The sequence below is a fragment of the Virgisporangium aliadipatigenens genome (genome assembly GCF_016863615.1).
GTDB lineage: Bacteria > Actinomycetota > Actinomycetes > Mycobacteriales > Micromonosporaceae > Virgisporangium > Virgisporangium aliadipatigenens.
On record NZ_BOPF01000007.1, the window covers coordinates 284,008 to 339,708 of the forward strand.

The 55,701-nt window shown below is 73.6% G+C and carries 55 protein-coding genes and 1 pseudogene (2 of these 56 cut by a window edge); 32 read left to right on the forward strand and 24 right to left on the reverse strand.

Annotation, left to right across the window (positions count from 1 at the left end; translation table 11 throughout):
* The 9 genes from Val02_RS11995 to Val02_RS12035 all read right to left on the reverse strand — a co-directional run.
* Window positions 1–145: the 5' end (the start) of an RtcB family protein gene (locus Val02_RS11995; protein WP_203899052.1), read on the reverse strand. 1,019 nt of this gene lie to the left of the window's left edge; the window shows 145 of its 1,164 coding nt (coding positions 1–145); it begins with the start codon at window positions 143–145; the stop codon falls past the left edge of the window.
* 41 nt (window positions 146–186) lie between these two features.
* Window positions 187–753, reverse strand: a complete 567-nt coding sequence (locus Val02_RS12000; protein WP_203899053.1) for a histidine phosphatase family protein — start codon at window positions 751–753, stop codon at window positions 187–189.
* Between the two features lie 10 nt (window positions 754–763).
* The gene (locus tag Val02_RS12005) at window positions 764–2,041 is read right to left on the reverse strand and encodes an RNA polymerase sigma factor (RefSeq protein ID WP_239152749.1); all 1,278 of its coding nucleotides are present in this window, start codon (window positions 2,039–2,041) and stop codon (window positions 764–766) included.
* Between the two features lie 60 nt (window positions 2,042–2,101).
* Window positions 2,102–2,503 (reverse strand): YciI family protein, encoded by a 402-nt coding sequence (locus tag Val02_RS12010; protein ID WP_203899178.1) that lies wholly within the window; start codon window positions 2,501–2,503, stop codon window positions 2,102–2,104.
* Window positions 2,504–2,597: 94 nt separating this feature from the next.
* The gene (locus tag Val02_RS12015; protein WP_203899054.1) at window positions 2,598–3,122 is read right to left on the reverse strand and encodes an AAA family ATPase; all 525 of its coding nucleotides are present in this window, start codon (window positions 3,120–3,122) and stop codon (window positions 2,598–2,600) included.
* A gap of 13 nt (window positions 3,123–3,135) precedes the next feature.
* Window positions 3,136–3,678 (reverse strand): hypothetical protein, encoded by a 543-nt coding sequence (locus Val02_RS12020; protein WP_203899055.1) that lies wholly within the window; start codon window positions 3,676–3,678, stop codon window positions 3,136–3,138.
* Between the two features lie 15 nt (window positions 3,679–3,693).
* Window positions 3,694–4,197, reverse strand: coding sequence for a hypothetical protein (locus Val02_RS12025; RefSeq protein WP_203899056.1), 504 nt, complete (start codon window positions 4,195–4,197; stop codon window positions 3,694–3,696).
* Between the two features lie 64 nt (window positions 4,198–4,261).
* On the reverse strand, window positions 4,262–6,625 hold the full coding sequence (locus Val02_RS12030; protein WP_203899057.1) for an ABC transporter permease: 2,364 nt from the start codon (window positions 6,623–6,625) through the stop codon (window positions 4,262–4,264).
* The gene (locus Val02_RS12035; RefSeq protein ID WP_203899058.1) at window positions 6,619–7,419 is read right to left on the reverse strand and encodes an ABC transporter ATP-binding protein; all 801 of its coding nucleotides are present in this window, start codon (window positions 7,417–7,419) and stop codon (window positions 6,619–6,621) included. Before Val02_RS12035 ends, Val02_RS12030 begins: the two co-directional genes overlap by 7 nt.
* Window positions 7,420–7,529: 110 nt before the next feature.
* Between Val02_RS12035 and Val02_RS47270 the strand changes: the two genes are divergently transcribed.
* Together Val02_RS47270 and Val02_RS47275 are read left to right on the forward strand one after the other, a co-directional pair.
* Window positions 7,530–8,726: a sensor histidine kinase gene (locus Val02_RS47270; RefSeq protein ID WP_239152751.1), complete on the forward strand. Its 1,197-nt coding sequence runs from the start codon at window positions 7,530–7,532 to the stop codon at window positions 8,724–8,726.
* Window positions 8,717–9,364, forward strand: coding sequence for a response regulator (locus Val02_RS47275; protein ID WP_239152752.1), 648 nt, complete (start codon window positions 8,717–8,719; stop codon window positions 9,362–9,364). Before Val02_RS47270 ends, Val02_RS47275 begins: the two co-directional genes overlap by 10 nt.
* Here the strand turns inward: Val02_RS47275 and Val02_RS12045 are convergent.
* Complete coding sequence (locus tag Val02_RS12045; RefSeq protein WP_203899059.1) at window positions 9,343–11,559, reverse strand: HelD family protein; 2,217 nt, start codon at window positions 11,557–11,559, stop codon at window positions 9,343–9,345. The two genes, Val02_RS47275 and Val02_RS12045, sit on opposite strands and share 22 nt — an antisense overlap.
* Window positions 11,560–11,760: 201 nt before the next feature.
* On the opposite strand from Val02_RS12045, the gene Val02_RS12050 reads away from it, so the two are divergent.
* The gene (locus Val02_RS12050; RefSeq protein ID WP_203899060.1) at window positions 11,761–12,546 is read left to right on the forward strand and encodes an alpha/beta fold hydrolase; all 786 of its coding nucleotides are present in this window, start codon (window positions 11,761–11,763) and stop codon (window positions 12,544–12,546) included.
* A gap of 81 nt (window positions 12,547–12,627) precedes the next feature.
* Here Val02_RS12050 and Val02_RS12055 read toward each other — a convergent pair whose 3' ends face one another.
* A complete protein-coding gene (locus tag Val02_RS12055; RefSeq protein ID WP_203899061.1) occupies window positions 12,628–13,545 on the reverse strand; it encodes a glutathione S-transferase family protein in 918 nt (305 codons plus the stop codon).
* Window positions 13,546–13,744: 199 nt separating this feature from the next.
* Here Val02_RS12055 and Val02_RS12060 point away from each other — a divergent pair, with 199 nt between their 5' ends.
* Window positions 13,745–14,026, forward strand: coding sequence for a hypothetical protein (locus Val02_RS12060; protein ID WP_203899062.1), 282 nt, complete (start codon window positions 13,745–13,747; stop codon window positions 14,024–14,026).
* 214 nt (window positions 14,027–14,240) lie between these two features.
* On the opposite strand, the gene Val02_RS12065 is transcribed toward Val02_RS12060, so the two are convergent.
* Window positions 14,241–15,593: a KamA family radical SAM protein gene (locus Val02_RS12065; RefSeq protein ID WP_203899063.1), complete on the reverse strand. Its 1,353-nt coding sequence runs from the start codon at window positions 15,591–15,593 to the stop codon at window positions 14,241–14,243.
* Between the two features lie 76 nt (window positions 15,594–15,669).
* On the opposite strand from Val02_RS12065, the gene kdd reads away from it, so the two are divergent.
* The 9 genes from kdd (at window position 15,670) to Val02_RS12110 (ending at window position 25,879) form a co-directional block, all read left to right on the forward strand.
* On the forward strand, window positions 15,670–16,689 hold the full coding sequence (kdd, locus tag Val02_RS12070; RefSeq protein WP_203899064.1) for an L-erythro-3,5-diaminohexanoate dehydrogenase: 1,020 nt from the start codon (window positions 15,670–15,672) through the stop codon (window positions 16,687–16,689).
* Window positions 16,690–16,694: 5 nt separating this feature from the next.
* Complete coding sequence (locus tag Val02_RS12075) at window positions 16,695–18,215, forward strand: amidohydrolase (protein WP_203899065.1); 1,521 nt, start codon at window positions 16,695–16,697, stop codon at window positions 18,213–18,215.
* A gap of 96 nt (window positions 18,216–18,311) precedes the next feature.
* Window positions 18,312–19,874, forward strand: coding sequence for a lysine 5,6-aminomutase subunit alpha (gene kamD / locus Val02_RS12080; RefSeq protein WP_203899066.1), 1,563 nt, complete (start codon window positions 18,312–18,314; stop codon window positions 19,872–19,874).
* Complete coding sequence (kamE, locus tag Val02_RS12085) at window positions 19,871–20,608, forward strand: lysine 5,6-aminomutase subunit beta (RefSeq protein WP_275415566.1); 738 nt, start codon at window positions 19,871–19,873, stop codon at window positions 20,606–20,608. The genes kamD and kamE overlap by 4 nt, the downstream gene beginning before the upstream one ends.
* Entirely contained in the window at window positions 20,608–20,982 is a 375-nt protein-coding gene (gene kal, locus Val02_RS12090) for a 3-aminobutyryl-CoA ammonia lyase (protein ID WP_203899067.1), read from the forward strand. Before kamE ends, kal begins: the two co-directional genes overlap by 1 nt.
* Entirely contained in the window at window positions 20,979–22,400 is a 1,422-nt protein-coding gene (locus Val02_RS12095; protein ID WP_239152755.1) for a glutamate mutase L, read from the forward strand. The genes kal and Val02_RS12095 overlap by 4 nt, the downstream gene beginning before the upstream one ends.
* A 538-nt stretch (window positions 22,401–22,938) precedes the next feature.
* Window positions 22,939–24,537, forward strand: coding sequence for an apolipoprotein N-acyltransferase (gene lnt, locus Val02_RS12100; protein WP_203899182.1), 1,599 nt, complete (start codon window positions 22,939–22,941; stop codon window positions 24,535–24,537).
* The gene (locus Val02_RS12105; protein ID WP_203899068.1) at window positions 24,534–25,331 is read left to right on the forward strand and encodes a polyprenol monophosphomannose synthase; all 798 of its coding nucleotides are present in this window, start codon (window positions 24,534–24,536) and stop codon (window positions 25,329–25,331) included. The genes lnt and Val02_RS12105 overlap by 4 nt, the downstream gene beginning before the upstream one ends.
* A 2-nt stretch (window positions 25,332–25,333) precedes the next feature.
* Entirely contained in the window at window positions 25,334–25,879 is a 546-nt protein-coding gene (locus Val02_RS12110) for an FxsA family protein (RefSeq protein WP_203899069.1), read from the forward strand.
* A 4-nt stretch (window positions 25,880–25,883) separates the two neighbouring features.
* Here the strand turns inward: Val02_RS12110 and Val02_RS12115 are convergent, their stop codons facing one another.
* Entirely contained in the window at window positions 25,884–26,393 is a 510-nt protein-coding gene (locus Val02_RS12115) for a DUF6624 domain-containing protein (RefSeq protein ID WP_203899070.1), read from the reverse strand.
* A gap of 104 nt (window positions 26,394–26,497) precedes the next feature.
* Window positions 26,498–26,785 carry a hypothetical protein gene (locus Val02_RS12120; RefSeq protein ID WP_203899071.1) on the reverse strand — a complete coding sequence of 96 codons (288 nt, stop codon included), beginning with the start codon at window positions 26,783–26,785 and terminating at the stop codon, window positions 26,498–26,500.
* Window positions 26,786–26,998: 213 nt separating this feature from the next.
* Between Val02_RS12120 and Val02_RS12125 the strand changes: the two genes are divergently transcribed.
* On the forward strand, window positions 26,999–28,576 hold the full coding sequence (locus Val02_RS12125) for a methyl-accepting chemotaxis protein (protein ID WP_239152794.1): 1,578 nt from the start codon (window positions 26,999–27,001) through the stop codon (window positions 28,574–28,576).
* A 71-nt stretch (window positions 28,577–28,647) separates the two neighbouring features.
* Here the strand turns inward: Val02_RS12125 and Val02_RS12130 are convergent, their stop codons facing one another.
* The gene (locus Val02_RS12130) at window positions 28,648–28,995 is read right to left on the reverse strand and encodes an RNA polymerase-binding protein RbpA (protein WP_203899072.1); all 348 of its coding nucleotides are present in this window, start codon (window positions 28,993–28,995) and stop codon (window positions 28,648–28,650) included.
* Window positions 28,996–29,331: 336 nt separating this feature from the next.
* Between Val02_RS12130 and Val02_RS12135 the strand changes: the two are divergent.
* The 4 genes and pseudogenes from Val02_RS12135 to Val02_RS12150 all read left to right on the forward strand — a co-directional run.
* Window positions 29,332–29,475, forward strand: a pseudogene (locus Val02_RS12135) (Cif family virulence factor); the annotation flags it as partial.
* Window positions 29,476–29,558: 83 nt separating this feature from the next.
* Window positions 29,559–30,350, forward strand: a complete 792-nt coding sequence (locus Val02_RS12140) for a sporulation protein (RefSeq protein ID WP_239152757.1) — start codon at window positions 29,559–29,561, stop codon at window positions 30,348–30,350.
* Between the two features lie 99 nt (window positions 30,351–30,449).
* Entirely contained in the window at window positions 30,450–31,037 is a 588-nt protein-coding gene (locus Val02_RS12145; RefSeq protein ID WP_203899073.1) for an ArsR/SmtB family transcription factor, read from the forward strand.
* Between the two features lie 56 nt (window positions 31,038–31,093).
* Window positions 31,094–31,486: a TipAS antibiotic-recognition domain-containing protein gene (locus Val02_RS12150; protein WP_203899074.1), complete on the forward strand. Its 393-nt coding sequence runs from the start codon at window positions 31,094–31,096 to the stop codon at window positions 31,484–31,486.
* On the opposite strand, the gene Val02_RS12155 is transcribed toward Val02_RS12150, so the two are convergent.
* Window positions 31,468–32,418 (reverse strand): tyrosine-type recombinase/integrase, encoded by a 951-nt coding sequence (locus Val02_RS12155; RefSeq protein WP_239152796.1) that lies wholly within the window; start codon window positions 32,416–32,418, stop codon window positions 31,468–31,470. The two genes, Val02_RS12150 and Val02_RS12155, sit on opposite strands and share 19 nt — an antisense overlap.
* A 290-nt stretch (window positions 32,419–32,708) precedes the next feature.
* Here Val02_RS12155 and Val02_RS12160 point away from each other — a divergent pair, with 290 nt between their 5' ends.
* On the forward strand, window positions 32,709–33,668 hold the full coding sequence (locus Val02_RS12160) for a ketopantoate reductase family protein (protein ID WP_203899076.1): 960 nt from the start codon (window positions 32,709–32,711) through the stop codon (window positions 33,666–33,668).
* A gap of 39 nt (window positions 33,669–33,707) precedes the next feature.
* Here Val02_RS12160 and Val02_RS12165 read toward each other — a convergent pair whose 3' ends face one another.
* The gene (locus tag Val02_RS12165) at window positions 33,708–34,835 is read right to left on the reverse strand and encodes an epoxide hydrolase family protein (protein ID WP_203899077.1); all 1,128 of its coding nucleotides are present in this window, start codon (window positions 34,833–34,835) and stop codon (window positions 33,708–33,710) included.
* Between the two features lie 145 nt (window positions 34,836–34,980).
* Here Val02_RS12165 and Val02_RS12170 point away from each other — a divergent pair, with 145 nt between their 5' ends.
* Window positions 34,981–35,772 carry a hypothetical protein gene (locus tag Val02_RS12170; protein WP_203899078.1) on the forward strand — a complete coding sequence of 264 codons (792 nt, stop codon included), beginning with the start codon at window positions 34,981–34,983 and terminating at the stop codon, window positions 35,770–35,772.
* Between the two features lie 9 nt (window positions 35,773–35,781).
* Here Val02_RS12170 and Val02_RS12175 read toward each other — a convergent pair whose 3' ends face one another.
* On the reverse strand, window positions 35,782–37,668 hold the full coding sequence (locus tag Val02_RS12175) for an ABC transporter ATP-binding protein (protein ID WP_203899079.1): 1,887 nt from the start codon (window positions 37,666–37,668) through the stop codon (window positions 35,782–35,784).
* An 82-nt stretch (window positions 37,669–37,750) separates the two neighbouring features.
* Here Val02_RS12175 and Val02_RS12180 point away from each other — a divergent pair, with 82 nt between their 5' ends.
* Entirely contained in the window at window positions 37,751–38,212 is a 462-nt protein-coding gene (locus Val02_RS12180; protein WP_203899080.1) for a GNAT family N-acetyltransferase, read from the forward strand.
* A 22-nt stretch (window positions 38,213–38,234) separates the two neighbouring features.
* Here Val02_RS12180 and Val02_RS12185 read toward each other — a convergent pair whose 3' ends face one another.
* Complete coding sequence (locus Val02_RS12185) at window positions 38,235–38,999, reverse strand: TetR/AcrR family transcriptional regulator (protein WP_203899081.1); 765 nt, start codon at window positions 38,997–38,999, stop codon at window positions 38,235–38,237.
* Window positions 39,000–39,045: 46 nt separating this feature from the next.
* Between Val02_RS12185 and Val02_RS12190 the strand changes: the two genes are divergently transcribed.
* The 3 genes from Val02_RS12190 to Val02_RS12200 are packed head-to-tail and all read left to right on the forward strand — an operon-like array spanning window position 39,046 to window position 43,009.
* The gene (locus Val02_RS12190) at window positions 39,046–39,990 is read left to right on the forward strand and encodes an ATP-binding cassette domain-containing protein (RefSeq protein WP_203899082.1); all 945 of its coding nucleotides are present in this window, start codon (window positions 39,046–39,048) and stop codon (window positions 39,988–39,990) included.
* Window positions 39,987–40,757, forward strand: a complete 771-nt coding sequence (locus Val02_RS12195) for an ABC transporter permease (protein WP_203899083.1) — start codon at window positions 39,987–39,989, stop codon at window positions 40,755–40,757. Before Val02_RS12190 ends, Val02_RS12195 begins: the two co-directional genes overlap by 4 nt.
* Window positions 40,754–43,009 (forward strand): ATP-binding cassette domain-containing protein, encoded by a 2,256-nt coding sequence (locus Val02_RS12200; protein ID WP_203899084.1) that lies wholly within the window; start codon window positions 40,754–40,756, stop codon window positions 43,007–43,009. The genes Val02_RS12195 and Val02_RS12200 overlap by 4 nt, the downstream gene beginning before the upstream one ends.
* On the opposite strand, the gene Val02_RS12205 is transcribed toward Val02_RS12200, so the two are convergent.
* Together Val02_RS12205 and Val02_RS12210 are read right to left on the reverse strand one after the other, a co-directional pair.
* Window positions 43,006–43,620 (reverse strand): L-2-amino-thiazoline-4-carboxylic acid hydrolase, encoded by a 615-nt coding sequence (locus Val02_RS12205; RefSeq protein ID WP_203899085.1) that lies wholly within the window; start codon window positions 43,618–43,620, stop codon window positions 43,006–43,008. The two genes, Val02_RS12200 and Val02_RS12205, sit on opposite strands and share 4 nt — an antisense overlap.
* 57 nt (window positions 43,621–43,677) lie before the next feature.
* Entirely contained in the window at window positions 43,678–44,979 is a 1,302-nt protein-coding gene (locus Val02_RS12210; protein WP_239152758.1) for an MFS transporter, read from the reverse strand.
* A gap of 86 nt (window positions 44,980–45,065) precedes the next feature.
* Between Val02_RS12210 and Val02_RS12215 the strand changes: the two genes are divergently transcribed.
* The 6 genes from Val02_RS12215 to Val02_RS12240 all read left to right on the forward strand — a co-directional run bounded on the left by Val02_RS12215 (window position 45,066) and on the right by Val02_RS12240 (window position 51,551).
* Window positions 45,066–45,461: a winged helix-turn-helix transcriptional regulator gene (locus Val02_RS12215; protein ID WP_203899087.1), complete on the forward strand. Its 396-nt coding sequence runs from the start codon at window positions 45,066–45,068 to the stop codon at window positions 45,459–45,461.
* 5 nt (window positions 45,462–45,466) lie between these two features.
* Window positions 45,467–46,423, forward strand: coding sequence for a DUF2332 domain-containing protein (locus Val02_RS12220; RefSeq protein ID WP_203899185.1), 957 nt, complete (start codon window positions 45,467–45,469; stop codon window positions 46,421–46,423).
* Between the two features lie 38 nt (window positions 46,424–46,461).
* Window positions 46,462–47,268, forward strand: a complete 807-nt coding sequence (locus Val02_RS12225; protein ID WP_203899088.1) for an FAD binding domain-containing protein — start codon at window positions 46,462–46,464, stop codon at window positions 47,266–47,268.
* On the forward strand, window positions 47,268–49,988 hold the full coding sequence (locus tag Val02_RS12230; RefSeq protein WP_203899089.1) for a molybdopterin-dependent oxidoreductase: 2,721 nt from the start codon (window positions 47,268–47,270) through the stop codon (window positions 49,986–49,988). The genes Val02_RS12225 and Val02_RS12230 overlap by 1 nt, the downstream gene beginning before the upstream one ends.
* A complete protein-coding gene (locus tag Val02_RS12235; RefSeq protein WP_239152759.1) occupies window positions 49,985–50,833 on the forward strand; it encodes an NAD(P)-dependent oxidoreductase in 849 nt (282 codons plus the stop codon). Before Val02_RS12230 ends, Val02_RS12235 begins: the two co-directional genes overlap by 4 nt.
* Before the next feature lie 73 nt (window positions 50,834–50,906).
* Complete coding sequence (locus Val02_RS12240) at window positions 50,907–51,551, forward strand: carbonic anhydrase (protein WP_203899090.1); 645 nt, start codon at window positions 50,907–50,909, stop codon at window positions 51,549–51,551.
* A 132-nt stretch (window positions 51,552–51,683) separates the two neighbouring features.
* Here Val02_RS12240 and Val02_RS12245 read toward each other — a convergent pair whose 3' ends face one another.
* Window positions 51,684–52,451: a putative protein N(5)-glutamine methyltransferase gene (locus tag Val02_RS12245; protein ID WP_239152761.1), complete on the reverse strand. Its 768-nt coding sequence runs from the start codon at window positions 52,449–52,451 to the stop codon at window positions 51,684–51,686.
* Between the two features lie 48 nt (window positions 52,452–52,499).
* Entirely contained in the window at window positions 52,500–53,393 is an 894-nt protein-coding gene (locus Val02_RS12250) for a 2-dehydropantoate 2-reductase (protein ID WP_203899092.1), read from the reverse strand.
* Window positions 53,394–53,508: 115 nt separating this feature from the next.
* Here Val02_RS12250 and Val02_RS48180 point away from each other — a divergent pair, with 115 nt between their 5' ends.
* Both Val02_RS48180 and Val02_RS12260 read left to right on the forward strand, forming a co-directional pair.
* A complete protein-coding gene (locus tag Val02_RS48180; protein WP_203899093.1) occupies window positions 53,509–54,108 on the forward strand; it encodes a TetR/AcrR family transcriptional regulator in 600 nt (199 codons plus the stop codon).
* Window positions 54,092–54,997 (forward strand): threonine/serine dehydratase, encoded by a 906-nt coding sequence (locus tag Val02_RS12260; protein ID WP_203899094.1) that lies wholly within the window; start codon window positions 54,092–54,094, stop codon window positions 54,995–54,997. Before Val02_RS48180 ends, Val02_RS12260 begins: the two co-directional genes overlap by 17 nt.
* Here the strand turns inward: Val02_RS12260 and Val02_RS12265 are convergent.
* On the reverse strand, window positions 54,994–55,701 hold the 3' portion of the coding sequence (locus Val02_RS12265) for a BUD32 family EKC/KEOPS complex subunit (RefSeq protein WP_239152763.1). Its footprint extends 264 nt past the window's final position; only the last 708 of its 972 coding nucleotides appear in the window; its start codon lies beyond the right edge, outside the window; its stop codon occupies window positions 54,994–54,996. The two genes, Val02_RS12260 and Val02_RS12265, sit on opposite strands and share 4 nt — an antisense overlap.

The following is a 55,701-nucleotide window of genomic DNA, read 5'->3' on the forward strand; positions in this document are numbered from 1 at the left end:
TCGCGCCCTTGCCCAGGTGCGCGTCGGGCATCAGCGCGAGGTGCGGGTGGATGAACGGCAACGCGGCGGTCTTCTCCGCCTGCGCGCGCGTGGCGGGCTCGAGAATGCTCGCCCAGTTCATCAGCCGCTTCGAGATCTGCTCCATGCGGCACACGGTAGACACCCGAAAACAGGTGGCACCGCCAATTAGCGCTCGTTCCAGTGCCGGATGACCCGCCGGCCGTGCTCGAAGCCCAGCACGGAGAGCGTGGCGGTGTCGAGGCGCAGCAGCCCGCCGCCGGCGACGGGCAGGCCGATCCAGCGGGCGCCGACGACGCGCAGCGAGTGCCCGTGCGCCACGAGCGCCACGTCGCCGCGCTCCAGCAGCGGCGCGACCCGCCCGAGGAGCCGGTCGATGCGGGCGCCGACCCGATCGGGGGTCTCGCCGCCGGGTGCGCCGTCGGTCCAGAGGTTCCACTCCGGGCGGGTGGCGTGGATCTCCTTGGTGGTGATGCCCTCGTACTCGCCGTAGTGCCACTCGGCGAGGTCCTCGGTCTCCTCGGCGGGGGAGAGCCCGGCGAGGTGGGCGGTCGCCGTCGCGCGCACCCGCGGGCTGGTCAGCACCGCGACGAAGGCGTGCTCGCGCAGTCGCGGGACCAGGTCGCGGGCCTGTTGCTCGCCGCGCGGCGTCAGCTCCTTCTCGGTGAACGACGTGTGCCTGCCGCTCGCGCTCCACTCGGTCTCGCCGTGCCGCACCAGTACCAACTCGCCCACGCCGTCGAGCCTAGGCGAGGCGTGCGGCCCGCGCATGGAGGTAGCGCCGGCGAGGGAGGCTGGGGGTCTTGTCCGCCGCCGTGCGGTAGGCGGTGCGTGCGCCGTCGCGGTCGCCGGACAGTTCGAGCAGGTGGGCGCGGACCGAGTGGTAGCGGTGGTCGTCGTCGAGCCGGTCCGACAGTCCCTCCAGCAGCGCCAGCCCGTGCAGCGGGCCGCGGGCCATCGCGACCGCCACGGCGTGGTTCAGCGCGACGACGGGGTTGGCGGACATGGCGGGCAGCCGCAGCAGCAGCCCGTACAGGGCCTCGATCTGCGGCCAGTCGGTCGAGTCCGCGTCGGGCGCCTCGTCGTGCAGGGCCGCGATCGCCGCCTGCAACTGGTACGGCCCGGTGGGCCCCCTCGGCAGGGCGGCCTCGACCAGCGCGACGCCCTCGGCGATCTGCGCGGCGTTCCACAACGAACGGTCCTGCTCGGCCATCGGCACCGGTGCGCCGTCGGCGGCGGTGCGGGCCGGCCGGCGAGCGTCGGTCAGCAGCATCAGCGCCAGCAGCCCGGCGACCTCGCTGTCCCCCGGCAGCAGCCGGTGCACCAGGCGGGCCAGCCGGATCGCCTCGGCGGCCAGGTCGGCGCGGTGCACCGAGGGCCCGCCGGTGCTGGCGTAGCCCTCGTTGAAGATCAGGTACAGCGTGTGCAGGACGGCGGCGAGCCGCTCCCCGCGAACCGCGTCGGGCGGCAGCCGGAACGGCACCCCGCTCGCCTTCACGCTCCGCTTCGCCCGGGTGATCCGGCGCGCCATCGTCGCCTCCGGCACCAGGAACGCCCGCGCGATCTCCGCCGTCGTCAGGCCGCCCACGGCGCGCAGCGTCAACGCGATCTGCGACGCCGTCGAGAGGGCCGGATGGCAGCAGAGGAACAGCAGCACCAGCGTGTCGTCGGTGTCACCGGGCGGCGCGTCGGCCGGCGGGGCGTGCCGCTCCGCGGGAAGGATCCACTGCTGGGCGGTCCGCTCTCGACGTTCCCTCGACTGCTGGGAACGCAGGATGTCGGTGAGCCGGCGGGCGGCGACGGTGATCAGCCACGCGCGCGGACTGTCCGGAACGCCCTCGACCGGCCACTGCGTCGCGGCGGCCAGCAGCGCCTCCTGGGTCGCGTCCTCGGCGGCGTCGAAGTGCCCGTAGCGCCGGGTCACCGCGCCCACGACCTGCGGCGCCAGCTGACGCAGCAGGTCCGTCTGTGGCCCGCTCAGTGCGTGGCGCCGCCCGGCGGCGGCGACCTCCTTCCGCTCCACTACGTTCCGCTCCCTCCGGCCGCCGCCGCGGCGCCACGCACACGCTCGAGGACGGCCGGGCTAGAGATCGAACTCCTCGATCGACTCGGCGAGCGGCCGCACGTCGGCGTAGCCGCGGGCGGCGACCCCGGGCGGCGCCGGGCAGTCGCCCAGCCGTGCGGCGATCTCGGTGGCCCGGTCGAAGCTCTCGCACTCGACGATCCAGTAGCCGGCCAGCACCTCCTCGGCCTCGGCGTACGGCCCGTCGGTGACGACGTTCGTGCCGGGGCCGAGCCGGCGGGTGTGCACCGGCGCGGTGAGCCCCCGGGTCTCGACCAGTTCGCCGGACTCCTCGAGCGACTTGTTGAACTCCGTCATGAACGCGTGCAGCGCCGCGAAGTCCTCGGGGCCGTACGCCCCCGGCGAGCTGTCCTTGCCGGTCATCTGGTCGTAGTCGCGCTGCGAGGCGTAGGTCAGGATCATGTACTTCACGGGTCCTCCTCGGGTCGGGACGCCCCGTCCGGGCGCCGCTCACCCGGGACGTCGGAACGGGCCGCCCCGTACCGGACATCCTCCGTCAGGATTTTCCGCAGTGTTCCAGGATCGCGGCCACGACCTGCTCCGGCGCGGCCGTCGCGTCGATCCGCCAGGTGGCCGGCTCGGTGCCGGCCAGCCCGTCCAGCGCGGCCGCGCTCGCGACGTGGTCGTGCCGCCACACCCGCGCGTCCCCGGTCGTGGCGTCGTCGCCGTCGATGCGCGCGTGCAGGTCGTCGGCCGGGAGGGTCAGCACGAACTGCCGCACCGCCAGCCCGCGCCCCCGCAGCCCGCCCAGGATCGCGGCCCGGTAGCCCGCGTCGACCAGTGTCATCGGCACGACCCAGGTGCCGCCGTAGGACTCGGCGAGCCCGCCGAGCGTGTGCACGGTCAGCTCCCGCCACAGGGGCAGGTCCTGGAAGTCGTCGACCTGCCCCGGCACGAAGCGCATCAGCACGTAGCCGATGTACTCGGGGTCGTAGAGATGCCCGTCCGGCAGGGCCTTCAGGAGAAGTTCGGCGGTCGTGGACTTGCCCGCGCCGAAGGCGCCGTTCACCCAGACGATCACCGATGGAGGATACCTACTCCGCGTGCGTCTTCGACGTGCTCGGCTTCGGCTTCTCCTTCTCCTTGTCCTTGCTCTTCTCGGTCTTCGACGGCTTCGGCGACTCCTTCGGGGACTTCGACTCGGCGGGCTTCGGGGTCGGCTTGGTCGACGGCTTCACCTCGCCGTGGCGGCCCTTGTCGTCGCCGGGGGAGTGCGTGAGGCCGGGTGCCGGCGACTTCCGGTTGTCCTCGGGACGGCCGCTCGCGCTCGGGACGGCCCCGTCCGCCGAGGGAACGGCGTGCCCGGACGGGATCGCCGCCACCTGCGAGGGCCTCGGCGACTCCTTCGCGGTGGACGGCTTCGGCGCGGCGGACTTCTCCCCACCCGGCTTCTGGCCGGGCCTGTCCTCGACCTTCTTCGGCACGCCCAGCCCGCCGGCGACGTCGTGCGCGACGTTCTGCACCGGGGCGGGCAGCGCGCCCGTCTCGGCGGCCACCGCACCGACCCCGCCGGTCAGGCCCACGACCCCGAGGGCCACCTTCGCCGCGAGCGACTTCGCCAGCAATCCACCGAGCATGCGCGCCTGCCTTCGTCACGGCCGGCGGGGGGCGCCTCCGGCCTCGTGGTCCCAGTTCAGGCCCGGCTGGCTGCGATCCGGGTCCGCGCCGGGTGCGATCCGGGTTCCGTACCGGGTCCGGTGATCGGCCTCGACCAGCCACCAGAGCGCGGCCACGAGCAGCCCGCCGGGCACGAACGTCCACAGCCACCAAGGGCCGTCCCAGTCGGCAGTCGTGACGACGATCAGCGCCCACACCACGAACTGCACGGCGCAGGCGAGCAGCCACCCGAGCGCCGCCCAGCGCAGCAGCGCCGGCAGGAGCGACGGGCGTTCGGCGCCGGGCGCGCCGGCCAGCGCGGCGTGCAGGTCGCCCCGGGTCTCGGCGGCGGCCACCCGGGAGCGGTGCAGGGCGGCCTGCTCGTCGGTGAGCGCGCCGGCGTCGCGCAGCCGGGCGACGCGGGCCGCCGCGCGGGCGCGTTCGGCGTCGCCGACCGCGACGAACTCGGGCCAGAGCAGGGCGGACAGATCGGGTCTCATGACTACCTCCGTCATCGGTTGACACCGATCGTGCTCGGCTCACCCGCCGTGGACACGGGTGCTGTCACCACTTCCGGGGGAACGTCATCACCACCGACGTCGCCACCCCGACGGCCGCGGTCGCGGCGGCCACGGCGGCGAGCGTTCCCCACGGGAGCACCGGCACGGGGAGGTCGCCGGTCAGCCGCAGCAGCGCCGCGCACAGCGCGCCCAGCGCCAGAACGGCCGCCCCGAGGGCCAGCACCACCCCGACCGCCACGACGAACAGCGCCTCGCCGGCCACCACGCGCAGCCGCTGACCGGCGGTGGCGCCGGCCAGCCGCAGGAGTGCGAGGCCGGCGGCGCGTTCCCGGGCGGCCATCAGCGTCGTGCCCAGGACGGAGAGGCCGGCGTACAGCAGCGCGAGGCCGAGCACGGCGTCGATGCCGGTCGCCTTGACGCCGCCGCGCTCCGGCGGGGGATCGACGGTCGCGCCGAGGTTCCGGACGGCCGCCTCGACCGCGGCCCGATCGGCCCGCCGCACGAACACCCGATCGGCGAGCGGCCGCGCGGGATGCGCGTGCGTCAGGAAGGCCCCGTGGCCGCCGACGCCCTCGCGCAGCACCGCCACCACCCGCAGGGCCGCCGGGCTGCCGTCAGCGCGCCAGACGCGCACGGTGTCGCCGACGTCGCGGCCCCACTCGCGGTCCACCACGATCGTGTCGTCGGCCAGGTCCGCCACCGAACCGGCCAGCACCGGCAGCCCGGCCAGCGCGGCCGGGTCGACGGTGTGCGCCGTGCGCCGCAGCAGGGCGACGCCCTCCTCCAGGTCGTACACGCTCGTCGGGTAGCTGACCGCGACGTCGGCGTTCCCGATCGCGCGCAGCCGCGCCACCGCCTCGGCGGAAAGCCCCGGCGTCCCGGCCGGCACCACGACGAACGCCCCCGGCACCCGCCCCTCGGCCGCCTCCGCCCGCTCGATCGTGGCCGTGATTCCCGGCAGGCAGGCGGCGAGGCCCACGGTGAGCAGTACCGGTGCGGCCGTCGCGGCGGTCCGGCGGGACGCGGCGAGCGCCCCCTCGCGCACCAGCAGCCCGGTCGCGCCGCGCAGCCGCGCCAACGGCGTCCCGAGCAGCCGCGCGGCCGGCCCCACCAGCACCGGCGCCAGCAGCGCGAACGCCACCACGAGCAGCAGCACCGCCGGCACGTACTGCTTGCGCTTGAGCGCGTCGGCCGGTTCGGCCACCACCGGCCCGAACGTCGTCACCAGCGCGGCACCGCCGATCAGCACCGCCCACAGCCACCGTCCCGGGGTCATCGTCCGACCCTCCACACTGGACTCCCGCAGGGCCTCGGCCGGCCCGACCCGCCCCGCGCGCCGCGCCGCCGTCCACACGCCGGCGAGCGCCGCGACCAGCCCGGCACCGAACGCCACCACCAGCGCCGCCGTGCTCTCCGGCACGGTGAACCAGTCCGGTGCGAACCCCCGCGCGACAAGCCGTTCCGCGAGGCGCGGCGCACCGAGCCGGCCCAGGGCACAGCCGGTGGCCGCGGCGAGCACACCGAGCGCGAGCCCTTCGGCGAGGACCGAACGCCGCACCTGCCCGGGCGTCGCGCCGGCGGTGCGCAGCAGGGCCAGTTCGCGGCGGCGCTGCGCCACCCCGTACGCGAACGTCCCCGCCACGACGAACGCGCTCACGAACGCCGCTATCCCGCCGGCGGTGCCGACCAGGGAGTTCGCGGCGACCAGCGCCTGCGCGTCGGCCGCGGCGTCCGGGTCGAACCGCCGCAGCCGCGCCCCGGCGTACACCCGCCCGTCGGTGCCGACCGCCGCGCCGACCCGTTCGGCCGGTGCCTCGACGATCAGCGCGTCGATGCGGGGAAACAGCCGGGCGGCCTCGGCACCGGTGAAGAACAGCGCCTTCTCGAACCGCGCCGGCGCCAGCACCCCCACGACCGTGTACTCCCGGCGTCCGGCGTCGGTCAACACGCCGACCCGTTCGCCCGGCCGCGCACCACCGGCCCACACCACGACCTCGTGGTCCCCGGCCGGCTCCCGCCCGGCGTCCAGCCGGTGCGCCCCGAACGCCGCCGCCGGCCACGGCCGCCCCACCTGGTCCGCCCCGCCGCCGGCCAGCTGCGCGTAGCCGATCCGGTCCTCGACGACGGCGCCGGTCGCCCGCACCCGCGCCACGACGTCCGGGGAGAGTCCGTGCGGCACCGCGAGCGGCTGCGTCCGCAGGCCGTGCGCGGTCGGCACGGCCAGTTTGCCGACCGGCGCCACGACGGTGCGGGCGTGCGCGTAGCGCTGCGGCGGCAGGGGCCGCGCGCCGAGCGTGCCGGCGAGGACGAGGCCCATGGCGGCGACCAGCCCGACGCCGGCGGTCAGCGCCAGGAATCCGGCGATCAGGCCGCTCCACCGGGCCCGCAACGAGGCGAGGATCAGCATGCGGCACCCCCGGCGACGTCCACGCCGTGCCCGACCCCGCCGAGACCCTGCGCGCCGCGGCCGGCGGGATCCGGGCCGGTGGCGGCCGTCGGGGCGGCGAGCCAGGCGGCGACCTGTTCCGGGGTCGGGCGGTCGAGCCGACCCGCGACGCGGCCGTCCGCCAGGAACACCACCCGGTCCGCGTACCCCGCCGCCACCGGGTCGTGCGTCACCATGATCAATGTCTGGCCCGCGGTGTCGACCAGCCGGCGCAGCATCCCCAGCACCTCGTGCCCGGTGGCCCGGTCCAGCGCGCCCGTGGGTTCGTCCGCGAAGAGCACCGCCGGCTCGGTCACCAGCGCCCGCGCGATCGCCACCCGCTGCTGCTGCCCGCCGGAGAGCGCGCCGGGGCGGTGCCGTTCGCGGCCGGCGAGGCCCACGTCGGCGAGCGCGCGCCGCACCGTCGCCCGGTCCGGCCGGCGTCCGGCGAGGCGCAGCGGCAGGCCGACGTTCTGCTCGGCGGTCAGGGTCGGCAGCAGGTTGAACGCCTGGAACACGAAGCCGATCCGCTCCCGCCGCAGCCGCGTGAGCCGCCCCTCGGAGAGGCCGGTCAGCGTCACACCGGCGACCTCGACCCGGCCGGCGTCCGGACGGTCCAGCCCCGCCGCGCACTGCAGCAGCGTCGACTTGCCCGAGCCGGACGGCCCCATGATCGCCGTGAACGTCCCCGCGCCGAACCCGATCGTCACATCGTCGAGGGCGGTGACCGCCCCGTACCGCCGGCGCACCGACCACAACCGCACCACCTCGTCCATGCGAACAAGCACACCGGCCGGGACCGGGAAGATCACTCATGCGGGACGGAGGAGCGGGGTAGATCTTTCTCTACCGACCGGCCCGGCGGTGCCCGTTACGCTTCCGGCGCATGGACAGGACGGCGGCGGCGCGGGCGACGGGGTGGCTGCTCACCGGCGTGCCCGTCGGCGCGCTGCTGTCCGTGGGGCTGCCGCTGCTGGTGGCGTTCGGGATCGTGGGCCTGCCGGTCCTGGTGGGCGTGCCGGTGCTGATCGGCGCCCCGCTCGTCGGCGTGCCCGTCGCCGCGGTCGAACGCCGCCGGCTGCGCCTGCTCGGCGTCGCGCTCGCCGACCCGCACCGCGATCCGGGGCGGCCCGGGCTGTCGGCCTGGGTCACCTGCCGGTACCGGGAGCCGGCGACCTGGCGGGATCTCGGCCACGCGCTGGTGACCGCGGTGCTGTGGCCGCTGGACCTGCTGGTGCTGGTCTGCGCGCTGGGCACGCCGCTGACCCTGCTCACCGCGCCGCTGGTCGAGGCGCGCTACGGCGAGGTGAAGCTGCTCAAGGCGGTGCTGGTGGAGGATCCGTTGCTCGCCTGGGCGGCCGTTCCGTTGGGGCTGCTGGCGCTGGCCGCCGCCGGGTACGCGCTGGTGGCGTACGCGCGGGTGCGCGTCCTGCCGGCCGAGGCGCTGCTGCGGCCCCGCGCCGGCGGTGCCCGCGACGTGATCGAGAGCCGGGCGCGGCTGGTCGACGCGTTCGACGCCGAACGCCGCCGGATCGAACGGGACCTGCACGACGGCGCGCAGCAACGCCTCGTGGCGCTCGGCCTCACCCTCGGCCTGGCCCGCGTCGCCGACCCCGCCGAGCTGCCCGAACTGGTCACCAAGGCGCACGAGGAGGCCGGACGCGCCCTGGCCGAACTGCAGGAGCTGATCCACGGCATCCACCCGCGCATCCTGACCGACCGCGGCCTGCCCGCGGCGCTGGCGGAGCTGGCCGACCGTTCGCCCGTGCCGGTCGACGTGCGCGTGGCGCTCCCGCGGCGGCTGCCCGGCCCGGTCGAGGCCGGCGCCTACTTCGTGGTGGCCGAGGCCCTGACGAACGTCGCCCGGCACGCCGGCGCCACGCGCGCGGCCGTCGACGGCCGGCTGGACGGGCACCGCCTGGTCGTGGAGGTGCGCGACGACGGCCGCGGCGGCGCCGACCCGGCCGCCGGCAGCGGACTGACCGGGCTGGCCGACCGGGTCGCCGTCCTCGACGGCACACTGACCCTGGACAGCCCGCCCGGCGGGCCGACCTCGCTGAGAGTGGAGATACCGTGCGGGTAGTCCTCGCCGAGGACGGGGTGCTGATCCGGGAGGGCATCGCCGGACTGCTCACCCGGTTCGGGTTCGACGTGGTGGCGGCCGTCGGCGACGCGCCCGCGCTCGGCTCCGCGGTGTCGGCGTACGAGCCGGATCTCGTCGTCACCGACGTGCGGATGCCGCCCGGGCACGCCGACGACGGCCTGCGCGCCGCGGTGGCGCTGCGGGCGACCCGGCCCGCGCTGGCCGTTCTGGTGCTGAGCCAGTACATCGAACTGACCTACGCCGCCGAACTGCTCGACGCGCCGGGGAAGGCCGGCGTCGGCTACCTGCTGAAGAACCGGGTGACGGACGTGCACACGTTCGTCGACGCGGTGCGCCGGGTGGCCGGCGGCGACACGGTGGTGGACCCGACGGTGGTGCGCCAGATGGTGCGCCGCAAGCGGCATCCGCTGGAGCGCCTCACCGAACGGGAACGCGAGGTGCTGGCGCTCATGGCCGAGGGCAGGTCCAACACGGCGATCGCCCGCGCCCTGGCCGTCACCGAGGCGGCGGTGGCCAAGCACATCACCGGCATCTTCACCAAGCTGGACCTGCCGCCCAGCGACGGCGACAACAGACGCGTCCTCGCCGTCCTGACCTACCTCACCGGGACCGGCTGAGCCCACCACCACGGGGTCGGGGTGCCCGGCGGGAGCGCCACCGTGAGGCGTTGCGTGGGGCGGGTCAGCGCCACGTACAGGTCGCTGAGCCCGCGCGGCGACGCCGCCACGATGGCGTCCGGGTCGTACACGACCACCGAGTCGAACTCCAGCCCCTTGGCCTCGGGCACGCCGAGCACGCTGAGGCCGGGGCGGGGCTCCGGGCGTTCCCCCGAGGTGATCAACGCGACGGTACCGGGACGGGACAGCTCCTCGGCGAGCACGGCGGACACCTCGTCGGTCGTGATCAGGCGCGGCGCGATCCCGGTGGCGCGGACGGCGCGCGGCGCGGGCAGCGTCGGGTCGATCCGGGCGAGGACCCGGCCGGCGACCGCCATGATCTCGGCCGGCGTGCGGTAGCTGACGGTCAGCTCCGCGGCCCGCCACCGGTCCGCGACGTAGGGCGACAGCACCTCGCCCCACGAGCGCGCCCCGGCCGGGTCCCCGGTCTGCGCCAGGTCTCCCACGATCGTCATGGAACGGCTCGGGCAGCGCCGCATCAGCGCCCGCCACGCCATGGCGGACAGCTCCTGCGCCTCGTCCACGATCACGTGCCCGAACGCCCACCGGCGATCAAGCGCGGCCTTCTCGGCCGTGCTGCGCGGATCCCGTTCCTCGTGCCGCCCGGCGAGCAGCTCGGCGGTCACGATGTCCGAGGCGGAGAGCACGTCGTCCCAGTTGTCCTCGGCGTCGGTCGAACGCGACCCCTCGGTCAGGTCGAGGACGCCCTGCGCCCAGGCGAGGCGTTCGCGGCGCAGCCGGGCGGCCTCGGCCCGCGCCGCGCGGTCGTCCTCGCCGAGCAGCTCCGCCGCCTCGTCCAGCAGCGGCGCGTCGGCCGCGCTGAACCCGCCCTCCGGCAGCCGGTACAGCAGCACCCGTTCCGCCTCGGTCAGCATCGGGGCCGCCGAGTCGACCAGATCCGGATCGGCGAACAGGTCGGCGAGCAGCCGCTGCGGCGTGAGCACCGGCCACAGTTCGTCCAGGGCGAAGCGGATCGTCGGATCCTCGGCCAGTTCCTTGCGGATGTCGGCCACGTCGCCGGGGGCGAGCAGGTTCGTCCCGGTGAACGGGTCGGCGCCGACGCGTTCGGCCTCCCGCTCGGTCAGCTCGTCCAGCAGCGCGTCGTCGAAGTACGGCTTGGCGAGGTTGTGCAGCAGGCCGGTGGCGCGGGCCCGATGGCGTGCCGCGGCCACGGCCGGCCGGTCCAGCACGATGTCGTCGTTGATCACCCACGGCTCGCCTTCGTCGGGGACCCGCTGCCGGTCGCGGATCGCGCGCGCGATGACGTCGACCATGACGGCGCGGCCCTTGACCCGCGCGGCCTCCGGCGACTCGGCGCGCCGCCCCGTCACGCCGGGGAAGAGGTCGCCGACCGTCCACAGCAGCACACCCGTCTCGGCGAGGCTCGGCAGCACGTGCTCGATGTAGCGCAGGAACGTGTCGTTCGGGCCGACCACCAGCACGCCCCGGGAGGCCAGCCGCTCCCGGTGGGTGTAGAGCAGGTAGGCCGCCCGGTGCAGTGCGACGGCCGTCTTGCCGGTGCCGGGGCCGCCCTGCACCACCAGCACACCGGCGAGGTCGCTGCGGATGACGGCGTCCTGCTCGACCTGGATCGTCTCGACGATGTCGCGCATGCGGCCGGTGCGGTGCGCGTTCAGCGCGGCGAGCAGCACCGACTCGCTGGTCAGCGAACCGTCGTGGGTACCGCCGGCCGCCGCGGCGAGGTCGAGGAAGTCGTCCTCCACGTCGGTGACGACCCGGTTGTCGGTGCGGATGTGCCGCCGCCGGGTGACGCCCTCCGGCGAGGCGGCGGTGGCGAGGTAGAACGGCCGGGCGGCCGGCGCGCGCCAGTCGACCAGCAGGGCGTTGTGCTCGCCGGTTCCGTCGCGCAGGCCGATCCGGCCGATGTGGTGGTGGGTGCCGTCGACCCGGTCCACGCGGCCGAAGCACAGCCCGTGCTCGACCGCGTCGAAGCGGGCGACGTCGCGGGCGTAGCGGTCGGCGAGGGCGTCGCGGTGGCTCAGGCCCTGCTTGTTGGTGCCCACCTCGCGCAGGGTGTCGGCGAGGCGGGCGGCGGCGCGGTCGCGTTCCGCGTCGAGCCGGGCGTAGAGGGTGGTGAGGTGCTGCTGTTCTTCGCCGATGACGGGACTTGACATCCGGCTTCCCCCTGGGCCTATAATGGGATCTGTAAGGCGGCACTTGTGCTGCCTATTTTTCGTGCACGGATCCCGGATTCTAGTCCGGCGGGCCGCTCTCGCACACCCCTCGTGTCGGGTTCAATGGCGTGGATCGTTTCGAGGGCCGCTGCCGGTTCGTGGTGAGCGCGGCCGAGCCGCCGGGTCGATAGGGTCGCGGCCATGGGCGCTGCCGCATCGAACACACTCGCCGTCCCCGGCGCCACGCTCTGCTACGAGACCCGCGGCGCAGGGCCGATGTTCCTGCTGATCGGGGGCGGGCCCACCGACGCCGCGGCGTTCGAGGGACTCGCGGCCGCGCTGGCGTCCCGCTTCACCGTGGTCTCCTACGACCCGCGGGGGAACTCCCGGAGCAAACTCGACGGCCCCCCGTCCGACCAGTGGGTCGAGACCCACGCCGACGACGCCCACCGGCTGCTCGGCGCCCTCGGGACCGAGCCGGCGGCCGTGCTCGGCGACGGCACCGGCGCCCTCGTCGGCCTCGAACTCGTCACCCGCAACCCCGCGCAGGTGCACACCCTCGTGGCGTTCGAACCGCCGGCGCTGCACCTGCTGCCCGACGCCGACGCGCTGCGCGAGGACGCCGAGGCCCTGCACGGGACCTACCGCCGGGCCGGCGCAGCCGCCGCGTTCGCCGCCTGGCGGCCCGGCCCGACGGCGGCGGCCCTGGCGACGAACGCCCGCGAGGCCGGCAACTTCGCCTACTACGTGGAGCACGTGCTGCTGCCGTTCGGCGACTACCGAATCGAGGTGGGCGCGCTGGCGGCGGCGTCGACGCGGATCGTGGTCGCCACCGCACCGCAGCCCGCCCACCGGCCGGCGGGCCGGGCTGCGCTGGCGCTCGCGGCGTTGCTGGGCAAGGAGACCGTCACGCTGCCCGCCGCCCCGACGGCCCCCGCGGCCGACGAACTGGCGGCGGCGCTCACCCGCGCGGCGATCCCCGACTGATGTGGCGCGCGGCGACCCGAGCGGTCCGCGGAGCCGTCCCTGACCGGCCTTCCCTGACCGCCATGATCCGCGCGACCGGACCTAGCCGCGGCCGTGCGGCGTCTCCCACAGCGCGGGGTCGGGGCCGAGCGGCACGATGCGCGTCGGGTTGATCCGTTCGTGGGTCACGTAGTAGTGCCGCTTGATGTGGTCGAAGTCCGTGGTGCTACCGAAGCCGGGCGTCCGGTACAGGTCCCGCGCGTAACCCCATAGGTGCGGGTACTCGGCGAGCTTGCGCAGGTTGCACTTGAAGTGGCCGTGGTAGACGGCGTCGAAGCGGACCAGGGTCGTGTACAGGCGCACGTCGGAGTCGGTGATCGCGTCTCCGTGCAGGTAACGACGTTCTCCCAGACGCTCCTCGAGAACGTCCAGTCGCGCGAACAGCGCGTGGAACGCGGCCTCGTACGCCGACTGGGTGGTGGCGAAGCCGCACCGGTACACCCCGTTGTTGACGTCGCGGAACAGCTCGTCGTTGAGCGCGTCGATCTCCGCGCGCAGCGGCTCGGGGTACAGGTCGGGCGCACCCGGCCGGTGCAGCGGCGCGAACGTCGTCTCCCAGGTCAGCGTCAGCCGCGGATAGTCGTTGGAGACGACGCGGGAGGTGACGGTGTCCCAGACGGCCGGCACGGTGACGCGCCCCTCGAAGGCCGGGTCGGTGCCCAGGTACAGCTCGGACAGGTAAAGCGCACCCGTCACGGGGTCGCGGCCGTCGGGGTCCAGGGTGAAGCGCCACCCCTTCTCGTCGCGGATCGGGTCGACAATGCGCAGCGGCAGCGCCTCCTGGAGCCCGAGCAGCTCCCGCACGATGATCGAACGGTGCGCCCACGGGCAGGCCAGCGACGCGTAGAGCACATAGCGGCCGGCCTCGGCGGTGACCGGATCGGTGAACCGGTTGGGCTGGCGGACGAACTCCCCGGAGGGAGCGGACTCGCGGGAGAACTGCGCCGCCGTCTCTCTCATGTCCTCCACAATGCCAGTGTTTTCCCCAGCGTCGCGCCACGGCCGGCCCGACGAGCAGCAGGAGCACCCCGCCCGTCCGGCGCGCGTCAGCGGCGGCTCAACGGCTCAGCAGGGGCCATCCCGCACGTCCGCCGTCAGGTGCTGGTGCGCGAGGCCGCCGCTCACCGACAGGCACACGGGATGCAGTCCCGCGCTGTTGGTGATCTGGTACCGGTCCCGCCCGGCGTCGTCCTCGGCGCGTACCGGCCCGCAGCCGTCCCGGTCCGGCGGCGGCGTCGAGTTCGCCCTGGACGCCGACGAGGCCGGGGCGGCCCGCCGGGTGGCCGTCGCGGTGCTCCAGCCCGTGCGCGGCGTCCCGGGTGGCCCGGTCGACGGCCCGCGCGTCCAGCGGCCGGCCCGCCGGGGTCGCGGGGCCGAGCAGCGCTACGACGAGACAGGCGACGGCGGCGGTCAGCCCGAACGGCCGAACCCGGGCGAGTGACCGTTCGGTGGGCAGCGGGATGCCCCGCGCCCGGTAGCGCCACTCGTGGCGGCGCAGCCACCCGGCACCGCCCATGATCCCTACGTGCAGCGCGACCGCTGCGGCGCTCAGCCAGCCGCAGGTCCACAGCGTCAGGAAGGCTCCTTCGCTGAACCGCCCCACAAGCCACCCCCGTGACCGTCGGTATAGACAGTCACTACGGTAGCGAAGGACATCACTGCACGGCGGCCGCCGGCTCCTCCCGCCACAGCTTCTGGCCGCTCTCGGGCAGCGTGTCGATCGGGTCGTAGTACGGGTAGCGCCGGTCGAGGGCCTGCTCGTCGTCGGCCTCGATCGAGGTGCGGTAGTTCTTGGTCCAGTAGCTGATGCCGCGCTCGCGGTCGTACTCGGTGAGCATGTGCACCCACCGCTTGCCGACGAACGGCACGTCGCACACGATCCGCGGGGTCGCGTAGCCGGGCAGGTAGCCCATGATGTCGTGCTGCAGTTCGGTGGCGCGGGCGACGGAGACCCGCCAGTGCTCGGCGTTGGGGATCATGTCGCACATGTAGAAGTAGTACGGCAGGATGCCGGCCTCGCCCTGCAACGCGAAGCAGAGGTCGAGCAGGTCGGCCGCCTCGGCGTTGACCCCGCGCAGCAGCACGCCCTGGTTGCGCACGTCGCGCACGCCGACCTCCAGGGCCGTCTGCGCCGCCTTCGCCACCAGCGGGGTGAGCGAGTTGGCGTGGTTGACGTGGGTGTGGATGGCCAGGTTGACGCCGCGGCGGGCGGCGGTGCGGGCGACCCGTTCGAGGCCCTCGACGACCTCGGGCTGCAGCCAGTGCTGCGGCAGGCCGGCGAGCGCCTTGGTGGCCAGCCGGATGTCGCGGATCGTGGTGATCTCCAGCAGCCGCATCAGGAACGACTCCAGGTTCTTCCACGGGACGTTCGCCACGTCGCCGCCGGAGACCACCACGTCGCGCACCCCGGGATGGCCCTTCAGGTAGGAGATCATCGCGTCGTACCGGTCGACCGGCTTGAGCGTGAGCTTGAGCTTGTCCACGCTCGGCGTGGAGTTGCCGACGAGGTCCATCCGGGTGCAGTGACCGCAGTACTGCGGGCAGGTCGGCAGGAGTTCGGCGAGGACCTTGGTCGGGTAGCGGTGCGTCAGCCCCTCCGCGACCCACATGTCGTGCTCGTGCAGCGAGTCGCGGCTGGCCATCGGGTGCGAGGGCCACACCGGGTGGCGGTCGGAGGCGACGGGCAGCATGTACCGGCGCACCGGATCCGCGTAGAACGCCTCCGTGTCGGGCACCGCGTCGGGCACCATCGTGTTGATCATCTGCGGCGGGAGCAGCATCGACATCGTGGCGAACCGGGCCTGGTCGTCGGCGAGGTCGGCGTAGAAGCGCTCGTCGACGGTGCCGCCGAGGAGGGTGCGCAGCTGTTTGGCGTTCTTGACGCAGTGCACCCGCTGCCACTGCGCCGACTCCCACTGCTCGCGGGTCACGTCGCGCCAGCCGGGGAAGCGGGTCCAGTCGGGCTCGACCAGTTCCCGCCGCCGGTAGACGTAAGGCTGTGCGACCATGACGGCCTCCCTGGAAAATCTCCGGTGATCTCGCTAGTCTGCCGGATAATGTTGCGCGTTGTCGACGGGAGGCGCGATGAATTCGCCGATCGGCCTGCACCGGGTGCTTGCGCCCGCCGGTGTGCTGCCGCAGGCCGCGCAGCGCCTGGACGCAACGCCTGCGATCGCCGAGGACGAGGTGCGCATCCGCGTCGAACGGCTCAACCTCGACGCGGCCAGCTTCCGCCAGCTCTCCACCGTGCACGACGGTGACGGGGAGGCCGTGAGAAAGGCCGTCCTGGAGACGATCGAGAGCCGCGGGAAGATGCACAACGCGGTCACCGGTTCCGGTGGCATGCTCATCGGCACCGTCGACGAGGTCGGGCCGGCGTCGCCGCTGGGCCTGAAGCCGGGGGACCGGGTCGCCACGCTGGTCTCGTTGACGCTCACGCCGCTCGCCGTCACCGACGGGCTGGCCCGCTGGGACGGGCGCAGCGAGCAGGTGCCGTGCGACGGGCACGCGATCCTCTTCGGGCGTTCGATCGCGGCGGTGCTGCCCGACGATCTCGCGCCGGAGCTGGCCCTCGCCGTCTTCGACGTGTGCGGCGCCCCGGCCCTGGTGGACCGGGTGGTGCGCGGCTACGACCGACCTACCGTCGCCGTGCTGGGCGGAGCGGGCAAGAGCGGTTCCCTCGCCCTTGCCGCCGCCCGTCGGGCGGGCTCGAGCCGTTCGACCGCGGTGGTAAGAAGCGCGGAAGAGCGTGACGCGCTGGCGGCGGCCCGGGTGTGCGACCGGATCGCGATCGCGGACGCCCGCGATCCGGTCGCCACCGCCGCGGCGGTGGGGGAGCCGGCGGACGTCACCGTCGTCTGCGTCGACGTCCCCGGGTGCGAACACGGCGCCGTCCTGTCGACCGCGCCGGGCGGGACGGTGATCTTCTTCTCGATGGCCACCTCGTTCGCCGCGGCCGCGCTCGGCGCCGAGGGCCTCGCCGCCGACGTGACGATGATCATCGGGAACGGCTACCTGCCCGGCCACGCCGCCTTCGCCCTCGACCTGCTGCGCGCCGAGCCCGGAGTGCGCGCGCTGTACGAGTCCCGCCTGGCGGCAGACTGATCGGCATGACGCGCACGACGCTCTACCGCGGCGGCCCGGTGTACAGCCCCGCCGACCCGACCGCCACCGCCCTGCTGGTCGACGACGACCGCATCGCCTGGCTCGGTCCCGCCGCCGACGCGCCCACGGCCGACACCGTCGTCGACCTCGACGGGGCGCTCGTCACGCCCGCCTTCGTGGACGCGCACGTCCACACCACCTCCACCGGGCTCACCCTGCGCGGCCTCGACCTGGCCGGGACCCGGTCGGCGGCCGAGGTCCTCGAGCGGGTGTCGGCGTTCGCGGCGACGCTGCCGCCGGACGCCGTGGTGCTCGGCCACGGTTGGGACGAGAGCCGCTGGCCGTCGCCCGTTCCGCCCGCTCCGGGGGAACTGGACCGCGCCGCCGCCGGCCGCCCCGTCTACCTGTCCCGCGCGGACGTGCACTCGGCGGTCGTCTCCTCGGCGCTGCTGTCCCGCGTGAACGCCGACCGCCCCGGCCACGGCGCCGACGGGTGGCTGCGCCGCGACGCCCACCACGACGCGCGCACCGTCGCCCTGGCCTCGGTCAGCGCCGCCCAGCGCGGCGACGCGCAGCGGGCCTTCCTGGCGTACGCCGCCGCGCTCGGGATCGCCGCCGTGCACGAGTGCGCGGGCCCGGTGATCTCCTCGGAAGAAGACCTGACCGGCCTGCTGAAGCTGACCGGCGGCCCGGCGGTCTACGGCTACTGGGGCGAACTGGGCGCCGCCGCCAAGGCCCGCGACCTCGGAGCCGTCGGCGCCGGCGGGGACCTGTTCGCCGACGGGGCGTTCGGCTCGCACACGGCTCACCTGCGCAAGCCGTACCTCGACCGGGACACCTCCGGCCACGGCTACCTGACGCCGGCGCAGGTCGCCGACCACCTGGTGGACTGCCAGCGGCACGGTGTGCAGGGCGGGTTCCACGCGATCGGCGACGCCGCCCTGTCGACCGTGCTCGCGGGGTTCGCCATGGCGGCCGCGCGCACCTCGGTCGACGCCGTGCGCGCCGCGCGGCACCGCGTCGAGCACGCCGAACTCCTCGACAAGGCGCTGATCGGCGGGCTGGTCGAGTTCGGGATCGTGGCGAGCGTGCAGCCGGCGTTCGACCGGTTGTGGGGCGGCGCCGGCGCCATGTACGCCACCCGCCTGGGGGCCGAGCGCGCACTCGCCACGAACCCGTTCGGCGCGATGGCGGGCGTGGGGGTGGCGCTGGCGTTCGGGTCGGACTCGCCGGTGACGCCGCTCGACCCGTGGGGCGCGGTGCGGGCGGCCGCCTCGCATCACAACCCCGTCCAGCGGCTGGGGGTGCGGCAGGCGTTCGCGGCGCACACGCGGGGCGGCTGGCGCGCGGTCGGCGACGACGCCCACGGCGTGCTCGCCCCCGGGGCGCCGGCCACCTTCGCGCTGTGGCGGGACGCGGGCCCACTGGTCCGCGGCCTGCCCGCGATGGACGCGGCCACCCCGGCATGCGCCGGCACGGTGCTGCGCGGCGTGCCCATCCACGGCGAGGTAGGTGCCCTGCGATGACCTTGCGCGTCGATCTTGCAGTTGTGGCGACCGAGACGTCCGTTCGTGCGGTGGTATGTCCTCACCACAACTGCAAGATCGACGAAGGAGGCTGAGGTGACGGCGAAGCTTGCGCTGGACGCCGACCAGGTCGCGCGCGCCCGGGAACTGGCCGCGATCGCGGGGGCGCCGGTGGTGGAGCTGGCGCGCTCGCACACCACCGTGGCCGTGGAGCGGGCGACGCTGCGGCTCGCGGGCCTGGGCGGCGCCGACCCGGACGGCATCCCGTGGGTGAACCGGCTCGTCTCGGCCGTCGTCGAGCAGGTCGGGCTCGAACACGGCGTCAGCGGCCCGGTCTTCGGCGCCCTCGCCCGGGGCGATTCCACCGACCTCGTGGCGTTGGCCCAGCGGGCGGCGGCCGGGTCGGTCGACTTCACCGTGCCGGCCGGGAAGGCCCGCACGGCCGCGCACCGGCTCGGCACCCGCGCGGTGCGCGACGGGCTGCGCACCGTCGACCGCCGGCGGGCCGAACGGGAGCGGCTCGTCAAGCGCCTCGGCGACCCGCCGCAGCGCCCCTGGATCTACCTCATCGTGGCCACCGGCGACATCTACGAGGACATCCCGCAGGCGCAGGCGGCCGCGCGCGCCGGCGCCGACGTCATCGCGGTGATCCGTTCGACGGGGCAGTCGCTGCTGGACTACGTGCCCGAGGGCGCCACCCGCGAGGGCTTCGCCGGCACCTACGCCACCCGGGAGAACTTCCGCCTGATGCGCGCCGCCCTCGACGAGACGTCGAAGGAACTCGGCCGCTACGTGCGCCTGACCAACTACGCGTCCGGGCTGTGCATGCCGGAGATCGCCGCCCTCGCCGGTCTCGAACGCCTCGACATGATGCTCAACGACTCGATGTACGGCATCCTGTTCCGCGACATCAACCCGGTGCGCACCTTCGTCGACCAGCGCTTCTCCCGGCAGATCCACGCACGCGCGGGCATCATCATCAACACCGGCGAGGACAACTACCTCACCACGGCCGACGCCGTCGAGGCGGCCCACACGGTGACCGTCTCCCAGCTGCTGAACGAGTTCTTCGCGCACGAGGCCGGGCTGCCCGACGCGCAACTCGGCCTGGGGCACGCGTTCGAGATCAATCCCGACGTCAAGGACTCGTTCCGGCTCGAACTGGCGCACGCGCTGCTGGCCCGCGAGCTCTTCCCGGACGCGCCGCTGAAGTGGATGCCGCCGACGAAGCACATGACCGGCGACGTGTTCCGGGGCAACCTCCTCGACGGGTTCTTCAACCTCGCGGGTGTGCTCACCGGCCAGTCGATCCTGCTGGTCGGCATGATGACCGAGGCCGTCGTGACGCCGTGGCTCTCCGACCGCGACATCGCCCTGCAGAACGTGCGGTACGTCCTGGACTCCTGCGGGGGACTGCACGAGGACTTCGTGCCCGCGCCGGGCGGGTTCGTGCAGAAGCGCGCGGCCACGGTGCTGGCGGAGGCCGTCACGCTGCTCGAACGGATCACCGACGAGGGGCTGCTCTCCTCGATCGCGGACGGGACGTTCGGGATCATGAAACGGCCGCCGGACAAGGGGCGCGGTCTCGACGGGGTGGCCCGCCGGGCGGACGACTTCTGGAACCCGGCCGTCGCCCTGCTGGACGGGGGTGCCGCGTGATCGTCCGGCCTTATGGGGACACCACCGGGGACGGGATGGTGCAGGTGTCGTTCACGCTGCCCGTTCCGCACGACCGGCGGGCCGAGGGGGCGGCGCTGCAACTGGCCGGCAAGATGGGGCTCGACCCGGCGATGGTGGTGCACGCCAAGCAGATGGGCACCGGGTTCACCTTCTTCGTCGTCTACGGGCGGGTCTCGCACCTGGTCGACACCGATCGGGTCACCGTGGTCGAACGCGACTTCCCGCTCCTGGCCGCCAAGGACGTCAACGCGGCGGTGCGCTCCCGGTTGCGGCGCAAGCTCGTGGTCGTCGGCGCCTGCATCGGCACCGACGCGCACACCGTCGGCATCGACGCGATCCTCAACATCAAGGGCGTCGCCGGCGAGAAGGGCCTGGAGTACTACCGCGAGCTGCGGGTCGTCAACCTGGGCGCCCAGGTGCCGGTGCCGGACCTGGTGCGCGCCGCCGGTGCGGAGAAGGCCGACGCGGTGCTGGTCAGCCAGGTCGTCACGCAGCGGGACGCGCACCTGCACAACACCCGGGAGATGTCCGCGGCGTTCCGCGAGGCGTTCCCGGCGGCCCGCCGGCCGTTGCTGGTCGTGGGTGGTCCCCGCTTCGACGAGGCGATGACGGGGGAACTGGGCGTCGACCGCATCTTCGGCCGGGGCACCACCCCGCGCGAGGTCGCCTCGTATCTCGTGCACGCGTTGATCGAACGGAAGAAGGCCGCCTGATGCTCGGAACCACCGTGACGCACCGCCGCTACGTGCCCTACTCGCACGCGCACTACGCGGGCAACCTGGTGGACGGCGCCTACGCGTTGGGGCTCTTCGGTGACGTGGCGACCGAGGTGTGCATCCGCACCGACGGCGACGAGGGGCTGTTCGCCGGCTACTCGTCGGTGCGGTTCGTGGCCCCGATCCGGGCCGGCGACGTCGTCGAGGTGACCGCGAGCGTGACCCGGGTCGGCACCCGCAGCCGGGAGATCGAGTTCTCCTGCGCGGTGGTGTGCCGCGGCAATCCCGAACGGGGCCCGTCCGCCGCCGACGTGCTGGACCCGCCGGTGGTGGCCGTGGTGGCCACCGGCACCGTCGTCGTCCCGGGGTGAGCGCGCCATGCCCGCTGCGCGGGCTTGTTGCGTGTGTGGACGTCGGGTCGACGTTCACGAAAGCGGCGATCGTCGACCTCGACGCCGGCGAACTGGTCGCGACCGGCGCGCACCGCACCACAGTGGACGGTGACGTGCTGGACGGCCTCGACGCCGCCGTCGCCGCCACCGGCCACACCCCGGAACGGATCCTCGCCTGCTCCTCGGCCGGCGGCGGCCTGCGCCTCGCGGTCGTCGGCTACGAACCCCTGGTCAGCGCGCAGGCCGGGCACCGGGTCGCCCTGTCGGCCGGGGCCCGGGTGGTGCACGTGCACGGCGGCTCCCTGGACGGCGCCGCGCTGTCCGCCCTGCGGGCCGCCCGGCCGGACGTGGTGCTGCTGGTCGGCGGCACCGACGGCGGCGACGCGGAGACGTTGCTGCACAACGCCGGCCGGCTCGGCAGGGCCCGGTGGCGGGGGCCGGTCGTGCTCGCCGGCAACGCCGACGCCCGCGACGACGCGGTGGCGGCGCTGGCGGGTGTGCCGGTGACGGCCTGCGCCAACGTCCTCCCGCACATCGGCGAGCTGAACCCAACCCCGGCCCGCGACGCCATCCGCGCGGTCTTCCTGCGGCACGTGATCGGCGGCAAGCGCCTGTCCCGCGGCCCCCGCTTCGCCGAACTGGTCCGCGCGCCCACGCCCGACGCCGTGCTGACGGGGGTCGAACTGCTCGCCGATCACCTGGCGGGTGACCTGCTCGTGGTGGACGTCGGCGGCGCCACGACGGACGTGTACTCCGCGCTGGTCCCCGACGGCGCGGTGCACGAGGTCGCCGGTGTCTCGTGGCGCTCCCGCACGGTGGAGGGCGACCTGGGCGTGCGCTGGTCCGCCCCGTCGCTGCTGGAGGCGGCCCGCGCGGAGCGGCTCGAGGCGGACGACCGGTCACGAAAGCACCCCGACCCGCGCCCGACAGGTGCTTCCGCGACCGGTCGTCCCGGCGCGTCCACCGGAGCGGCCGGCCAGGAGGGGACCGGTGGGCTGGACGAGGCGGCCGCCGCGCGGGGGGCCGAGCCGGGGCTGCCGGGCGATCCGGCGGTCGACCTGCCGCTCGCCGGGCTGGCGGCAACCGTCGCGCTGCGGCGGCATGCGCGGGGGGAGAGCGTGCGGGTCGCTGGGGTCGAGGCGCGGCGCGGGGGGCGTGATCTTCGTGACGTCGTGCTCGTCGTCGGGTCCGGCGGGGTGCTGCGCCACGCCGACCCGGCCGCCGCCCGCGCGGTCCTCGCCGCGGCCGTGTCCGACACCGCGGGCGGCTGGGCGCTGCCCCGTTCCCCCGAGATCGTGATCGACACCGACTACGTCCTCGCCCCGGCGGGCCTCCTCGCGGCCGAACATCCACGGGCGGCGATCAGCCTATTGCGACGTCACCTGCACGTTCAGTGATCAACTTCGTGCCACTCCGGCGCGACACGCCGCTTTCGTGGATCTCGGCACAGGGACCCGGTTGACACGGGGCCGGGTCAGGCACGTACCGTCGTTGGGTCCTTTCGGCGTGCGGCTCGGTCCGCTCCGCCTCTTCGTCCAGGCGTGACTCCGCGGATCATCCCGATCCGCCCCGGGTCGCGTTTCGGGCGGGGGTCGGCGGGGCGGCGCGGACCGGCCGCATCCGGTGTGGACAGTGGGAGCCGGGGTCAGTAGACAACGGGTCTGGGCGTGCAGCCGGCGCGCACAGGCTTGGAACGAAGACCACGTGCCGCCCGCTGTCGCACCGGCCGGTGAGGGCCTGGGAGCGCGGGGCGCGATCGGTTCGCCGGTCGCGCCCCGATCTGTGTTCAAGGGCGGCCGTCCTGGGAAGTTTCCCAGCACGCCGAATGCATGCCGGGACGAGATCGGCGCGTTATTCGGGCACTGCACAATAGAGGCCGATCCGGCAGATGTCGCCGATCGCGAGCGGCTCGCCGGACGGGAGACCAGAGTGACGATGGTGCGGGAGCGGCCCGTGGAAGCGGCCCCGCCGACCCGCCGGCTGCCGGGCTTCGTGATCCCGTCGGCGCTCGCCGTCGCCTCCGGGGTCGCGCTGCTGCTGGCGTTCCCGTCGTACGACCAGTGGTACCTGGCGCCGGTCGGTGTCGCGCTGCTGGCCCTCGCCGCCCACGGGCAGCGGATGCGGTTCGGGGCGCTGCTCGGGTTCGTCAGCGGGGCGCTGTACCTGGGGATCATGCTCTATTGGACCGGGCTGCACGTCGGGGCGTTCCCGTGGCTGGCGCTGTCCGCCCTGCAGGCCGCGTACCTGGCGCTGATGGGGGCCGCGACGGCGTTCGTGTCGCCGCTGCTGGCCGGCCGGCCGTGGCTGTGGGGGCCGGTCACCGGCGGGCTGTGGGTCACGCAGGAGCTGCTGCGGGGGACCACGCCGTTCGGGGGCTTCCCGTGGGGGCGGCTGGCGTTCAGTCAGGCGGACTCGCCGCTGCTGGCGCTCGCGGCGCTCGGGGGTGCGCCGCTGGTGACGTTCACCGTGGGGGTGATCGGCGGACTCCTGGCCGGCGCCTGGGTCGTCCTGCGCGCCCACGGCGGACGCCCCCCGACACCCGACCTGCGCCGCCTCGGCGCGCTGCTCGGCACCGCGGTCGTGCTCGTGACCTCCGGGCTGGTCGTCGCGCCGTTGACGCCCGAGCCGGCGGGGCGCGCGGTCACCGTCGCGATCATCCAGGGCAACGTCCCGCGGATGGGCTTCGACTTCAACGCCCAGCGCCGCGCCGTCCTCGACAACCACGTCAGCCGGACGCTCGAGCTGGCCCAGCGGGTCGCGGCCGGCCAGGCCGCCCGCCCCGATCTCGTGATCTGGCCGGAGAACGCCTCCGACATCGACCCGCTGACCAACGAGGACGCCGCCGCGCAGATATCCCGGGCGGCCGACACCATCGGGGTGCCGATCCTGGTCGGTGCCGTCCTGCACGACGACCACTCGGACAACATCCTCAACGCCGGCCTGATCTGGCATCCCGGCACCGGCGCGGGTGACCGCTACATCAAGCGCCATCCGGTGCCGTTCGGCGAGTACGTCCCCTACCGGTCGTTCTTCCGGGTCTTCTCCAAGCAGGTGGACCGGATCCGGTCGGACTTCATCGCCGGGGACCGCCCCGGCGTGCTCACGCTCGGCCCCGCCACGGTCGGGGACGTCATCTGCTACGAGGTCGCCTACGACGGGATCGTGCGCGACACGGTCACCGGCGGTGCCGGGCTGCTGGTCGTGCAGACCAACAACGCGACGTTCAACCTCGCCGAGTCGGAGCAGCAGCTGGCCATGGTGCGGTTACGCGCTGTGGAACACGGTCGACCCGGGCTGATGGCCTCGACGGTCGGCGTGTCCGGATTTGTCGATGCGCGCGGTCACCTGTACGGTGCGACATCGTTCTTTAAACCTGCCGTCGTGGTGCGAGAGATGCGTCTGGGAGCCGGACGTACGCTGGCAACCAGGCTCGGTGCCGTGCCGGAGTACCTGATGGTCGCCGGTGTGCTCGTGGCGCTGTTCCTGGTCGCACGGACCCGCCGGAGAGCCGCCCCCGCGAAGGAGGACACGTGACCGACGCCCCGTCCAACCCGTCCGACGGTGCGCTGGAGGGCTACCCCGGCGTGGGTCGCGTTCTGGTGGTGATCCCGACGTACAACGAGGCCGAAAACGTCCGGATCATCACCGGGCGGGTGCGCGAGGCCGTTCCGCAGGTCGACATCCTCGTCGCGGACGACAACAGCCCGGACGGCACCGGCGCCATCGCCGACGAGCTGTCCGCCGCCGACCCGCAGATCCACGTGTTGCACCGCCCGGGCAAGCAGGGCCTCGGCGCGGCGTACCTGGCCGGGTTCCAGTGGGCGCGCGAGCACGGGTACGACGCGGTGTGCGAGATGGACGCCGACGGGTCACACGCTCCGGAGGAGCTGCACCGGCTCCTGGACGCGCTCAAGGACTCCGACGCGGTGCTCGGCACCCGGTACATGCCGGGCGGCAAGGTCGTCAACTGGCCGTGGAACAGGCTCGCCCTGTCCAAGGCCGGCAACTTCTACATCCGCATGGCGCTCGGCGTGCCGTTCAAGGACGCGACCGGCGGTTACCGCGCCTACCGGATGCCGGTCCTCGACAAGATCGAGGTCGACAACGTGCTCTCCCAGGGCTACTGCTTCCAGACGGAGCTGGCCTGGCGGGCGCACCGGTCGGGCTGCAAGGTCGTCGAGGTGCCGATCACGTTCGCCGAACGCGAGCGCGGGGTCAGCAAGCTCAGCTCCAACGTCGCGCGCGAGACGCTGATCCGGGTCACCGGCTGGGGTTGGCAGACCCGTACCGCGCCGATCCGCAAGCGGTTCGGGAAGCGCCGGACCTGATCATGCTGCGCCGCTGGCTGAGCGTTCTGGCGATCGTCGGGGTCGTCGTGCTGGTGGGCGAGCTCGCCCTGCTCGGCGTCGTCATCTGGAAGGTCGGGCTGCCGATCGCGCTCGCGCTGGTCCTGGCGAAGCTGGTGCTCGGCGGCTGGGCGTTGCAGCGCGAGGGACGGCGGGGCTGGCGACGGTTCCAGGACGCCGCGTACGCCCGCCGCCCGCTGGGTCCCGAGGCGACCGACGGGGCGGTCGGGATGTTCGCCGCGCTGCTGGTCCTCCTGGGCGGGTTCGTCAGCGCGGTGGTCGGCGGGGTGGTGCTGATCCCGCCGGTGCGCCGCTGGGTGGCCCGCGTCGTCGGGCGGCGGATCGAGGGGCGGCTGACGCCGGACCTCGCCGGCAGCGTGTTCGGGCCGCGCCGGATCAAGGTGCGGCGGGAGGGTTCGATCGACGGCGACGTCGTCACGCCCACCCCCGATCCGGACCGCGCGGGGCCCGCGCAGGAGACCCGGGTTCTCGAAGGGGAGATCCTTCCGCCGCCCCCCGAGCGCGCCTGAACCCCTACCCTGGCGCGTGCGCCGCGGTGTAGGCCGCGAACGGCGGGATGCCGACCTCGGCACGCCGCTGGTCCATGCGTTCGGGCTCCTCGACGGGCCACGGCACCGGCCGGCCGTCCTCGACGCCGGCGATCTGCGTGCCGTACACCTGCGGGCGCCCCTCGTTGGTCAGCATCCGGTCCCGCAGGAACGCCAACTGCGCGGCGTCCGCCTGCCCGTCCGCGACGGCCCGCTCCATCAGCCGCACGGCCCGCCGCTGCACGTCGAGCTGCCGGTCGGCGTGCTGGGCGATCAGCCACGCCCGGCGGGCCCCTTCGGCGCCGACGAGCGCCACGGTCGGCCAGCCGTGTTCGTCCATGATCTCGGCCAGCCGGTCGGCGTTGTCGGTGGTGATGCGCCGGTGCGCCAGCTGCTTCGCGGCGTCGTCGCCGAACGGGTTCGGCTGCGCGGCCTTGTCCTCGTCGGTGCGGCGGATCAGTTCCTCGGCGAGGGCCTTGTGGGTCGGTGAACTCATGCGGAAAACCGTAGGCGCGCCCAGGGGCGGAAAATTCGGCCTTCGGGACGATGATCCACAGGGGTCCCGCCGGCCATACTTGAATGGTCCCCCCGACAACCGCCTCAGGCGATCGTGTGCGGGGCCATCAGGCGCTGGCACTCGGCGAGGTGCGCGTGCACCCGCAGGCGCAGGTTCAGCGCCCGGCCGGCGAGGCGGGTCGCCGGGTCGGCGTTCTCCATCGCGGCGATCAGGCGGGGCAGGTCGGCGTCGGTGCGCCCGGTCGTCCCCGAGCCGGCGAGCACCTCGTTCCAGCGCTCGGTGAAGTCGGCGCGGTGCACGGTGCGCATGGCGGCCGAGGCGTCGGCGACGGTGGGGCGTTCGAACCCGTACACGGCTGCGGTGGTGCTCATCGTTCGGCCCTCCTGGCTGGCTCTCGGTGACCGGACCAACTTTGGGCGGTGGGCCTAAACGGCGGCTCAAGGCGATCTACGGTTCGGTGCAACGGCGTGGCGGAGCCGCGGGCTACCCGGTGCCGGTGACCGTTCCGGTGCGGGCGCGGCGTTTCTGGGGAGCGATGTCTCAGATCGCCCCGGTCCCGGCCGACTCGGTACGACGTGACCACGATGCGCCCGCGCTGGACGGTGAGCCGCAAGATCTATCTCGTCCTGGGCGCCGCGGCCGTCGGACTCCTGATCATCTCGGCGGTCTCCTACGGCTCGATCAGCACGCTGAACGGCACCGCCCACGCGCGCGCCCTGACCTACGAGACGCTCGGGCACATCGACGCGGTCGAGATCGGCCTGCGCGACGCCGAGGCGGGCCAGCGCGCCTACCTGCTCACCGGGCGGCAGGACGCGCTGGCGCCGTACGAGGAGGCGCAGAAGTCGCTGCTGTCCGAGGTCGGCGCGCTGAAGGAGCTGACCGCCGACAACCCCGCGCAGCGCAAGCGCGTCGGCGAACTGGAGCCGCTGGTGCGCACCCGGCTCGACGAGCTGAAGTCCATGGTCGACCTGCGCGCCGGCGCGAACGGCCTGGACGCGGCCGTGGCGGCGATGACGTCCGGATCGGGCCGGGCGACGTCGGACGGCATCCGTGCGCTGCTCGGCGACATGGAGACCGACGAGCGCACGGAGTTGCAGGAGCGCCAGGAGGCCGTGGCCGCGTCGGTGGCGTTCGCGTACACGCTGCTGCTGGTCGGCACCGGGCTGGTGCTGCTGTTCATGGCGGTGGCCGGGACGGTGCTCGGGCGGCGGATCTCCGGCCCGGTCCGCGAGGTGACCGCCGCGCTGGCGGCGCTGGAGCAGGGTGACCTGACGGTGAGCGTGCCCGTTCAGACCTCCGACGAACTGGCCGTGATGGCCCGTTCGTTGAACGGCGCCACTTCCGGCCTGCGCGAGATCATCGGCGGCCAGATGAGCGGCGCCGCCGTCACGCTGGCGGCCGCGGCCGAACAGCTCACCGCCATCAGCGCCGAACTGGAGTCCGGTGCGAAGGAGGCCGCCGAGCGCGCGTCGTTCGCGACGACGGCCACCGACGGGGTGAACGCCGGCGTGGAGACGATCGCGGCCGGCGCGGAGCAGATGACCAGTTCCATCTCGGAGATCGCCTCGAACGCCATGCAGGCCGCGCAGATCGCCCAGGAGGGCATGGCGACGGCGACCCGCACCACCGGTCAGGTCGCCGAACTCGGCACCGCCAGCGCGGAGATCGGCGACGTCGTCAAACTGATCACCACCATCGCCGAGCAGACCAACCTGCTCGCCCTGAACGCCACCATCGAGGCGGCCCGCGCCGGCGAGCTGGGCAAGGGCTTCGCCGTGGTGGCCGGCGAGGTCAAGGAACTGGCGCAGCAGACCGGCAAGGCGACCGAGGAGATCACCGCCCGGATCGGCGCGATCCAGGCCTCCAGCGCGACGGCCGGCTTCGCGATCGAGGAGATCAGCGGCGTGATCAGCCGGATCGGCGAGTACACGACAATGATCGCCTCGGCCGTGGAGGAACAGACGGCCACCACGCAGGAGATGACCCGGACGGTCGCGGAGGCGGCGGAGAACAGCGGCGACGTGGCGCGCACGGTCTCCGGGGTGGCCGAGGTGGCGCAGGCGACGGCCGACGGCGCGATGGCGACCAAGATGGCGGCCACCGACCTGTCCCGCCTGGCGGCCGACCTGACGAACGTCGTGAACCGCTTCCTGCACTAGCCGAACGGGAAGCATGCAGAAAGGCCGTCCCCCGCAGCTGTTTCGCGGGGGACGGCCTTTCTGTGAGGCGCTTACGCGCTGGGGCGCCCGCGCCGGGCGCGGACCTCCTCCAGACGCTCGGACAGGATGTCCTCCAGCTCGGCGATGGAACGCCGCTCGAGGAGCATGTCCCAGTGGGTGCGCGGCGGCTTGGCCTTCTTCTGCTCCGGCTCGCTGCCGTCGACCAGGCGCGCGACACTGCCGTCGAACTTGCACTCCCAGGTCATCGGGACCTCGGCGTCGACGGCGAAGGGCACCTCGAAGCGGTGGCCCCTGGCGCACAGGTACTCGCGAGTCTGTCGCGGAGCCAGCTCGGTGTTGCGGTCGGACTCGTAGCTGACGGCTCCGAGGCGGCTCCCGCGCAGCATGCGCTCGCCCATGGTCGGATCTTCCCCTTCGCATAGTGGTGCGGGTCAGGCGGTACAACGACACGACCCGGGTCGACAATTCCCCAGGTCAGGCTGATGGGGACGTCTATTGAGGGTAACTGCCCCCCGCACGGTTTCGCAGCGGCCGCGTGAGAGCCGCCGCTTGTGTGTCGTATACACCAAATGTTACCGGCGCGTTCGCCCGTTCGACCACCCGACCCGGGTCGGCGCAGGTCAGCGCGGAATGTTTCACTGGGAAGGCATGGCAGACAACCGTGCTCCTTCGCATCTCGTCGAGTCCTACGTGACCGCGTTCGGCTCCGGCGGCAACCTCGATGAGCTTTACGAGCCCTGCTGGTCGTGGAGTGGGCGCTGCGCGGCAGCGGGCCGCGCGGCCCGGTGGACCTCTCCGGCACGGCCACCGACGTGGCGCGGCGCGGTCCCGACGGTCACTGGCGTTACCTGATCGACAATCCCTTCGGAACGTCCTGAGCCGTCCGGCCGACCCTGTGTGATCAGTGTCGTTACCATCGCACCCGCGGCCACTGCCGGCTGCCCGGAAGGAGTGACCACCCGTGGTCTTCAGACGAATGATGCAGGCCTTCGGCGTCGGCGGGCCCTCCGTCGACACCGTGTTGCACAACCCGAACACCCGCCCGGGGCTGCCCCTGCCCGGCGTGGTCAACGTCCAGGGCGGCGACCACGCCGTCGACATCGACTACATCGCCCTGAGCCTCGTGACCAAGGTCGAGGTGGAGCACGAGGACGGGGAGTACGACTCCACGGTCGACTTCCACCGGCTGAAGGTCACCGGTGCGTTCCGGCTGGAGAAGGGCCAGCCGCTGCAGGTGCCGTTCCAGTTCCCGGTGCCGTTCGAGACGCCGATCACGGAGCTGTACGGGCAGCGGCTGCACGGCATGACCATGGGTCTGCGCACCGAGCTCGAGGTGGCCCGCGCCCTGGACAAGGGTGACCTGGACGCGATCAACGTGCACCCGCTGCCGGTGCAGGAGCGGATCCTCGACGGGTTCGCGCGGCTGGGCTTCCGCTTCAAGAGCGCCGACCTCGAACGGGGCCAGCTGCGCGGCGTGCGCCAGACGCTGCCGTTCTACCAGGAGATCGAGCTGTACCCGTCGCCGCAGTACTCCGGCAAGATCAACGAGGTCGAGGTGACCTTCGTGACGAACGAGCACGCCGTCGAGGTGCTCCTGGAGTTCGACAAGCGGGGCGGGCTGCTGACCTCCGGCGCCGACACGTTCAGCCACTTCACCGCGTCGCACCACGACGCCGACCGGGTCGACTGGACCTCCCAGGTGCAGGGCTGGGTCGAGCAGGCCGTGCAGCGCCGCGGCGGCTTCTTCCACTAGGTCCTGTCTCGCGGAACGGGATGCGGCGAGCCGTCGACGCCGCATCCCGACAACGCTTCGCTTCTTGACCGGCAATATTGTCGGTGGCATGGTGTGCCCATGATCGAGGTAGCCGTGATCGAGGACCCCGCCGCGGCCGAGGCCTCGCTGGACCCCATCCGTTCGCGCCTGCTGGCGGCCCTGACGGAGCCCGGCTCGGCCACGATGCTCTCCGCGAAGGTCGGCCTGGCCCGTCAGAAGATTAACTATCACCTGCGCACCCTCGAGTCGCACGGCCTCGTCGAGCTGGTCGAGGAGCGGCGCAAGGGCAACGTCACCGAACGGGTGCTGCGCGCCACCGCCGCCTCGTACGTGATCTCGCCCGCCGCCCTCGCCGCCGTGGCGCCCGACCCGGACCGCGCACCGGACCAGTTCTCCGCGCACTGGCTGCTCGCCCTCGCCGCGCGCATGGTCAGCGACCTGGGAACGCTCATCGCCGAGGCGGCCCGCGCCCGCCGGCCGGTGGCGACGTACGCCATCGACACGCAGCTCGACTTCGCCAGCGCGAAGGACCGGGCGGAGTTCGCCCGCGAGCTGACCCACGCGGTGCGCACGCTCAGCGCCAAGTACCACGCCGCGGACACCCCGAACGCCCGCCCGCACCGGCTCGTCGTCGCCCTGCACCCGACGGTTCGCCAGGAGGCTTGACTCTCCCGCGACGGGAGACTCCACGCTTGGTTCCACCGAAGGGAAAGGAGCCCGACATGGAGAACCCGTACGCGGACGAGGCGCGCGAGCGCTGGGGCGACACCGACGCCTACCGCGAGTCGCAGCGGCGCGCGTCGACGTACACGCCCGCGGACTGGGAACGCATCAAGGCCGAGGGAGCCGAGGTCAGCCGCCGGCTCGTGGCGGCGCTGCACGCCGGCACCCCGGCCGACGACCCGGCCGTGATGGAACTGGCCGAGGAGCACCGGCGGCAGATCAGCCGCTGGTTCTACGAGTGCGGCTACGACATCCACCGCGGGCTGGCCGACATGTACGTGGCCGACCCGCGCTTCACCGCCACCTACGAGGAGCAGGCGCCGGGGCTGGCCCGGTACCTGCACGACGCCATCCACGCCAACGCGGCCCGCGCTCAGGGTTCGTCGGTGTAGAGCGCGCCCAGCCGCAGACCGGGCTCGCGGTGCAACGCGTGCCGCGCCCGGTCGTAGCGGCGGGTGGTGCGCGGGTCGGCGTGCCCCAGGGCGTCCTGCACGTCCTCGAGGGCGATGCCGAGATCGCGGGCGTTCGTGGCGAACGCATGCCGCAGCGAGTGCGGCGACAGCCGGTCCGCCGAGGGGATCCCGGCGGCGCGTGCCGTCCGGCGCACCAGCCGGAACACCGCCGCCGGATCCAGCCGCCCGAGCACTCCCGACGCGGGCCGCGTGGCGAACAGCGGGCCGGGCGCGTCGCCGCGTTCGCGCAGGTACTCGTCGAGCGCCTCGAGGGTGTGCGGGGCGAGGGCGCGTTCGCGCAGCTTGCCGCCCTTGGCCGTGTAGCGCAGGGTGCGGTAACCGCGGTTGTGGCCCAACGCGTCGACGTCGAGGCCGGTCACCTCGCCGACCCGCAGGCCGAGGTCGGCGAGCAGCCGCAGCACGGCCCGGTCCCGCAGCGCGGTGTGGCGCCTGGCGGGTGGGGCCGGTGCCAGTTCCATATCGGCTTGTCGAAGTAGTTTTTGGACCTCCTCGACGGAGAGGCCGGCGGTGGTCGAGGCGTCGCGGTCGACCCTCGGGCGCTTCACGGCCGTGACCGGATTGCCCTCGGCGGCGCCGTTGGCGTGCAGGTAGCGGTACCAGCTCGACAGCGCGGACAGCCGCCGGTGGGCGGTCGACGGCGCGGTCGCGGCGGGCAGCTGGGCGCGGTAGCGGCCGAGGTCGGTCGGGCGGGCCGCGAGGGGGTCGAGGCCGTCGCGCTGGCACCAGGCCAGGAAGTCGGCGAGGTCGCGGAAGTAGGCGCGGCGGGTGTGCGCCGAACGGGCCTCGGCGAGCCAGGCGGCGGTGAGGGCGCGGGGGCCGTAGCGGGGGTCGCCGTCGGGGAGGGTCGGCAGGGCGTGGACCGCCTGCTCGACGGCGCCCTCGGTGCTCGTCGGCGGGGCGTCGTGATCCGCAGTGGGTCGTGCCGGGGCGTGGAGGACCGTGCCCTCGAGTGCGGCCCGCGTCCGGGCGGTGGGCGCACCCGCGGCGGGCGTGGCGTGCCCCGAGGTGGCCGGCGGCGTCGCGTGGTGGCCCGCGGGCGGAGGGGCGGCCCGCGGGGTCGGGTCCTTTGTCGCGGCCGGCGGCCCGTCGGGCCGGAGCGGATCAAAGGGCGCATTCATGCGGGTAAGGCTACGGTGGCGACGTGCGGTTCGTGATCTACGGCGCGGGTGCCGTCGGCGGTGTCATCGGTGCCCGGCTCGCCGCCGGCGGCGCCGACGTGGTGCTCATCGCGCGGGGCGCGCACCTCGAGGCGCTGCGCCGCGACGGGCTGCGGGTCGAGTCGGCCGCCGGGTCCGCGCGGTTCGCGCTGCCCGCCGTCGGCGCGCCGCAGGAGATCGACTGGCGCCCCGGCGACGTCGTGATCCTGACGGTCAAGAGCACCGAGACCGCGGCCGCTCTCGCCGCGCTGGCCGCCTGCGCGCCGCCGGACGTTCCGGTGGTGTGCGCGCAGAACGGCGTCAGCAACGAGCGCGCCGCCCTGCGGATGCTGCCCGACATCTACGCGCTGTGCGTGATGTTGCCCGCCGAACACCTCAGCCCGGGCGTGGTCGTGCAGGGCTCCTCGCCCGTGCCGGGGATCCTGGATCTCGGCCGCTACCCGCGCGCCGTCGACGCCACCGCCGAGGCGGTCGCCGGCGCGCTGCGGGCCGGCGGCTTCGACTCCGTCGCGCGCCCCGACGCGATGCGCTTCAAGTACCGCAAGCTGCTGCTCAACCTCGGCAACGCCCTCGAGGCGCTCTGCGGCCGGCTGGACGACGGGGCGACCGAGGCGCTGGACGTGCTGCGCGCCGAGGGCACGGCGGCCCTGGACGCGGCCGGCGTCGACTACGCGTCGGCGGCCGAGGACCGCGCCCGCCGGGGCGACACGCTGCGGGTGGACGTGCCGCGCGGCGGCGGTTCGACGTGGCAGAGCCTGCGCCGCGGCACGGGTCGCGTCGAGGCCGATCACCTCAACGGGGAGATCGTCCTGCTCGGCCGCCTGCACGGCGTCCCCACCCCGGCGAACGACCTCGTCCGGCGCCTGGTCAACGCCGCCGCCCGGGCCGGGAGGCCGCCGGGGGAGCTGACGCCGTCCGCGTTCCTGCGCCTGCTGCGCCGATAGGCGGGCCCGCCGGGCGCATCATCGCGCTCGTCGGGTGCTTCACGCAGCCCGGTCCGTGAAGAAGGCCACCAGGTCGCGGGCGAGGAGGTCGGGCTGCTCGACGGCGGCGAAGTGCCCGCCGCGCGGCATCGGGGTGTAGCGCGCGAGGTCGTAGAGGCGTTCGAGCCACTCGCGGGGCGGCACGCCCTCGGGGACGAACTGGTGGTCGAACCCGGCGTACGCCGTCGGCACGCGCACCCGCTGCCCGGGCCGGATCGGGTCGGCGTGCCACCGGTTGTCGTAGTAGTCGCGGAGGCTCTCGGTGACGGCGCCGTTCGCCCAGTAGACGGTGAGCGTGGTCAGCAGGAAGTCCCGCCCGACACCGGAGCGCGGGTCGGCCCACGAACGCCACTTCTCCAGCAGCCAGGCGGCGAGTCCGGCGGGGGAGTCGGTGAGGGCGTAGCCCAGGGTCTGCGGCTTCGTGGACTGGATCGCGCTGTAGCCGCGTTCCGTGTCGTCCCACCGCTGACGTACCCGAAGGAAGTCGAGCTCCGCGGGCGACGGGTCGTCGTGCCTGGGCGGATCCAGTTCCGGGGTGGTCAGGTGCAGGCCGATGACGGCGTCGGGGTGGTCGAGGGCCAGGTAGGTCGCGACACCGGCCCCGAAGTCGCCGCCGCCGGCGCCGTAGCGCCGGTATCCGAGCGCGGCCATCAGCCGGTGCCAGAGCCCGGCCACGTACCGGTAGTTGATCCCGGTGCGCGGCGGGCGCGGGGAGAAGCCGTAGCCGGGCAGCGACGGGATCACCACGTCGAACGCCGGCCCGGCGATCCCGTGCACGGCCGGGTCGGTGAGCAGCGGCACCAGCGGCAGGTACTCGACGAAGCTGCTCGGCCAGCCGTGGGTCAGCACGAGCGGGATGCCCCGGCCGTCGCGGGCCCGCTCGTGGACGGCGTGCACGGTGGCGTCGCCGAGGTCGACGACGCGGTGCTGGTGGGTGTTGAGGCGGCGTTCGTGGGCCCGCCAGTCCCACGCGGCCCAGTCGGTGACCAGGTCGCGGAGCGCGTCCAGGTCGGTGCCCTGCCGCCACGCCGGACCGGGCGCGGGGCCGGGCCAGCGGGTGCGCCGCAGGCGGTCGCGCAGGTCTTCCAGGACATCTTCGGGAACGTCCACAGCGAACGGCCGGATCATCCCGGAAGCGTATGCGGCGGACTCATCGCCGGGATGCTGCTCAGGCGTCCTGACCTAGCTTCCTAGGATGCCTTAGGCGGCGTGAGCCGCCACATCGACGGCAGCACAGCTGCCGGAAAGGGCCTTTCGTGCCAGGCTTGCCCGCATGGACTCCCGGGAGTGGATCGACGCGCTCGGCCCCGCGCTCGCCGTGCAGAAGGGCCTGCTGCACCGTCTCCTCGACGCGATCGAGCCGGATCAGCGCTGGGAGTGGCTCGAACTCGGCTGCTCGGTGGCCGACGGCCGGGGCGACGCCCTGTCGGACCTGGACATGGCGCTCGGCCACGCGGGGGAGAAGGCGCCCCCGGTCGACGACGTGACGGCGCTGCTGCGGGCGCTCGGTCCCGTCGTGGACTGCGCCGCCCGGCCCTGGGACGGCTTCACCCGCTGGTGGGTGCAGTACACCGACGGCGGCCAGATCGACCTCGTGGTGCTGCCGGCCGGCCGGCGACCCGGCCGGGCCCCGCGCAGTGTCGCGCTGCTGGACCGGACCGGCCGGCTGGCGGAGGAGTTCACGCCGTCGGCGCTGCGCCCGTCGCCCGAGGATCCCGGCCACTGGCTGCTGGACGGCTGGGAGGCCCTGGCGAACATCCACAAGTACCTGGCGCGCGGTTCCCACCTGGAGGCGGCCGAGCAGCTGCACCGCGTGCGCGAACGGATCTGCCAGCTGTGGGCGGTCGGGGAGGGGATCGACTATCCGGCGTTCGGGCTGACGAGCCTGCTCGACTTCGCGGCGCCGCCGCCCGGCATCGCCGCCACCTACGCCCCGCCGACCGCGAACGCCGTGCGCGCCGCCGCCCTGGCGAGCGCGGAACTGCTGCACCGGGCCGGACTGCACGCCCGGCCCGGGCTCGACACGCCGCTGCGGGAGTGGGTCACCCGCCGGTTGGCTCGGTGACGCCCGGCCTCACACGCCGGCCGGTTCCTTGACCGCCTTCTGGTCGAACTGCGTGCGGTACAGCTCCTCGTAGCGGCCGCCGCGCGCGAGCAGTTCGGTGTGGGTGCCGCGTTCGACGACGCGGCCGGCCTCGATGACCAGGATCTGGTCGGCGGCGCGGATCGTCGAGAGCCGGTGCGCGATCACCACGGCCGTGCGCCCGTCGAGGGCCTCGGTGAGCGCCTCCTGGACGGCCGCCTCGCTGGTCGCGTCGAGGTGCGCGGTCGCCTCGTCGAGCACCACGACGCGTTGGCGCGCCAGCAGGAGGCGGGCGATGGTGAGGCGCTGGCGTTCGCCGCCGGAGAGGCGGTAGCCGCGTTCGCCGACGACGGTGTCGAGGCCGTCGGGCAGGGCCTCCACGAGGGCGTCGAGGCGGGCGCGGCGCAGCACGTCCCACAGTTCGTCGTCGGTGGCGTCGGGGCGGGCCAGGCGCAGGTTGTCCCGGACGGACTCGTGGAACAGGTGGCCGTCCTGGGTGACCATGCCGAGCGTGTCCCGCACGGCGTCGGCGGAGAGGTCCCGCACGTCGGTGCCGCCGAGCCGGATGCTGCCGCGGTCGGCGTCGTACAGGCGGGGGAGCAGCTGCGCGATGGTGGACTTGCCGGCGCCGGAGGAGCCGACGAGCGCGATCATCTGGCCCGGTTCGGCCTTGAACGACACGCCGTGCAGCACCTCGACGCCGCCGCGGGTGTCGAGCTGGGCGACCTCCTCCAGCGAGGCGAGGGAGACCTTGTCGGCCGACGGGTAGCCGAAGTGCACGTCGTCGAACTCGACGGCGACCGGCCCGTCCGGCACGGTCCGCGGGTCGTCCTTCTCGGCGATGAGCGGCTTCAGGTCGAGGACCTCGAAGACGCGTGCGAAGCTGACGAGCGCGCTCATGATCTCGACCCGTGCACCGGCGAGGGCGGTCAGCGGGGCGTAGAGGCGGGTGAGCAGCAGCGCCAGCGCCACCACCGAACCGGCATCGAGGTCGCCGCGGATCGCGTAGAAGCCGCCGAGCCCGTAGACCAGGGCCAGCGCGAGGGCGGACACCAGCGTCAGCGCCGTCACGAACAGCGCCTGCAGCATGGCGCTGCGCACGCCGATGTCGCGCACCCGGGCCGCCCGCGCCGCGAACTCGGCCGACTCCTCCGCCGGCCGGCCGAAGAGCTTCACGAGGGTGGCGCCGGGGGCGGAGAAGCGTTCCGTCATGCGGTTGCTCATCGCCGAGTTGAGGTCGGCGGCCTCCAGGCTGAGCCGCGCGAGCCGGGCGCCCATCCGCCGCGCGGGCAGCATGAAGACCGGCAGGAGCAGCAGCGCCAGCAGGGTGATCCGCCAGGAGAGGCTGACCATCACGACGACGGTGAGCAGCAGCGTGACGAGGTTGCCGACGACCCCGGAGAGCGTGTCCGCGAACGCCCGCTGCGCCCCGATGACGTCGTTGTTGAGCCGGCTCACCAGCGCCCCGGTGCGGGTGCGGGTGAAGAACGCGACCGGCATCTTCTGCACGTGGTCGAAGACGGCGGTGCGCAGGTCGAGGATCAGTCCCTCGCCGATGCTGGCCGACAGCCAGCGCACGGTCAGGCCCAGCGCCGCGTCGGCGGCGGCGATGACGGCGATGATCACGGCGAGGCGCACCACGAGGCCGTCGTCGGCGCCGCGCACGATGGCGTCGACGACCCGTCCGGCGAGCACCGGGCCGGCGACGGCGAGGACCGCGCCGACGACGCTGAGCAGCGTGAACCGGATCAGCCGGCTGCGGTGCGGGCGGGCGAACCCGAGGATCCGCCGCACGGTGGCCATCGAGAACGGCCGCCGGTCCTGCTGGGTATTACTCGCGCGGTAAAGAGCGTGCCAAGCGGTCGCTTCCATGTCCATGAGGGGGAACGGTACGACCTCGACAAAGCTTGAGGTCAACTCGATTACCGGCCGGCGGACCATGATGGGGGACACTGTGCGGATGATCCTCCGGGTGCGCGAGGTCTCCCCTGTGGAGCCGGCGTTCGACGCGGTGTGCGCGCTGTTCGACGACTACCGTGCGCATTACGGCCGGCGGCGCGCTCCCCGCGACGTTCGGATCTGGCTCGGTGCCCAGGTGGCGGCCGGCCGGCTCGCCATCTACGCGGCGGCCGTGGACGGCACCCCGCGCGCGCTCGCGACGGCCACGGAGTCCTCGGCGTCCCTGGCGTTGGGCACGGCGTGGACGATCCGGGACCTGTGGGTGGATCCGCAGTTCCGCCGACGCGGCCTGGCGACGGAACTGGTGCGGGCGGTGGCCCGGGCGGCCCGGGACGCCGGCGCGCTGCGGCTGGGGCTGCAGACGGAGGTGGGCAACGAGGCGGCGCTGGATCTGTACCTGCGCCTGGGCTTCGAACGGGTCACCGGCCTGGAGATCCTCGCCTACGACCTGACCGACTACTGAGCCTTCCGCCGGCGCGCGCCGGTCACTTCTCCGGCAGCATGGCCGCCAGCCCGTCGAGCACCCGCGCCAGCCCGAACCGGTACGCGTGGTCCGGGTTGTACGCGGACTGCTGCGCCTCGCCGGCGGCGGCGCCCACGCGGGTCGCCAGCGGATAGCGGGCCGGGTCGAACACCTTCTCCAGCAGCGGCCCGTTGATCTCCCACCATTCGACATCGCTCATCGCCGAGTCCCGCGCGGCGGCCCGGGCGTCGGCGGCGGCGCGGGCGATCCCCGCGACGAACTCGAGCAGGAAGGTCAGCGCCGCGTCCTGGTCCACGTCGGCGAGCCCGAGGCCCTCCAGGGCGTTCAGCTCGTACTCGTACTTGGCGCAGACGCCGGGGCCGAGCGCCGGCCGGCTGGTGGAGCAGGCGGCGATCCACGGGTGCGCCTCGTACAGCGCCCGGTTGTCGTGCGCGACGGCGGTGAGCCGGTCCCGCCAGTGCGCCCCGGCCGGCTCGGTGCGCGCCATCGCGCCCAGCGCCCGGTCGAACATGAGCTCGACCAGCGTCGCCTTGTCCGGAACGTAGGTGTACAGGGTCATCGGCGCGACGTCGAGGGCCTGCGCGACGCGCCGCATGGTGACGGCGTCCAGCCCGTCGGCGTCGGCCATGCCGATGGCGGTGTCGACGATCCGGTCGACGGTGAGCGTCTGTCGGGGGCCGCGCGGGCTGGCCGATACGGCACCGCTGTCCCGCCAGAGCAGGGCGAGCGTTCGGGCCGGATCGGCGGCGCGGCGTTCGGTCGGCACGGCGCCATCCTTTCAGACGTTCTCTCTGTACGCTGTACAGTGTACGATGTACGGCGTGACGATCGAAGTGGAACAGCTGAGAAAGCGTTACGGCGCCGACAGGCCCGCCCTGGACGGGTTCGACCTGCGGGTCGAGCGGGGCGCGGTGCACGCCCTCCTCGGCCCGAACGGCGCGGGCAAGACCACGGCCGTGCGGATCCTCGCCACGCTGTTGCGCCCCGACGGCGGCACGGCCCGGGTCGCCGGCCACGACGTGGTGCGCGAGGCGAAGGCGGTGAAGCGCCGGATCGGCCTGGTCGGCCAGCAGCCCGCGCTCGACGAGGCCCTGAGCGGCAAGCAGAACCTCGACCTGTTCGCCCGCCTGCACCACCTGACCGCGAAGGAGGCGGCGACCAGGGCGGACGAGTTGCTCGAACGCTTCGACCTGGCGGACACCGGCGACCGCCCCGTGAAGAAGTACTCCGGCGGCATGCGGCGCCGCCTCGACCTGGCCGCGTCGCTGATCCTCGCGCCGGCGGTGCTGTTCCTCGACGAGCCGACCACCGGGCTCGACCCGCGCGGGCGGGGCGAGGTCTGGGCCGCCGTGCGCGCCCTGACGGCGGCCGGCACGACGGTCCTGCTCACCACGCAGTACCTCGACGAGGCAGACCAGCTGGCCGACCGGATCAGCGTGCTCGCCGCCGGCCGCACGATCGCCGAGGGCACCCCGGACGAGCTGCGCGGCCTGGTCGGTGGCGACCGCATCGACGTCACCGCCCGCCGCCCCGAGGACCTGGCCGCGGTCACCGCCGCCGTGACCCGCGCGACCGGCGTCGCACCGGAGCGGGACGCCGACCGGTGGCGGGTCAGCGTCGAGGTCGCCGACCGGATGACGGCCCTGTCCGCGCTGATCCGCGAACTCGACGGCGCAGGCCTCACCGTCGAGGACATCGCCGTGCGCCGGCCCACCCTCGACGAGGTCTTCCTGCAGCTGACGGAGGTGGCCAAATGATCTGGGCGATCCGGGACGGCTGGACGATCACCCGCCGGGACCTGCTGCACTGGCGCAAGGACCCCGGCCCGGTCCTCATCGGGCTGTTCTTCCCGGTGATGCTGGTGCTGATGTTCGGCTACCTGTTCGGCGGCGGGATGGCCGTGCCGGGCGATGGGGACTACCGGGAGTTCCTGGTGCCGGGCGTCTTCGGCATGGTGATGGTGTTCGGGATCGAGGCGACGTTCACCGCCGTGGCGGCGGACGCGTCCAAGGGTGTGACGGACCGGTTCCGGTCGCTGCCGATGGCCGCCTCGGCGGTGGTCACCGGGCGGGCCGGGGCGGACCTGTTGAACTCGTTCGCCGGGCTGGGCGTCATGGTGGCCTGCGGGCTGGTCGTCGGGTGGCGGTGGCACGACGGGGTGGGCGCCGCCCTGGCCGGGCTGGGGCTGCTGCTCTACCTGCGCTTCGCACTGCTGTGGGTGGGCATCTGGCTCGGGCTGGTGGTCAAGGGGCCGGAGGCGATCCTGGCGTTGCAGATCCTGGTGTGGCCGATCGGCTTCCTGTCCAGCGCGTTCGTCGGGCCGGAGTCGATGCCGGGCTGGCTGGGCACCGTCGCCGCGTGGAATCCTCTGTCGGCGAGCGTGTCGGCCGCCCGGGACCTGTTCGGCAATCCGAACTGGGGCGGCACCGGGCACGACCTGCTGCTCGCAGTGGCCTGGCCGACGTTGATCACGGCCGTGTTCCTGCCCCTGTCCGTGCGCCGCTACCGGAGGATGTCCAGGTGAACGACGAGATCGTGATCGAGGGTGCGCGGGAGAACAACCTGCGCGGCGTGTCGGTCCGGATCCCCAAGCGGACCATCACGGCGTTCACCGGCGTCTCCGGCTCCGGCAAGTCGTCGCTGGTCTTCGACACCATCGCCGCCGAGGCGGGACGGCAGCTCAACGAGACGTTCACGATGTTCCAGCGCAACTTCCTGCCCCGCTACGGGCAGCCGGCGGTGGACCGGATCGAGAACCTCTCGGCGGCGATCGTCGTCGACCAGCGCCGCCTCGGTGGCGGTTCGCGCTCGACGGTCGGCACGGTCACCGACATCTACACGCTGCTGCGGCTGCTGTACTCCCGGGCCGGGCGGCCGTTCGTCGGCTACTCGAACGCCTTCTCGTTCAACGATCCGCAGGGCATGTGTCCCGAGTGCGAGGGGCTGGGCCGGGCGACCACGCTGGACCTGGAGAAGTTCCTCGACCGGTCGAAGTCGCTCAACGACGGGGCGATCCGGCACCCGGACTTCAAGGTCGGCACCTGGTACTGGAAGCTGTACGCCGCCTCGGGGCTGTTCGACCCGGACCTGCCGATCGAGGACTACCCGCCGGAGCGGCTGGAGCTGTTCCTGCACGCCATCGGCGAGAAGATTCCGGTCGAGTGGCAGGGCGGCACGATCAACGCCTCCTACGAGGGCGTCGTCGCGCGGTTCACCCGGCTGTACATCAAGAAGGACGCGGCGGCGATGTCCGAGCGCAACCGCGCCGTCTTCCAGCGCTTCATCACGACGGTGACCTGCCCGCTGTGCAAGGGCGCCCGGCTGTCGCAGGCGGCGCTGGCGTGCGAGATCGAGGGCTGGTCCATCGCGGACCTCGCCGCCATGGAGGCGACCGAGCTGGTCTCGGTGTTGCGGTTGTTCACGTCCGACGAGGCCGAGCCGGTCGTCGTCACCCTGGTCGAACGCCTTCGTGAGCTGATCGACATGGGACTGGGCTACCTGTCCCTGGACCGCGCCACGTCGAGCCTCTCCGGCGGGGAGTCGCAGCGGGTCAAGATGGTGCGGCACCTGGCCAGCAGCCTCACCGACATGATGTACGTCTTCGACGAACCGAGCGTCGGCCTGCACGCCCGGGACGTGCGGCGGCTCAACGACCTGCTGGCGAAGCTGCGCGACAAGGGCAACACGGTGCTGGTGGTCGAGCACGACCCGGACGTCATCGAGTCGGCCGACTTCGTGGTGGACCTCGGCCCCAGGGCCGGCGCGCACGGCGGCGAGATCGTCTACACCGGAACGGTCGCCGGCCTGGCCCGCACGCAGACGCTCACCGGGGAGTTCCTGCGCCACCGGATGCCGCTCAAGGAGCTGTCCCGGCAGCGGACCGGGGTGCTGCCGGTGCGCGGGGCGAACGCCCACAACCTGCTGCACGTGGACGTCGACTTCCCCACCGGCGTGCTGACCGTGGTGACCGGGGTCGCCGGTTCGGGGAAGTCGTCGCTGGTCAACGGCGAGTTCCTGAAGCAGCACCCGGGTGCGGTGGTGATCGACCAGTCGGCGGTGGGCGTGTCGAGCCGTTCCAACCCGGCGACGTACACGGGGATCATGGACGAGATCCGCAAGCTCTTCGCCAAGGCGAACGGGGTCGCGGCGGGGCTGTTCAGCTTCAACTCCACCGGTGCCTGCCCGACCTGTCAGGGGCACGGCGTGATCTACACCGACCTGGCGTACCTGGAGGCGGTGCGCACGCCGTGCGAGACCTGCCGGGGGCGGCGGTTCCGGCCGGAGGTGCTGGAGTACACGCTGCGCGGCAAGTCCATCTCGGACGTGCTCGACCTGACGACCGAGGAGGCGGCGGCGTTCTTCGCCGAGAAGAAGCTGAAGCCGGTGCTGAGCGCGATGGCCGAGGTCGGGCTGGACTACCTGACGCTGGGGCAGCCGCTGTCGACGCTCTCCGGCGGCGAGTGCCAGCGGATCAAGCTGGCGACGCAGCTGCACAAGGAGGGCGCGGTGTACGTCCTCGACGAACCCACCACCGGCCTGCACATGTCGGACGTCGGCCACCTGCTGCGGGTCTTCGACCGGCTGGTCGACGGCGGCAACTCGGTGATCGTCATCGAGCACAACCTCGACGTGATCAAGAACGCCGACTGGATCGTCGACCTGGGGCCCGAGGGCGGCACCGGCGGCGGCCGCGTCGTCTTCGAGGGGACGCCGCGGCAGATGGTCGACGGCGGGCGCGGGCACACCGCCGACCACCTGCGGCGGGCCGTCGGCTAACGCACCCGGCGGAAGTGGAACGGGCAGGTCGGCCCGCCCTCCGCGAGCGTCGTGGCGCGGGTGGCCACGAAGCCGTGGCGGGCCGGGTCGACCGCCTCCAGCCACGCCGTGTCGAACGCGCACAGCACCGGCGTCAGGTGCGCGGCGCCCCGACCGCGCAGGTACTCGAGGTAGCCGCACCGGCGCACGTCCTGGTGCAGGTGCGCCGGTCCCTCGTCGCGGTCGAACGTGAACTCGACGCCGAAGTCCGTCGTCTCCCGCTTCTTCGCCAGGGCGGCCATGGCGGCGAACGGATCGTCGGCGCCGTCGAGGAATTCCCGCGTCGACCGCGCGGTCCACTCCCGAAACGGTGCGGTGAACGCCTCGCGCAGCAGGTCGAGCAGGTCCTGATGCCGCGCCGGGCCGAACCGCGGCGACAGGACCTCCCAGGCGGCGAGGACCGCGGTGGTGTAGCGGCGGTTGTAGCGGGCCGGCGGGTCGGGCAGCTCGCCCGAGGCGGCCAGCAGTGCGGCCTGCCGGGCGCGGATCTCTTCGACGTGCGGGGTGTCCAGGTGGGCGAGGAACGCGTCCACGATGGCGACGCTCGACGCGTCGGGGTCCCAGTGGGACATGGTCGGTGGTCCTTCCGGTAGGAGGCGTGCTGGACGGAGCCAGCGCGCTCCACCGACCTACCGGCGCTGCGGTGCCAGCTTACGGCGTTCCGTCGAGGAGAGGAGAGCCAGCAGGACGAGCAGGGCGGCGCCCAGGTAGGCGGCACTGAAGTCCCACCTCGCGGCCACGCTCGCGAGGGCCGCCAGGCCGAGCGCGCCGCCCACCTGCTGGGTGGTGTTGACGATCCCGGAGGTCACCCCGGCCGCGGCGTCGTCGGCACCGGACATCGCCCGGGCGAAGAGCACCACGACGGACGCCCCGAACCCGGACCCGAGCAGCGCCAGCGCCGGGAACAGATCGACCGCGTAGTGCCCGTCGGCCGGCGCCCGGGTCAGGAGCAGCAGCCCGGCGACGATGAGCGCGAGCCCACCGGCGAGGACGGCCCGCTCCCCGTAGCGGGCCGTCAACCGGCCGGCGAGCCCGAGCGACACCACCGCGATGAGCACCGGCGCCGGCAGGAACGCCAACCCGGTGGCGACCGCCCCGTAGCCCAGCACGTCCTGCAGGTACAGCGCCGTCAGGAACTGGAACCCGAACATGCCCGCCACCAGCAGCAGCATCGTCAGGTTGGCCGGACGCACCAGCCGCAGCGGCATCAGCGGCGCGGCCGCGGTCGCCTGCCGGGCGACGAACCCCGCGATCAGCAGCACCGCCGCGACCCCGCTGAGCGGCGACGGGCCGACGATGGCGTAGACGCCCAGCATCAGCCCGGCCGTCCCGAGCACCGCGCCCGGCACGTCGGCTCCCGCACTCAGGCCGAGCCCGCGCTCGGCCGCGAACAGCCGGGGCACCAGGGCGACGGCCACGACGCCGATCGGCACGTTGATGATGAAGATCCAGTGCCAGCCGGCCGTCTCGGTCAGCACGCCGCCGAGGACGAGCCCGAGCGACGAGCCCGCCGCCTGGGTGAAGCTGTAGACGCCGAGGGCCTTCGCCCGTTCGGCCGGGGCGGGGAAGAGCGTCACGACCATGCCGAGCGCCACGGCCGAGGCCATCGCCCCGCCGACCCCCTGGACGAAGCGGGCGACCACGAGCACCGCCGCGCTGCCGGCGAACCCGCACAGCAGCGACGCGGCGGTGAACAGCACGAGCCCGGCCAGGAACACCCGCCGCCGCCCCACGAGGTCGCCGACCCGCCCGGCGAGCAGCAGCAGCCCGCCGAACGCGATCAGGTAGGCGTTCACCACCCAGGCCAGCCCGGCGCCGTCGAACCCGAGGTCGCGGCCGATCACCGGCAGCGCCACCGCGACGATGCTGCCGTCCAGGACGACCATGAGCGTTCCGGTGCAGAGCACCACGAGCGCCATCCATCTGTTCACCGGGACTCCCACGTTGCCTTTGGTGCACGACTTGTAACGGGGTCCATGTTTTGTGACTCTGGAGGGCGGCGTAAGGAGGCACTTTCATGTCACCGAGGAACACCGATGTGTCCGCGCAGGTGGACGAGCTGCCCGCCGTCTGCTCTGTGATCGAGGTCCTCAACCGGGTCAGCGGCAAGTGGGCGATCGGCATCCTCATCGAGGCGACCCGCGGACCGGTCCGCTTCACCGAGCTGGAACGCGCGATCAACGGCATCAGCCGCCGCATGCTCACCCTGACCCTGCGCAACCTCGAACGCGACGGCCTTCTCGAGCGCACCGTCTACCCGACCGTGCCGCCGAAGGTCGAGTACGAGGCCACGCCGCGGGCCCGGGAGCTGTACGAGTACCTGATGGGCCTGACCGGCTGGGCCGAACGCCACCGGGGTGCGATCGCGGCCGCCCGCGCCGACTACGACCGGCGTGAAGGCGCCGTCGCGTGAAGTGGATGGAGACCCGGCGCTGGTACCGCTGGTTCGGCGAGGTCGAGGCGGGCCGCGTGTCGCCGACCTACGAGCGGCTGGGGCGGGCCGTCGCCGGGGACGCCGTTCTGGTCGAACGCCTCGACGCCCTGCCGAAGTGGAAGCGCCAGCCGAACCTGCTCTTCGGCGTGACCCGCTATCTCGGCGGGCCGGTGGAGGACCCGGACGCGTCCCGGGCGTGGGTGCTGGCGCACTGGGACCGGGTCGTCGCGGAGATGTCGCGCCGCAGCACGCAGACCAACGAGGCGGGCCGGTGCGCACCCCTGCTCCCGCTGCTCGCCGCGCTCCCGCAGCCCCTGGCACTGCTGGAGGTCGGCACGTCGGCCGGTCTCTGCCTCTACCCCGACCGCTACGCCTACGACTTCGGCGGCCACCGGCTGGGTACCGGCCCCGTCACGCTCACCTGCGCCGTCGCGGGCCCCGTGCCGCTGCCGAGCGAACTCCCGACCGTCGTGTGGCGGGCCGGGCTGGACCTCAACCCGCTCGACCCCGGTTCGGCGGAGGACCTGCGGTGGCTGGAGGCGCTGGTCTGGCCCGAGCAGGAGCACCGGCGCCGACGCCTGCGTGCGGCCGCGGCCGTCGCGGCATCCGAACCGCCGCTGGTGGTCCGCGGCGACCTGCGCACCGACCTGCCCGACCTCGCCGCGCGGGCACCCGCCGACGCGACCCTCGTGATCATGCACACCGCCGTGCTGGCCTACCTCGAACCGGCCGAGCGGGAGGCGTTCGCGCGGACGGTCACGAAGCTGCCCGGACACTGGATCTCCAACGAGGGCGGCGCCGTCTTCCCGTGGCAGTCCGAGGCCGCAGGGCTGCCGCCCGAGACGGCCGCCCGGTTCGTCCTCGCGCTCGACGACCGGGCGGTAGCGTTGAGCGAGCCGCACGGCGCGTCACTGACCTGGCTCGAAACAAACGGGGTGTAGCCATAGGGTTCGCTGTTGTCGTCGGACAGGGGGCGCCGGTGGATCTGCACACGGTCACGGAGGTGGTGAGCCCGGCCGTTCCCGGGGACTGGCGGGCGGGCGACGCCTGGCTCGCCGGCGGCACGGCGCTCTTCTCCGAGCCCCGGCCGTCCGTGACGCGGCTGCTCGACCTCACCACCGCCGGCTGGGAGCCGCTGACCGCCGCGGCCGACGGGCTGGAGATCGCGGCCACCTGCACCGTCGCGACGCTCTACGCCTTCGAGGGATCGCCGGCCTGGTCGGCGTGGCACGCTCTCGCGCGCCGGTGCTGCGAGTCGTTCCTCGCGTCGTTCAAGATATGGAACGTCGCCACGGTCGGCGGCAACCTCTGCGCGGCACTGCCGGCCGGGCCGATGATCACCCTGACGGCCGCCCTCGACGGCTCCTGCCTGCTGCTGGGGCCCTCGTCGCGGCGGGTCGTGCCGGTGACCGCGCTGGTGACCGGCGACGGGACCACCTGCCTGCGCCCCGGCGAACTGCTGCGCTCGATCCACCTGCCGGCCGCCGCGCTCGACGGCTCCGCGGCGCTGCGGCAGGGCTCGCTGCACCCGCTGGGGCGCTCGGCGGTGCTGCTGGCGGGACGGCTCGGCGCCGCCGGCTTCGCGCTGACCGTGACCGCCTCGACCCGGCGGCCGTTCGTGTTCCGCTTCCCGGCGCTGCCCTCCGCCGGCGGGCTCGCCGCCGCCCTGGACTTCGGGCTCGGGGACGCCGACTGGGTCGAGGACGTGCACGGCTCGCCCGCCTGGCGCCGGCACCTCACGTACCGCTACGCGGAGGAGATCCGCCGCGAACTGGCGGGCGCCTGATGGAGGTCAACGGCGTCGCCGCCGGGGATGCCCCGCGCCCGGGCCAGTGCCTGCGCACCTACCTGCGGGAGCAGGGGTGGTTCGGGGTGAAGAAGGGCTGCGACGCCGGGGACTGCGGGGCATGCACGGTGCACGTCGACGGGGTGCCGGTGCACAGCTGCCTGTATCCGGCGTTCCGGGCGGTGGGGCGCCGGGTGACGACGATCGAGGGGCTGGATCATCCGGTCCAGCAGCGGTTCCTGGACGCGCAGGGGTTCCAGTGCGGGTTCTGCACGGCCGGCATGATCATGACCGTGGCGGCGCTCGCGTCGACGGAGGACCTGCCCCGTTCGCTGAAGGGGAACCTCTGCCGGTGCACCGGCTACCGGGCGATCACCGACGCCGTCAACGGGGTGCGGCACGCCGCCTCGCCCGCCGCCGGGGAGGCGGTCGGGGCGAACGTTCCCGCGCCCGCCGGGCCGGACGTGGTGACGGGTGCGGCGCGGTACACCTTCGACGTGGACCTGCCCGGGGCGGCGCACCTCAAGGTGCTGCGTTCGCCGCATCCGCACGCGCGGATCGTCGCGGTGGACGACACGGCCGCGCTGGCGGTGCCCGGCGTGCGGCTGGTGCTGACCCATCGCGACGCGCCGCTGCGCCGGTACTCCACCGCCCGCCACGAACATCCCGAGGAGGACCCGGCCGACACGCGGGTCCTCGACGACGTGGTGCGGCACGTGGGGCAGCGGGTCGCGGCGGTGGTCGCCGACACCGAGGCCGCCGCGGAGGAGGGGTGCCGCCGGCTGGTGGTGACGTACGAGGTGCTGCCCTTCGTGCTGGATCCGGTCGCGGCGCTCGCGCCCGACGCGCCGCAGGTGCACGGCCCGGTCGACGGCGTCGCGGCGCCCGACGGGCTTTCCGCGCCGGAGCGTTTTTCGGCGCCGGGCAATGTCGCGGGTGCGGCGCACGGCGAGGTCGGGGACGTCGCGGCCGGGCTGGCGGAGGCGGACGAGGTGTACACGGCGACGTTCCGGACGCACCGCGTCGCGCACGCCGCGCTGGAGACGCACGGCGCGCTCGCGTGGTTCGACGACGACGGGCGGCTGTGCGTGCGGACCAGTTCGCAGACGCCGTTCCTGACCCGGCGTGCGCTGTGCGCCCTCTTCGACCTGCCGATGGAACGCCTGCGCGTGGTCACCGGCCGGGTCGGCGGCGGCTTCGGCGGCAAGCAGGAGATGCTGGCCGAGGACCTGGTGGTGCTCGCCGCGCTGCGCCTCAACCGGCCGGTGCGGTGGGAGTTCACCCGTGCCGAACAGTTTGTCGGCGCGACCACGCGGCACCCGTTCACCGTCACGGTGACGGCCGGCGCGCGGCGGGACGGGACGCTGACCGCGCTCGCCCTCGACGTCGTCTCCGACACCGGCGCCTACGGCAACCACGGCCCGTCCGTGCTGTACCACGGCTGCCACGAGTCCCTGTCGGTGTACCGCTGCCCGAACAAGAAGGTCGACGGCCGGGCCGTCTACACGCACACCGTGCCGGCGGGCGCGTTCCGCGGCTACGGGCTGGGGCAGGTGTCGTTCGCGGTCGAGCAGGCCCTGGACGAACTGGCCCGCCGGCTCGACCTCGACCCGCTCACGCTGCGCGAACGCAACGTCGTGCGGCCGGGCGAGGAGATGCTCGCGCCGGCGTCGCACGCCCCCGACCTGATCATCGGCAGCTACGGGCTGGACGCGTGCCTCGACGTGATCCGCACCGCCCGGGCGGAACCGCCGCCGCCGGCGCCCGAGGGCTGGCTCACCGGTGAGGGTTCGGCGGTCGCGATGATCGCCACCGGACCGCCGGGCGGCCACTTCGCCGACGCCACGGTGCGCGTCCTGCCCGACGGCCGGTACGCGATCGCCGTGGGCACCGCGGAGTTCGGCAACGGCAGCACGACCGTGCACACCCAGCTGGCCGCGCAGGCGTTGGGCACGACGGTCGACCGGATCACGCTCACCCAGTCCGACACGGATCTCGTCCGGCACGACACGGGCGCGTTCGCCTCGACCGGAACGGTCGTCGCCGGCGCCGCCGTGCTGCGGGCCGCCGAGTCGTTGCGCGACCGGCTGCGGAAACTGGGCGCGGTGCGCCTCGGCGTGGCGCCCGAGGACTGCGTGCTGACCCCCGACGGCGTCGCCATGGCCTCGTCCGGGGGTGTGCGGTTCGTGCCGCTGGCCGACCTCGCGGGTGAGTCGGCCGAGGGGCACTGGACGGGCAGCCCGCGCTCGGTGGCGTTCAACGTGCACTGGTTCCGGATCGCGGTCGACCCCGGCACCGGCGAACTGCGCATCCTGCGCAGCGTCCACGCCGCCGACGCCGGCCGGGTGATGAACCCGATGCAGTGCCGCGGGCAGGTGGAGGGCGGCGTGGCGCAGGCGCTCGGCGCGGCCCTGGCCGAGCACGTGGACATCGACGCCTCCGGTGCCGTGACGACGGCGGCGTTCCGCCAGTACCACCTGCCGACGATGGCAGACGTGCCGCCGACCGAGGTGGTGTTCGTGGAGACCGTCGACACGATCGGTCCGATGGGGGCCAAGTCGATGAGCGAGAGCCCGTTCAACCCGGTGGCGCCGGCACTGGCCAACGCCCTGCGCGACGCGACCGGGGTGCGGTTCACGCGTACGCCGTTCACGCGGGATCTGATCTGGCAGACGCTGAACGGTGGCGCGCGGGCTCAACGGGTAGCGTCGGGATCATGACCATCGCAGTCCTGGGGACCGGGATCATGGGCAGTGCCCTGGCGCGCAACTGGCTGCGGGCCGGCCGGGCGGTGCGGGTGTGGAACCGCACGGCGTCGCGCGCGAAGCCGCTCGCCGACGACGGGGCCGTGGTCTGCGGCACCCCCGCCGAGGCCGTGGCGGGCGTGGACACCGTCGTGACGATGCTGTTCGACGCCGAGGCCGTGGCCGGCGCGATCATCGACGCGGCACCCGCGCCAGGAACGCTGTGGGTGCAGACCAGCACCGTCGGCGTGGCCGGCGCGCAGCGGCTCGCGGCGCTGGCCGCCGAACGCGATCTGGTGTTCGTGGACGCGCCGGTGGTCGGCACCCGCCAGCCGGCCGAGCAGGGCACGTTGACCGTCCTGGCGTCCGGCCCGGACGAGGTGCGCGGCCGGGTGGAGGCGCTCTGCGGGCCGATCGCCGCGCGGGTGCGCTGGCTGGGCGCGGCCGGTACGGGCAGCCGCCTCAAGCTCGTCCTGAACAGCTGGTTGGGCAACGCCGTCGCGGCCACCGGGCAGGCGCTCGCGTTGGCGGACGGGCTGGGTGTGCAGCCGCGCCTCTTCCTCGAACTGATCGAGGGCGGGCCGCTGGACATGGCGTACGCGCACCTCAAGGGCGGGGCGATGCTGGCCGGCGAGTACCCCACGGCGTTCCCCCTGAACGGCGCCGCGAAGAATATGGCGCTGGTCGTGGCGGCCGCCGGGGACGCGGGTGTGGACGCGTCGTTGACGGCGGCGGCGCGGGACCTGTTCGCGGCGGCGGCCGACGGCGGGCACGCCGAGGCGGACATGGCGGCCGTCTACGAGGCGATCAGGGTGCGGTGAGTGTCACATCACGCTGTGCAGCCGGTCGTTTCGCGGCTATTTTCCTGAGGCAAACGGCGTCGGAGGGAACGACATGGAGCCTGAGCCCCGTCCCAACACCCCGGTCGCGGCGCTGACAGAGCTGTTGGCGGGCAACGATCGCTTCGTCACCGGCCGGCGGGTCCACCCGCATCAGGACGCGCACTACCGGGCCTCGCTGGCGGCGGAGCAGCGGCCGTTCGCGGTGGTCTTCGGCTGTTCGGACTCGCGCCTCGCCGCCGAGATGATCTTCGATCGCGGGCTGGGGGACCTGTTCGTGGTCCGCACGGCGGGTCACATCCTCGGGGCCGAGGTGCGCGCCAGCATCGAGTACGGCGTCAGTGTGCTCGGCGCGGCGCTGGTGGTGGTGCTGGGGCACGACTCGTGCGGTGCGGTGAAGGCGGCGCACGACGTGCTGGCCGGTGACACGGCGCTGGCCGGCGAGCTGACCCCGATCGTCGAACGCGTCGTGCCCAACGTGCGGTTCGCGCACCGGCAGGGTGTCACGGATCCCGACCGGGTGGCCGAGATCCACGTCCGGCGCACGATCGAGACCCTGCTGACCGGCGATTCGGCGACGACCCGCGCCGTGGCGGAGGGCCGCTGCGCGGTGGTGGGCATGTCGTACCGGCTGGCGGAGGGGCGGGTGTCGGTGCTGGGCGCCGATCCCCTCGCCGAGGACCGGCTGGACGCCGCCTAGCCTTATGTCCTAGCGTCCTAGGATGCCTTAGGCGGTGTGATCGCAAGCGATCACCCCAGAAGAGCCCCTATTAAAGAAGATTTCGAGCCTTTCGGGCTCGTGCGGGGTGGGAGTGCTCTCAAGTGGTGGCGGCTATGCGACTGCCACCACGGTGATCGCGTCCTCGTCGCGTTCCACCGTCGGCGTCAGGCCGGCCGCCGACAGAATCGCGGCGGCCGCCGGTGCCTGGTGCGCGCTCGCCTCCGTGAACAGGTGGCCGCCGGGCGTGAGCCAGGTGCGGGCCGACGCGGCAACCCTTCGCAGCACGTCCAGTCCGTCCGGGCCGCCGTCGAGGGCGACCGGCGGTTCGTGGTCGCGCGCCTCGCGGGGCATGAGGGCGAGGCCGGCCGTCGGCACGTAGGGGACGTTCGCCAGCAGCACGTCGACCCGTCCGTGCAGCGCCGGCGGGAGCGGTGTGTAGAGGTCGCCGTGGTGGGCGTGGCCGATGCCGGCGAGGTTGCGGGCGGCGCAGGTGGCGGCGTTCGGGTCGATGTCGACGGCGTGCAGCGTGTGGAGCGGTCCGGCGAGGTGGTGGAGGGCGAGGCCGAGTGCGCCGGTGCCGCAGGCGAGGTCGACGACGGTGGCGTGCGGTGGGGTGCGGGTGGCGGCGCGGTGGACGAGGTGTTCGGTGCGGTGTCGGGGGACGAAGACGCCGGGGTCGACGCCGATGCGGAGGCCGCAGAATTCGGCCCAGCCGAGGACGTGTTCGAGGGGTTCGCCGGTGGCGCGTCGTTCGACCAGGGTGTCGAGGTGGGTGGGGTCGTCGGTGGCGGCGGTGAGGAGGGCGGCCTCTTCTTCGGCGAAGACGCAGCCGGCGGCGCGGAGCCGGTCGACGACGAGTGGGGTGATCAGGTCGGGCACACCGTTGAGTGTGGACCGGGTGCCCGACCTGGTCATGTTCCTGGGCGGTTACTTGTGGTCGGCGCCGCGCAGGAGGGCCAGTACCGCGCGGTTGAGCGGGACGGGCACGTGGTGGGTGTCGCCGAGGCGGACGACGGCGCCGGTGATGAGTTCGTGTTCGGTGGTGCGGCCGGCGAGGCGGTCGTAGAGCATCGAGGTGCCGTCGTCGGGGGCCATGCCGTCGTAGAGGTGGAACGTGTGCCGGATGTCGTTGTCGGTGAGGTGGGCTCCGGTGGCGACGCCGACGGCGCGGACCTCGTCGAGGAGTGCGCGGGCGAGGTGGCGGACGGAGGGGTTCTGCAGGACGCCCATGCGTTGGGTGGTGACGGCGGTGATGGGGTTGGCGGCGGCGTTGATGAGGAGTTTTCGCCAGGCGGCGGTGTGGAAGTCGGCGGTGGTTTCGACGGTGATGTCGGAGCCGCCCAGGAGGCGGGCGAAGCGGGTGCCGGCGTGGGTGTCGGGGACGGTGATGGTGCCGCCGAAGCGGTGCAGGACGTGGCCGGGTGCGAGGACCTCTGCGGCGATCATGACGAGGGCGGGGACGAGTCCGGTGGCGGTGGGCATGAGGGGTTGGAGGCGTTCGTGGTGGTCGACGCCGTTCTGGAGGGCGACGACGGTGGTGTGGGGGTCGAGGAGGCGGTCGAACCAGGCCTTGGCGGCGCTGCGGGTGTCCTGGGCCTTGGTGGTGAGCAGGATCCAGTCGGCGGGTTGCGCGTCGGCGGGGTCGACGATGACGGGGATGTCGAGGTGGCGGTGGGTGTCGTCGCGTTCGATGACGAGGCGGGGTGGGCGTCGTCGGGCGTACAGGACGACGTGGTGGCCGGCGTCGTGGGCGGCTGCGGCGGCCATGGTGCCGACGGCGCCGGCGCCGATGACGGCTACGCGGGTTCGTCTGGTGGACATGCCTCGTGCCTCTCGTCTAACTGAGAATAGTTTCGCAGTTAGGGAGGATGCCGGCCATGTTTTACGGGCGCGTTTCGTGGGGCCGGTCGCGTTATCAAGGTCATAGAATCGCCGGGTGCCGGAGCGTGCCCGTCGTAGTGACGCCCGGCGTTCCCGGGCGGCCCTGTTGGGCGCCGTCGGCGAGTTGCTCGCCGAGCGGGGTCCGGAGTTCGCGCTGACGGAGGTGGCGGCGCGGGCGGGGGTGTCGACGGCGACGGCGTACCGGCATTTCTCGGATACGCCGGCGGCGGTGGACGCGTTCGTCGAGGACATGATCGTGAGCCTGTTGGCGGCGTTCGACGCGTTGCCGAGTGTCGACCCGCTGGCCGATGTCCGGGCGTTGTGCCGGGAGTGGGTGGTGCGGGCGGCGCGGTGGGGGGCGGCGTCGGTGTACACGCGTTCGCCGCGGGGGGTGCTGGCGCGGCGGGACGCCGGGGATCCGCTGCTCGTGGGGCTGTACGACCGGTTGGCGGCGCGGGTCGAGGCGGGGATCGCGGCCGGGGTGCTGCCGGAGCAGGACGTGCGGTTCGCGGTGTTGATGTGGGCGACGCTGTTGGACGAGCGGGTGGTCCTCGACCTGGTGGGTTCGTCGGGGTGGGCGACGGAGGACGTGGTGGACCGGTTGACGGCGGCGTTGCTGCGTGTGCTGGGCTGGCCCGGTGATCACGCGTACTGAGGTGGATGTGGCGGCGCGGCGGATCGCGGGTCGGGTGCGGCGTACCCCGGTCAGCGAGGCGGTGCCGGGCGCGGTGTGGTTCAAGCACGAGTATCTGCAGGTTTCGGGGTCGTTCAAGGCGCGTGGGGCGTTCAACCGGATCCTGTCGGCGGAGGTGCCGGCGGCGGGGGTGATCGCGGCGTCGGGCGGTAACGCGGGGATGGCGGTCGCGTATGCGGCGCGGGCTTTGGGGGTGCCGGCGGAGGTGTTCGTGCCGGTGTCGGCGCCGCCGGTGAAGGTGGCGAAGCTGCGGCGGCTCGGGGCGTCGGTGGTCCAGGTGGGTGCCGAGTACGCGGAGGCGTTCCACGCGGCGCTCAAGCGCGCCGCGGATTCGGGTGCGTCGTTCGTCCATGCCTACGATCAGGTCGAGGTCTGCGCCGGTCAGGGCACTCTTGCGGTCGAACTGGCGGAGCAGGTGCCGGTCGACACGGTGCTGCTGGCGGTCGGTGGTGGTGGCCTGATGGCCGGCGTCGCGGCGGCGTTGGAGGGGCGGGCGCGGGTGGTGGCGGTGGAGCCGGTGTCGGCGCCGACGCTGCATCGGGCGTTGGCCGCCGGGGAGCCGGTCGACGTGGCGGTGTCGGGCGTTGCGGCGGACTCGTTGGGGGCGCATCGGGTCGGTGCGATCGGCTTCGATGTGGCGGTGCGCACGGGTGTGCGCAGTGTGCTGGTGTCGGATGCCGATGTGGTGGCGGCGCGGCTGCGGCTGTGGGACGAGTTCCGGGTGGTGGTGGAGCACGGGACGGCGTCGGCGTTGGCGGCTCTGGACGCCGGTGTCTATCGGCCGGAGCCGGGGGAACGGGTGGCTGTGCTGTTGTGCGGGGCGAACACGGATCCGTCGGATCTGGGCTAGCCGGCCGGCTTTCCGAGGGCGGCGGCGAGTTCCCGTTGCGGGTAGGGCGCGGTGTGGTCGCCGGCGAAGAGGCGGCGGTAGAAGGCGTTCATGACGGCGGCGGCCGGGGCGTGGCGGCGGATGACGGGCGAGTCGCAGGGGGCGCCGGCGGCGTAGGCGTCGATGCGGGCGTGGCGGGTGGCGGCGTCGGTGTGGCCGTCCACTGTGGACACGAGCCAGTTGACGAGGACCATGGCGGCGTAGCCGAGGTCGTGGTCGCGGTGTGCGTCGACGAACGCGGCCTCGTCGGCGTCGAGGTCGAAGCGGGGTGAGGTGGCGAGGCCGAGGTCGGCGATGTAGAGGCGTTCGCCGTCGGTGAGGATGTTGCCGGGGTGGGCGTCGAAGTGCAGCAGCCCGGTGGCGTTCAGCGCGGGGATGTCGGTGTGGAGGCGTTCCTCCAGCCAGTCGGCGGCGTCGGGGCCGTGTGCGTCGAGGAACGCCCGCAGGGTCTGCGGGATGTGTTCGAGGAAGAGCACGATGCCGGCGGTGGCGTTGGTGATGGCGTCGAGGCGGGGGCGCAGCGCGGGGTGCATCGGGTCGGTGGGCGCGGGTTGTGTGCCGGGCAGGACCCGCCAGTGGTAGAGCAGGGGGAAGGCGCCGCTCGCCCCGGTGAGGACCGCGTCGGTGGTGATGACGTTGGCGGCGAGTTCGCGCCAGGCGCCGAA

Excerpts from the sequence above, each read along its gene's own strand:
- Val02_RS12010 (WP_203899178.1), bottom strand. The coding sequence starts at position 2,503 with ATGATCCTGACCTACGCCTCGCAGCGCGACTACGACCAGATGACCGGC.
- Val02_RS12020 (WP_203899055.1), bottom strand. The coding sequence starts at position 3,678 with ATGCTCGGTGGATTGCTGGCGAAGTCGCTCGCGGCGAAGGTGGCCCTC.
- Val02_RS12025 (WP_203899056.1), bottom strand. The coding sequence starts at position 4,197 with ATGAGACCCGATCTGTCCGCCCTGCTCTGGCCCGAGTTCGTCGCGGTC.
- Val02_RS12030 (WP_203899057.1), bottom strand. The coding sequence starts at position 6,625 with ATGCTGATCCTCGCCTCGTTGCGGGCCCGGTGGAGCGGCCTGATCGCC.
- Val02_RS12035 (WP_203899058.1), bottom strand. The coding sequence starts at position 7,419 with ATGGACGAGGTGGTGCGGTTGTGGTCGGTGCGCCGGCGGTACGGGGCG.
- Val02_RS47270 (WP_239152751.1), top strand. The coding sequence starts at position 7,530 with ATGGACAGGACGGCGGCGGCGCGGGCGACGGGGTGGCTGCTCACCGGC.
- Val02_RS12045 (WP_203899059.1), bottom strand. The coding sequence starts at position 11,559 with ATGTCAAGTCCCGTCATCGGCGAAGAACAGCAGCACCTCACCACCCTC.
- Val02_RS12050 (WP_203899060.1), top strand. The coding sequence starts at position 11,761 with ATGGGCGCTGCCGCATCGAACACACTCGCCGTCCCCGGCGCCACGCTC.
- Val02_RS12055 (WP_203899061.1), bottom strand. The coding sequence starts at position 13,545 with ATGAGAGAGACGGCGGCGCAGTTCTCCCGCGAGTCCGCTCCCTCCGGG.
- Val02_RS12065 (WP_203899063.1), bottom strand. The coding sequence starts at position 15,593 with ATGGTCGCACAGCCTTACGTCTACCGGCGGCGGGAACTGGTCGAGCCC.
- kdd (WP_203899064.1), top strand. The coding sequence starts at position 15,670 with ATGAATTCGCCGATCGGCCTGCACCGGGTGCTTGCGCCCGCCGGTGTG.
- Val02_RS12075 (WP_203899065.1), top strand. The coding sequence starts at position 16,695 with ATGACGCGCACGACGCTCTACCGCGGCGGCCCGGTGTACAGCCCCGCC.
- kal (WP_203899067.1), top strand. The coding sequence starts at position 20,608 with ATGCTCGGAACCACCGTGACGCACCGCCGCTACGTGCCCTACTCGCAC.
- lnt (WP_203899182.1), top strand. The coding sequence starts at position 22,939 with ATGGTGCGGGAGCGGCCCGTGGAAGCGGCCCCGCCGACCCGCCGGCTG.
- Val02_RS12110 (WP_203899069.1), top strand. The coding sequence starts at position 25,334 with ATGCTGCGCCGCTGGCTGAGCGTTCTGGCGATCGTCGGGGTCGTCGTG.
- Val02_RS12115 (WP_203899070.1), bottom strand. The coding sequence starts at position 26,393 with ATGAGTTCACCGACCCACAAGGCCCTCGCCGAGGAACTGATCCGCCGC.
- Val02_RS12120 (WP_203899071.1), bottom strand. The coding sequence starts at position 26,785 with ATGAGCACCACCGCAGCCGTGTACGGGTTCGAACGCCCCACCGTCGCC.
- Val02_RS12125 (WP_239152794.1), top strand. The coding sequence starts at position 26,999 with ATGCGCCCGCGCTGGACGGTGAGCCGCAAGATCTATCTCGTCCTGGGC.
- Val02_RS12130 (WP_203899072.1), bottom strand. The coding sequence starts at position 28,995 with ATGGGCGAGCGCATGCTGCGCGGGAGCCGCCTCGGAGCCGTCAGCTAC.
- Val02_RS12145 (WP_203899073.1), top strand. The coding sequence starts at position 30,450 with ATGATCGAGGTAGCCGTGATCGAGGACCCCGCCGCGGCCGAGGCCTCG.
- Val02_RS12150 (WP_203899074.1), top strand. The coding sequence starts at position 31,094 with ATGGAGAACCCGTACGCGGACGAGGCGCGCGAGCGCTGGGGCGACACC.
- Val02_RS12165 (WP_203899077.1), bottom strand. The coding sequence starts at position 34,835 with ATGATCCGGCCGTTCGCTGTGGACGTTCCCGAAGATGTCCTGGAAGAC.
- Val02_RS12170 (WP_203899078.1), top strand. The coding sequence starts at position 34,981 with ATGGACTCCCGGGAGTGGATCGACGCGCTCGGCCCCGCGCTCGCCGTG.
- Val02_RS12175 (WP_203899079.1), bottom strand. The coding sequence starts at position 37,668 with ATGGACATGGAAGCGACCGCTTGGCACGCTCTTTACCGCGCGAGTAAT.
- Val02_RS12180 (WP_203899080.1), top strand. The coding sequence starts at position 37,751 with ATGATCCTCCGGGTGCGCGAGGTCTCCCCTGTGGAGCCGGCGTTCGAC.
- Val02_RS12190 (WP_203899082.1), top strand. The coding sequence starts at position 39,046 with ATGTACGGCGTGACGATCGAAGTGGAACAGCTGAGAAAGCGTTACGGC.
- Val02_RS12195 (WP_203899083.1), top strand. The coding sequence starts at position 39,987 with ATGATCTGGGCGATCCGGGACGGCTGGACGATCACCCGCCGGGACCTG.
- Val02_RS12205 (WP_203899085.1), bottom strand. The coding sequence starts at position 43,620 with ATGTCCCACTGGGACCCCGACGCGTCGAGCGTCGCCATCGTGGACGCG.
- Val02_RS12215 (WP_203899087.1), top strand. The coding sequence starts at position 45,066 with ATGTCACCGAGGAACACCGATGTGTCCGCGCAGGTGGACGAGCTGCCC.
- Val02_RS12220 (WP_203899185.1), top strand. The coding sequence starts at position 45,467 with ATGGAGACCCGGCGCTGGTACCGCTGGTTCGGCGAGGTCGAGGCGGGC.
- Val02_RS12230 (WP_203899089.1), top strand. The coding sequence starts at position 47,268 with ATGGAGGTCAACGGCGTCGCCGCCGGGGATGCCCCGCGCCCGGGCCAG.
- Val02_RS12235 (WP_239152759.1), top strand. The coding sequence starts at position 49,985 with ATGACCATCGCAGTCCTGGGGACCGGGATCATGGGCAGTGCCCTGGCG.
- Val02_RS12240 (WP_203899090.1), top strand. The coding sequence starts at position 50,907 with ATGGAGCCTGAGCCCCGTCCCAACACCCCGGTCGCGGCGCTGACAGAG.
- Val02_RS12250 (WP_203899092.1), bottom strand. The coding sequence starts at position 53,393 with ATGTCCACCAGACGAACCCGCGTAGCCGTCATCGGCGCCGGCGCCGTC.